The sequence below is a fragment of the Candidatus Mycobacterium methanotrophicum genome (assembly GCF_023515995.1).
Classification (GTDB): Bacteria; Actinomycetota; Actinomycetes; order Mycobacteriales; family Mycobacteriaceae; genus Mycobacterium; species Mycobacterium methanotrophicum.
Genome location: NZ_CP097320.1, coordinates 3,477,906 through 3,532,627, shown reverse-complemented (window position 1 = coordinate 3,532,627; position 54,722 = coordinate 3,477,906). Strand labels below are relative to the sequence as shown.

Annotated in this window: 59 protein-coding genes, 4 tRNA genes and 10 pseudogenes (2 of these 73 cut by a window edge); 35 read left to right on the top strand and 38 right to left on the bottom strand. The window is 65.7% G+C overall.

The window, feature by feature from the left end:
* Both M5I08_RS18345 and ppgK read right to left on the bottom strand, forming a co-directional pair.
* Positions 1-176 carry the beginning of an RNA polymerase sigma factor gene (locus tag M5I08_RS18345; protein ID WP_219065564.1) on the bottom strand. The gene continues 1,378 nt to the left of window position 1, outside the view, so only the first 176 of its 1,554 coding nucleotides appear in the window; it begins with the start codon at positions 174-176; its stop codon lies beyond the left edge, outside the window.
* Positions 177-340: 164 nt separating this feature from the next.
* Positions 341-1,096, bottom strand: a complete 756-nt coding sequence (gene ppgK, locus M5I08_RS18340) for a polyphosphate--glucose phosphotransferase (protein WP_219065563.1) — start codon at positions 1,094-1,096, stop codon at positions 341-343.
* Between the two features lie 211 nt (positions 1,097-1,307).
* On the opposite strand from ppgK, the gene M5I08_RS18335 reads away from it, so the two are divergent.
* A complete protein-coding gene (locus M5I08_RS18335) occupies positions 1,308-2,183 on the top strand; it encodes an inositol monophosphatase family protein (protein WP_219065393.1) in 876 nt (291 codons plus the stop codon).
* Between the two features lie 8 nt (positions 2,184-2,191).
* On the opposite strand, the gene cei is transcribed toward M5I08_RS18335, so the two are convergent.
* Positions 2,192-2,839, bottom strand: coding sequence for an envelope integrity protein Cei (cei, locus tag M5I08_RS18330; RefSeq protein ID WP_219065392.1), 648 nt, complete (start codon positions 2,837-2,839; stop codon positions 2,192-2,194).
* A 164-nt stretch (positions 2,840-3,003) separates the two neighbouring features.
* On the opposite strand from cei, the gene M5I08_RS18325 reads away from it, so the two are divergent.
* Positions 3,004-3,306 carry a DUF4193 domain-containing protein gene (locus tag M5I08_RS18325; protein WP_219065562.1) on the top strand — a complete coding sequence of 101 codons (303 nt, stop codon included), beginning with the start codon at positions 3,004-3,006 and terminating at the stop codon, positions 3,304-3,306.
* A 9-nt stretch (positions 3,307-3,315) separates the two neighbouring features.
* Here M5I08_RS18325 and M5I08_RS18320 read toward each other — a convergent pair whose 3' ends face one another.
* The gene (locus M5I08_RS18320) at positions 3,316-3,792 is read right to left on the bottom strand and encodes a DUF3093 domain-containing protein (RefSeq protein WP_219065391.1); all 477 of its coding nucleotides are present in this window, start codon (positions 3,790-3,792) and stop codon (positions 3,316-3,318) included.
* Positions 3,793-3,817: 25 nt separating this feature from the next.
* Here M5I08_RS18320 and dut point away from each other — a divergent pair, with 25 nt between their 5' ends.
* Positions 3,818-4,282 (top strand): dUTP diphosphatase, encoded by a 465-nt coding sequence (gene dut / locus M5I08_RS18315; RefSeq protein WP_219065390.1) that lies wholly within the window; start codon positions 3,818-3,820, stop codon positions 4,280-4,282.
* Positions 4,283-4,367: 85 nt separating this feature from the next.
* The gene (locus M5I08_RS18310) at positions 4,368-5,159 is read left to right on the top strand and encodes a DUF3710 domain-containing protein (protein WP_219065389.1); all 792 of its coding nucleotides are present in this window, start codon (positions 4,368-4,370) and stop codon (positions 5,157-5,159) included.
* Positions 5,160-5,166: 7 nt separating this feature from the next.
* Here M5I08_RS18310 and M5I08_RS18305 read toward each other — a convergent pair whose 3' ends face one another.
* A complete protein-coding gene (locus M5I08_RS18305) occupies positions 5,167-5,871 on the bottom strand; it encodes an alpha/beta hydrolase (RefSeq protein WP_219065388.1) in 705 nt (234 codons plus the stop codon).
* 383 nt (positions 5,872-6,254) lie between these two features.
* Here M5I08_RS18305 and M5I08_RS18300 point away from each other — a divergent pair, with 383 nt between their 5' ends.
* Together M5I08_RS18300 and M5I08_RS18295 are read left to right on the top strand one after the other, a co-directional pair.
* Positions 6,255-6,620 carry an OB-fold nucleic acid binding domain-containing protein gene (locus M5I08_RS18300; protein ID WP_219065387.1) on the top strand — a complete coding sequence of 122 codons (366 nt, stop codon included), beginning with the start codon at positions 6,255-6,257 and terminating at the stop codon, positions 6,618-6,620.
* A gap of 35 nt (positions 6,621-6,655) precedes the next feature.
* Positions 6,656-7,354 (top strand): DUF3159 domain-containing protein, encoded by a 699-nt coding sequence (locus M5I08_RS18295; RefSeq protein WP_219065561.1) that lies wholly within the window; start codon positions 6,656-6,658, stop codon positions 7,352-7,354.
* On the opposite strand, the gene M5I08_RS18290 is transcribed toward M5I08_RS18295, so the two are convergent.
* Together M5I08_RS18290 and M5I08_RS18285 are read right to left on the bottom strand one after the other, a co-directional pair.
* A complete protein-coding gene (locus tag M5I08_RS18290; RefSeq protein ID WP_219065386.1) occupies positions 7,305-7,967 on the bottom strand; it encodes a potassium channel family protein in 663 nt (220 codons plus the stop codon). The two genes, M5I08_RS18295 and M5I08_RS18290, sit on opposite strands and share 50 nt — an antisense overlap.
* Before the next feature lie 82 nt (positions 7,968-8,049).
* The gene (locus tag M5I08_RS18285) at positions 8,050-8,721 is read right to left on the bottom strand and encodes a potassium channel family protein (RefSeq protein WP_219065385.1); all 672 of its coding nucleotides are present in this window, start codon (positions 8,719-8,721) and stop codon (positions 8,050-8,052) included.
* Between the two features lie 99 nt (positions 8,722-8,820).
* Here M5I08_RS18285 and M5I08_RS18280 point away from each other — a divergent pair, with 99 nt between their 5' ends.
* Positions 8,821-10,815, top strand: coding sequence for an APC family permease (locus M5I08_RS18280; RefSeq protein WP_219065384.1), 1,995 nt, complete (start codon positions 8,821-8,823; stop codon positions 10,813-10,815).
* Complete coding sequence (locus M5I08_RS18275) at positions 10,812-11,999, top strand: class I SAM-dependent RNA methyltransferase (RefSeq protein WP_249762893.1); 1,188 nt, start codon at positions 10,812-10,814, stop codon at positions 11,997-11,999. Before M5I08_RS18280 ends, M5I08_RS18275 begins: the two co-directional genes overlap by 4 nt.
* A 4-nt stretch (positions 12,000-12,003) precedes the next feature.
* On the opposite strand, the gene M5I08_RS18270 is transcribed toward M5I08_RS18275, so the two are convergent.
* The 5 genes from M5I08_RS18270 to M5I08_RS18250 all read right to left on the bottom strand — a co-directional run bounded on the left by M5I08_RS18270 (position 12,004) and on the right by M5I08_RS18250 (position 17,011).
* Positions 12,004-13,293 (bottom strand): ArsB/NhaD family transporter, encoded by a 1,290-nt coding sequence (locus tag M5I08_RS18270; RefSeq protein WP_219065559.1) that lies wholly within the window; start codon positions 13,291-13,293, stop codon positions 12,004-12,006.
* Positions 13,294-13,333: 40 nt separating this feature from the next.
* The gene (locus tag M5I08_RS18265) at positions 13,334-13,780 is read right to left on the bottom strand and encodes a CBS domain-containing protein (protein ID WP_219065383.1); all 447 of its coding nucleotides are present in this window, start codon (positions 13,778-13,780) and stop codon (positions 13,334-13,336) included.
* 124 nt (positions 13,781-13,904) lie between these two features.
* Complete coding sequence (locus M5I08_RS18260) at positions 13,905-15,194, bottom strand: ArsB/NhaD family transporter (protein ID WP_219065382.1); 1,290 nt, start codon at positions 15,192-15,194, stop codon at positions 13,905-13,907.
* A gap of 25 nt (positions 15,195-15,219) precedes the next feature.
* Positions 15,220-15,666: a CBS domain-containing protein gene (locus M5I08_RS18255; RefSeq protein ID WP_219065381.1), complete on the bottom strand. Its 447-nt coding sequence runs from the start codon at positions 15,664-15,666 to the stop codon at positions 15,220-15,222.
* Positions 15,667-15,715: 49 nt separating this feature from the next.
* Positions 15,716-17,011, bottom strand: a complete 1,296-nt coding sequence (locus M5I08_RS18250; protein WP_219065558.1) for an ArsB/NhaD family transporter — start codon at positions 17,009-17,011, stop codon at positions 15,716-15,718.
* Between the two features lie 205 nt (positions 17,012-17,216).
* On the opposite strand from M5I08_RS18250, the gene dxs reads away from it, so the two are divergent.
* A complete protein-coding gene (dxs, locus tag M5I08_RS18245; protein ID WP_219065380.1) occupies positions 17,217-19,133 on the top strand; it encodes a 1-deoxy-D-xylulose-5-phosphate synthase in 1,917 nt (638 codons plus the stop codon).
* A 71-nt stretch (positions 19,134-19,204) separates the two neighbouring features.
* On the opposite strand, the gene M5I08_RS18240 is transcribed toward dxs, so the two are convergent.
* From M5I08_RS18240 to M5I08_RS18230, 3 genes and pseudogenes are all read right to left on the bottom strand, one after another.
* Positions 19,205-20,464 (bottom strand): HRDC domain-containing protein, encoded by a 1,260-nt coding sequence (locus M5I08_RS18240; protein ID WP_219065379.1) that lies wholly within the window; start codon positions 20,462-20,464, stop codon positions 19,205-19,207.
* Position 20,465: 1 nt separating this feature from the next.
* Positions 20,466-21,091, bottom strand: a pseudogene (locus M5I08_RS18235) (DUF3000 domain-containing protein).
* 92 nt (positions 21,092-21,183) lie between these two features.
* Entirely contained in the window at positions 21,184-22,002 is an 819-nt protein-coding gene (locus tag M5I08_RS18230) for an enoyl-CoA hydratase/isomerase family protein (RefSeq protein WP_219065377.1), read from the bottom strand.
* 56 nt (positions 22,003-22,058) lie between these two features.
* Between M5I08_RS18230 and hemE the strand changes: the two genes are divergently transcribed.
* The 4 genes from hemE (at position 22,059) to M5I08_RS18210 (ending at position 26,247) form a co-directional block, all read left to right on the top strand.
* The gene (gene hemE, locus M5I08_RS18225; RefSeq protein WP_219065376.1) at positions 22,059-23,108 is read left to right on the top strand and encodes a uroporphyrinogen decarboxylase; all 1,050 of its coding nucleotides are present in this window, start codon (positions 22,059-22,061) and stop codon (positions 23,106-23,108) included.
* A 47-nt stretch (positions 23,109-23,155) separates the two neighbouring features.
* Positions 23,156-24,541 (top strand): protoporphyrinogen oxidase, encoded by a 1,386-nt coding sequence (locus M5I08_RS18220; RefSeq protein ID WP_249763401.1) that lies wholly within the window; start codon positions 23,156-23,158, stop codon positions 24,539-24,541.
* 5 nt (positions 24,542-24,546) lie between these two features.
* Positions 24,547-25,251, top strand: a complete 705-nt coding sequence (gene hemQ / locus M5I08_RS18215) for a hydrogen peroxide-dependent heme synthase (protein ID WP_219069975.1) — start codon at positions 24,547-24,549, stop codon at positions 25,249-25,251.
* Between the two features lie 246 nt (positions 25,252-25,497).
* Positions 25,498-26,247: a class I SAM-dependent methyltransferase gene (locus tag M5I08_RS18210; RefSeq protein WP_219069976.1), complete on the top strand. Its 750-nt coding sequence runs from the start codon at positions 25,498-25,500 to the stop codon at positions 26,245-26,247.
* 68 nt (positions 26,248-26,315) lie between these two features.
* Here the strand turns inward: M5I08_RS18210 and msrB are convergent, their stop codons facing one another.
* The 4 genes from msrB to M5I08_RS18190 all read right to left on the bottom strand — a co-directional run bounded on the left by msrB (position 26,316) and on the right by M5I08_RS18190 (position 30,494).
* Complete coding sequence (gene msrB, locus M5I08_RS18205) at positions 26,316-26,720, bottom strand: peptide-methionine (R)-S-oxide reductase MsrB (protein WP_219069978.1); 405 nt, start codon at positions 26,718-26,720, stop codon at positions 26,316-26,318.
* Positions 26,717-28,060: an arabinofuranan 3-O-arabinosyltransferase gene (gene aftC, locus M5I08_RS18200; RefSeq protein WP_219070003.1), complete on the bottom strand. Its 1,344-nt coding sequence runs from the start codon at positions 28,058-28,060 to the stop codon at positions 26,717-26,719. Before aftC ends, msrB begins: the two co-directional genes overlap by 4 nt.
* 67 nt (positions 28,061-28,127) lie before the next feature.
* On the bottom strand, positions 28,128-29,696 hold the full coding sequence (locus tag M5I08_RS18195; RefSeq protein WP_370328657.1) for an alpha/beta hydrolase: 1,569 nt from the start codon (positions 29,694-29,696) through the stop codon (positions 28,128-28,130).
* Between the two features lie 18 nt (positions 29,697-29,714).
* Complete coding sequence (locus tag M5I08_RS18190; RefSeq protein WP_249762891.1) at positions 29,715-30,494, bottom strand: pyrimidine reductase family protein; 780 nt, start codon at positions 30,492-30,494, stop codon at positions 29,715-29,717.
* Between the two features lie 50 nt (positions 30,495-30,544).
* On the opposite strand from M5I08_RS18190, the pseudogene zapE reads away from it, so the two are divergent.
* Positions 30,545-30,745 (top strand): annotated as a pseudogene (gene zapE, locus M5I08_RS18185) (AFG1/ZapE family ATPase); the annotation flags it as partial.
* Between the two features lie 18 nt (positions 30,746-30,763).
* Here the strand turns inward: zapE and M5I08_RS18180 are convergent.
* From M5I08_RS18180 to M5I08_RS18165, 4 genes and pseudogenes are all read right to left on the bottom strand, one after another.
* A complete protein-coding gene (locus tag M5I08_RS18180) occupies positions 30,764-31,321 on the bottom strand; it encodes a GNAT family N-acetyltransferase (RefSeq protein ID WP_370328505.1) in 558 nt (185 codons plus the stop codon).
* Entirely contained in the window at positions 31,294-31,800 is a 507-nt protein-coding gene (locus M5I08_RS18175) for a hypothetical protein (protein ID WP_219070010.1), read from the bottom strand. The genes M5I08_RS18180 and M5I08_RS18175 overlap by 28 nt, the downstream gene beginning before the upstream one ends.
* A gap of 68 nt (positions 31,801-31,868) precedes the next feature.
* A pseudogene (locus tag M5I08_RS18170) lies at positions 31,869-32,222 on the bottom strand (Clp protease N-terminal domain-containing protein); the annotation flags it as partial.
* Positions 32,223-32,297: 75 nt separating this feature from the next.
* Positions 32,298-32,787 (bottom strand): annotated as a pseudogene (locus M5I08_RS18165) (SRPBCC family protein); the annotation flags it as partial.
* On the opposite strand from M5I08_RS18165, the gene M5I08_RS18160 reads away from it, so the two are divergent.
* Positions 32,704-33,231, top strand: coding sequence for a DUF732 domain-containing protein (locus tag M5I08_RS18160; protein ID WP_249762890.1), 528 nt, complete (start codon positions 32,704-32,706; stop codon positions 33,229-33,231). The pseudogene M5I08_RS18165 and the gene M5I08_RS18160 sit on opposite strands and share 84 nt — an antisense overlap.
* A 103-nt stretch (positions 33,232-33,334) precedes the next feature.
* Positions 33,335-33,617: pseudogene (locus M5I08_RS18155) on the top strand (LLM class flavin-dependent oxidoreductase); the annotation flags it as partial.
* 443 nt (positions 33,618-34,060) lie between these two features.
* On the opposite strand, the gene M5I08_RS18150 reads toward M5I08_RS18155, so the two are convergent.
* Positions 34,061-34,723 (bottom strand): hypothetical protein, encoded by a 663-nt coding sequence (locus M5I08_RS18150; RefSeq protein ID WP_219069985.1) that lies wholly within the window; start codon positions 34,721-34,723, stop codon positions 34,061-34,063.
* A gap of 500 nt (positions 34,724-35,223) precedes the next feature.
* Here M5I08_RS18150 and M5I08_RS18145 point away from each other — a divergent pair, with 500 nt between their 5' ends.
* The 4 genes from M5I08_RS18145 (at position 35,224) to M5I08_RS18130 (ending at position 38,997) form a co-directional block, all read left to right on the top strand.
* A complete protein-coding gene (locus M5I08_RS18145) occupies positions 35,224-35,913 on the top strand; it encodes a helix-turn-helix domain-containing protein (RefSeq protein ID WP_219069987.1) in 690 nt (229 codons plus the stop codon).
* A complete protein-coding gene (locus M5I08_RS18140; RefSeq protein WP_249763400.1) occupies positions 35,817-36,485 on the top strand; it encodes a transposase in 669 nt (222 codons plus the stop codon). Before M5I08_RS18145 ends, M5I08_RS18140 begins: the two co-directional genes overlap by 97 nt.
* 649 nt (positions 36,486-37,134) lie before the next feature.
* Complete coding sequence (locus M5I08_RS18135) at positions 37,135-38,547, top strand: PPE family protein, SVP subgroup (protein ID WP_219069991.1); 1,413 nt, start codon at positions 37,135-37,137, stop codon at positions 38,545-38,547.
* 168 nt (positions 38,548-38,715) lie between these two features.
* Complete coding sequence (locus tag M5I08_RS18130) at positions 38,716-38,997, top strand: hypothetical protein (RefSeq protein WP_219069993.1); 282 nt, start codon at positions 38,716-38,718, stop codon at positions 38,995-38,997.
* Between the two features lie 7 nt (positions 38,998-39,004).
* Here M5I08_RS18130 and M5I08_RS18125 read toward each other — a convergent pair whose 3' ends face one another.
* Positions 39,005-39,175 carry a hypothetical protein gene (locus M5I08_RS18125; protein WP_249762888.1) on the bottom strand — a complete coding sequence of 57 codons (171 nt, stop codon included), beginning with the start codon at positions 39,173-39,175 and terminating at the stop codon, positions 39,005-39,007.
* A 111-nt stretch (positions 39,176-39,286) separates the two neighbouring features.
* Positions 39,287-39,499 (bottom strand): hypothetical protein, encoded by a 213-nt coding sequence (locus M5I08_RS18120; protein ID WP_219069997.1) that lies wholly within the window; start codon positions 39,497-39,499, stop codon positions 39,287-39,289.
* A 161-nt stretch (positions 39,500-39,660) separates the two neighbouring features.
* Between M5I08_RS18120 and M5I08_RS18115 the strand changes: the two genes are divergently transcribed.
* Positions 39,661-39,858, top strand: a complete 198-nt coding sequence (locus M5I08_RS18115; RefSeq protein WP_219069999.1) for a hypothetical protein — start codon at positions 39,661-39,663, stop codon at positions 39,856-39,858.
* A gap of 179 nt (positions 39,859-40,037) precedes the next feature.
* On the opposite strand, the gene M5I08_RS18110 is transcribed toward M5I08_RS18115, so the two are convergent.
* Complete coding sequence (locus tag M5I08_RS18110; protein ID WP_219070001.1) at positions 40,038-40,520, bottom strand: DUF6338 family protein; 483 nt, start codon at positions 40,518-40,520, stop codon at positions 40,038-40,040.
* Between the two features lie 120 nt (positions 40,521-40,640).
* Here M5I08_RS18110 and M5I08_RS18105 point away from each other — a divergent pair, with 120 nt between their 5' ends.
* On the top strand, positions 40,641-41,441 hold the full coding sequence (locus M5I08_RS18105; protein ID WP_249762759.1) for a transposase family protein: 801 nt from the start codon (positions 40,641-40,643) through the stop codon (positions 41,439-41,441).
* Here M5I08_RS18105 and M5I08_RS18100 read toward each other — a convergent pair.
* The 4 genes from M5I08_RS18100 to M5I08_RS18085 form a co-directional block, all read right to left on the bottom strand.
* Positions 41,435-41,713, bottom strand: a complete 279-nt coding sequence (locus M5I08_RS18100; RefSeq protein WP_219068650.1) for a DUF6338 family protein — start codon at positions 41,711-41,713, stop codon at positions 41,435-41,437. The two genes, M5I08_RS18105 and M5I08_RS18100, sit on opposite strands and share 7 nt — an antisense overlap.
* Positions 41,714-41,918: 205 nt before the next feature.
* Positions 41,919-41,993: transfer RNA gene (locus M5I08_RS18095), tRNA-Val, on the bottom strand.
* 14 nt (positions 41,994-42,007) lie between these two features.
* Positions 42,008-42,081, bottom strand: a tRNA-Cys gene (locus tag M5I08_RS18090).
* A gap of 27 nt (positions 42,082-42,108) precedes the next feature.
* Positions 42,109-42,181 (bottom strand) — tRNA-Gly (locus M5I08_RS18085).
* A 168-nt stretch (positions 42,182-42,349) separates the two neighbouring features.
* Between M5I08_RS18085 and M5I08_RS18080 the strand changes: the two genes are divergently transcribed.
* From M5I08_RS18080 to M5I08_RS18070, 3 genes and pseudogenes are all read left to right on the top strand, one after another.
* Positions 42,350-42,421 (top strand) — tRNA-Val (locus M5I08_RS18080).
* 175 nt (positions 42,422-42,596) lie between these two features.
* Positions 42,597-44,249, top strand: a complete 1,653-nt coding sequence (locus M5I08_RS18075) for an NAD-dependent malic enzyme (RefSeq protein ID WP_219068652.1) — start codon at positions 42,597-42,599, stop codon at positions 44,247-44,249.
* Between the two features lie 66 nt (positions 44,250-44,315).
* Positions 44,316-44,573: pseudogene (locus M5I08_RS18070) on the top strand (hypothetical protein); the annotation flags it as partial.
* On the opposite strand, the pseudogene M5I08_RS18065 reads toward M5I08_RS18070, so the two are convergent.
* The 3 genes and pseudogenes from M5I08_RS18065 to M5I08_RS26990 form a co-directional block, all read right to left on the bottom strand.
* Positions 44,551-45,162, bottom strand: a pseudogene (locus M5I08_RS18065) (ferredoxin reductase); the annotation flags it as partial. The pseudogenes M5I08_RS18070 and M5I08_RS18065 overlap by 23 nt on opposite strands.
* Positions 45,151-45,388, bottom strand: a pseudogene (locus M5I08_RS18060) (metal-dependent hydrolase); the annotation flags it as partial. The pseudogenes M5I08_RS18060 and M5I08_RS18065, both read right to left, overlap by 12 nt.
* A 49-nt stretch (positions 45,389-45,437) precedes the next feature.
* On the bottom strand, positions 45,438-45,740 hold the full coding sequence (locus M5I08_RS26990) for a hypothetical protein (protein WP_370328504.1): 303 nt from the start codon (positions 45,738-45,740) through the stop codon (positions 45,438-45,440).
* Here M5I08_RS26990 and M5I08_RS18050 point away from each other — a divergent pair.
* From M5I08_RS18050 to M5I08_RS18020, 7 genes and pseudogenes are all read left to right on the top strand, one after another.
* Positions 45,676-45,879, top strand: a pseudogene (locus tag M5I08_RS18050) (oxidoreductase); the annotation flags it as partial. The gene M5I08_RS26990 and the pseudogene M5I08_RS18050 overlap by 65 nt on opposite strands.
* A gap of 402 nt (positions 45,880-46,281) precedes the next feature.
* Positions 46,282-46,644: a hypothetical protein gene (locus M5I08_RS18040; protein ID WP_219068654.1), complete on the top strand. Its 363-nt coding sequence runs from the start codon at positions 46,282-46,284 to the stop codon at positions 46,642-46,644.
* A 201-nt stretch (positions 46,645-46,845) separates the two neighbouring features.
* Positions 46,846-47,432 (top strand): annotated as a pseudogene (locus M5I08_RS18035) (SDR family NAD(P)-dependent oxidoreductase).
* A gap of 123 nt (positions 47,433-47,555) precedes the next feature.
* The gene (locus tag M5I08_RS18030; RefSeq protein WP_219068655.1) at positions 47,556-48,116 is read left to right on the top strand and encodes a hemerythrin domain-containing protein; all 561 of its coding nucleotides are present in this window, start codon (positions 47,556-47,558) and stop codon (positions 48,114-48,116) included.
* A 22-nt stretch (positions 48,117-48,138) separates the two neighbouring features.
* The gene (locus M5I08_RS26210) at positions 48,139-48,351 is read left to right on the top strand and encodes an LLM class flavin-dependent oxidoreductase (protein ID WP_255564732.1); all 213 of its coding nucleotides are present in this window, start codon (positions 48,139-48,141) and stop codon (positions 48,349-48,351) included.
* Entirely contained in the window at positions 48,321-48,983 is a 663-nt protein-coding gene (locus M5I08_RS18025) for a TIGR03557 family F420-dependent LLM class oxidoreductase (RefSeq protein WP_255564733.1), read from the top strand. The genes M5I08_RS26210 and M5I08_RS18025 overlap by 31 nt, the downstream gene beginning before the upstream one ends.
* Before the next feature lie 337 nt (positions 48,984-49,320).
* Positions 49,321-49,536 (top strand): uracil-DNA glycosylase family protein, encoded by a 216-nt coding sequence (locus tag M5I08_RS18020; protein ID WP_219068657.1) that lies wholly within the window; start codon positions 49,321-49,323, stop codon positions 49,534-49,536.
* 5 nt (positions 49,537-49,541) lie between these two features.
* Here M5I08_RS18020 and M5I08_RS18015 read toward each other — a convergent pair whose 3' ends face one another.
* Entirely contained in the window at positions 49,542-50,906 is a 1,365-nt protein-coding gene (locus M5I08_RS18015; protein WP_219068658.1) for a 13E12 repeat family protein, read from the bottom strand.
* 137 nt (positions 50,907-51,043) lie between these two features.
* On the opposite strand from M5I08_RS18015, the gene M5I08_RS18010 reads away from it, so the two are divergent.
* Entirely contained in the window at positions 51,044-51,403 is a 360-nt protein-coding gene (locus tag M5I08_RS18010; RefSeq protein WP_219068660.1) for an ArsR/SmtB family transcription factor, read from the top strand.
* An 86-nt stretch (positions 51,404-51,489) separates the two neighbouring features.
* Here the strand turns inward: M5I08_RS18010 and M5I08_RS18005 are convergent, their stop codons facing one another.
* Positions 51,490-52,581: an IS630 family transposase gene (locus tag M5I08_RS18005; protein ID WP_219068662.1), complete on the bottom strand. Its 1,092-nt coding sequence runs from the start codon at positions 52,579-52,581 to the stop codon at positions 51,490-51,492.
* Positions 52,582-52,657: 76 nt separating this feature from the next.
* On the opposite strand from M5I08_RS18005, the gene M5I08_RS18000 reads away from it, so the two are divergent.
* Together M5I08_RS18000 and M5I08_RS17995 are read left to right on the top strand one after the other, a co-directional pair.
* A complete protein-coding gene (locus M5I08_RS18000) occupies positions 52,658-53,140 on the top strand; it encodes an SRPBCC family protein (RefSeq protein WP_219068664.1) in 483 nt (160 codons plus the stop codon).
* Positions 53,073-53,633 (top strand): maleylpyruvate isomerase family mycothiol-dependent enzyme, encoded by a 561-nt coding sequence (locus tag M5I08_RS17995; protein ID WP_219068666.1) that lies wholly within the window; start codon positions 53,073-53,075, stop codon positions 53,631-53,633. Before M5I08_RS18000 ends, M5I08_RS17995 begins: the two co-directional genes overlap by 68 nt.
* Here M5I08_RS17995 and M5I08_RS17990 read toward each other — a convergent pair.
* Together M5I08_RS17990 and M5I08_RS17985 are read right to left on the bottom strand one after the other, a co-directional pair.
* Complete coding sequence (locus M5I08_RS17990) at positions 53,613-54,056, bottom strand: anti-sigma factor antagonist (RefSeq protein WP_249762887.1); 444 nt, start codon at positions 54,054-54,056, stop codon at positions 53,613-53,615. The genes M5I08_RS17995 and M5I08_RS17990 overlap by 21 nt on opposite strands.
* A 495-nt stretch (positions 54,057-54,551) precedes the next feature.
* Positions 54,552-54,722, bottom strand: the 3' end of a protein-coding gene (locus M5I08_RS17985) for a DedA family protein (RefSeq protein WP_219068668.1). Its footprint extends 486 nt past the window's final position; only the last 171 of its 657 coding nucleotides appear in the window; its start codon lies off the right edge, out of view — the gene reads right to left on this strand; it ends in the stop codon at positions 54,552-54,554.

The following is a 54,722-nucleotide window of genomic DNA, read 5'->3' as shown; positions in this document are numbered from 1 at the left end:
GCCGGTGCTTTCGCGGCCTTCGCCGGTGCCTTTGTTGCGGTCTTGGTGGCCCGCCGGGGGGCGGCTGAGCCATTGGACGACTTGGCCGTTGAACCTTTTGCCCCGGCGGCGTGAGACTTGGCGGCGGTGCGCTTCACCGGCTCCTCAACTGCCGGCCGTGCTTTGGTCGCTGCCACGTAAACCCCTTCGGTTGGACGCACTTCCGATGCTCTGGGCATGCTCAACCGGAAGCTGTCAGCTATGTCAGATGTGAGCGTCTACATTCGCCGCTCTCGGTTAGGCGGCTGCCGCAGACCATTGTAACGACAGCACAGCAACACCCCGCCCGGAGCGCGCAAATTCAGTGCGTCACGTCGCTGGCAGCCGCCATCGCCGCGCCGACGATTCCCGCGGTGTTCTGCAGGGCGGCGGCCACTACCGGAGTGCGGTTCTTGAGCAGAGGCACCCACTTGTCGGCTTTGCGGCTGATCCCGCCGCCGGCGATGAACAGTTCCGGGCACATCGCGTTCTCGATAGCAACCAGGACCTTCGTCACCTGCTTGGCCCACTTTTTGTAGCTCCAGCCGCGGCGACCCCGTACCGATGACGCCGCGCGGTGCTCAGCCTCTTTGCCGTCCACCTCAAGGTGGCCGAGCTCGGTGTTGGGTAGCAATATCCCGTTGTGAATGACCGCCGACCCGATCCCGGTCCCGAATGTGAGCAGCACCACCACACCGGTGGTGTCTTTGCCGGCCCCATAGCGCTCTTCAGCCAGCCCGGCGGCGTCGGCGTCGTTGAGGACCACTACCTGCCGGCCGCCCAATTCGGCGCTGATGACGTCGCGCGCGTTGGTTCCGAGCCAGGACTTGTCGACGTTGGCCGCGGTCCGGACGATGCCGTGCGTGACGACACCCGGATAAGTCACCCCGAGCGGGCCGGCCCAGCTGAAATGCTCGACGACGGCGGCGATCGTTTTGGCGACCGCGGACGGCGTGGCCGGCTGTGGGGTCGGCAGCTTGTAACGATCGCCGATCAGCTGGCCGGTGTTCAAGTCGACGATTCCGCCCTTGACGCCGCTGCCGCCGACGTCGATACCGAATCCCTGTCGCGGCGGCATGCCGGGCCCATCGGTCCCGGAGCAGGCGGGGATCGAGTCGGTGCCGGTCAAGAGAATCTCCTCGGCGAGACTGGGGTGTCGGCCCACACCCTAGTATTGGGGACGATGAGGGCTGGTACAGCCCGGGGAGGAGTCGGACAATTCGGCCCGAGTGGGTGGGTGAGCAGTCGGCTGGGCTGCTTCGCGGTCGCAATTGTGATGCGATGGACCGGTGAGCGCGCCAGCGAACCAACCGGCACATCTGCGTTCGGTTGCCGAAAGGTTGGCCGGGGAAGCAGCGGCGTTCGTCCGGCGTCGTCGTAGCGAGGTGTTCGGCCCCGGCGCACGCTCCGGAAACGACGCTGCGGTGCGAACAAAGACGACGCCCACCGATCCGGTCACCATCGTCGACACCGAGACCGAACGGCTGTTGCGTGATCGGCTGGCGCAGCTGCGATCCGGCGACCTGATCCTGGGCGAAGAAATTGGCGGACCCGGCGCTGTCGCTGCCGACGGCGACGGCGCCGTCACCTGGGTGCTCGACCCGATCGATGGCACGGTGAATTTCATCTACGGGATCCCGGGCTATGCAGTGTCGGTGGCAGCGCAGGTCGACGGCGTGTCGGTGGCCGGCGCGGTCGCCGACGTCATGGGTGGACGGGTGTACTCAGCCGCGGTCGGACAGGGTGCACAGGTCGTCGACGAGCGCGACACCCATCCGCTGCGGTGCACCGCCGTCGACGATTTGTCGATGGCGCTCGTGGGCACCGGATTCGCATACTCCAAGCGCCGCCGCACGGCCCAGGCGGCACTGGTGGCCAAAATGTTGCCGGTAGTCCGAGATGTGCGTCGGATCGGCTCTGCCGCAATGGATTTGTGCATGGTGGCGGCGGGCCAACTGGACGCCTACTACGAGCACGGCCTGCATGTCTGGGACTGCGCGGCCGGGGCGCTGATCGCCGCCGAAGCGGGCGCCCGGGTGGTGTTGCCCGCGCCGGGTGATCTGGAGAGCACGGCGGCCCTGGTCGTCGCCGCGGCGCCCGGGATCGCCGACGAGTTACTCGCGGCCCTTGCGCGATTCGACGGCCTCGCTCCGATTCCGGGCTGATCCAGCGGTCAGCAGGTGCCCTCGTGGATCTTCGTCAGCAGCGCCGGGTCGGCGGGCTCCGCATCGCGCCGCAGGCCGGCGAGCACTGCGTCGATGTCGTCGCCGTGTGCCAGCGCGGTGAACTCGGTGCCCAGCACCAGGTCAACGGAGTCGTCAGTGCGGTCATCGCGATACAACTCGGCGCACGGCGCAACCAGCCACACGGCCGCAGCGGCGGCCTGGCCGGCGTCGCCGAAGCGGATCTGGCCGTGACAAGTCAGCCTGGTGCGGGCATAGATCGGATCGTTGGCGGCGCTCGGCTGCGGAAAGCCCAGGTCTTTCAGCGCACCGGCGACGTCGGCCGCCTGACCACTCCGCCCGCTGGCGTTAAGGACACGAAGTTTGGTGTCGGGAAGCTTTGCCGGTGCAACGTTGATCATCGTGCTGCGCGACACCGGCGTGCCCAGATGCGGCGCTGCTGGGTCCGTCTGCCCCGGCGGCGGGTTGCACGCGGCGGCCTCATGCACGTCGGGTGGACGGGTCAGGGCCATCGTCCACGCCACCGCGGTCGCCACCAGCAGCACGACCGCCAGGAAAATCGCGGGCCGGGCGTTGCGGCGGCGAAACGGTCGACCATGCCGGTCGAAAGCGGTTCCTTCGGTGATTTGCGCGACCACGTACGCACTCTAAACACCGGTGTTTAGGGCGAGGTCACGCGGTTAAACCCTGGGTGTGACGTAAATCACACTTGGAGACTTGGCTATACGGGCACGAATCGTTTGGTGGATGCGTTCGACGCTGGTACAAAGCTTTGCTTGCAAGCTTACGAGGGGACACGATGATGGCTACCGATTATGACGCCCCAAGGCGTACTGAAACCGACGACGTTTCCGAGGATTCTCTAGAGGAGCTCAAAGCACGGCGAAACGAAGCGGCATCGGCGGTGGTTGACGTCGACGAATCGGAAACGGCCGAGTCTTTCGAGCTACCTGGTGCCGACCTGTCCGGAGAAGAGCTGTCAGTCCGCGTGATTCCCAAGCAGGCGGACGAGTTCACTTGTTCGAGTTGCTTTCTCGTTCAACACCGCAGTCGGCTGGCCAGCGAGAAAAACGGCGTGATGATCTGTACCGACTGCGCGGCTTGATAGCTGCACTCACCCTGTCAGGGCCGACAGCACCCGTTCCGGGTGACGGCAGCTCACCAGCCAATACGGCGTGGGGTCGTCGACGTCGTCCAGCACCAGCAGCACCATCGGACCAACCCAGCCTCGGTGCACCACGTAGGCCGCGGGGTCGAGTTGGCGTCCCAGCGCCGCGGATTTGGCCGAGCGGGGGATATCTGCGGACCGGGCGATCACGGTGACCGGCAGATGCGCGTCGCCGGCCCATAGTTCGACTCCGCCCTCGCCGGCGGTGACCCGGATCTCGATCCGGCCCAGCCAAAGCAGCGCCCCGGCTGCCGCCACGAACAGCAACACGAACGGTAGCCACCGCGGCAGGCTCGGCACGCCCTGGTTGACTTCAACGGCAATGACGGCCGCGAGCCCGAAACCCAACGGCCACCACCACCATGGCGCCCACAACCGCTCGCGATACCGCACGCTTCGCAGCGCGACTGGCGTACCTGACACTCGGTCGAGGGTAGTCTGTGGCCCCGTGTCGACCAGTCTGGCGATAGTTCGTCTTGACCCCGGGCTTCCGCTGCCCTCTCGTGCCCACGACGGTGACGCCGGCGTTGATCTCTTCAGCGCCGAAGACGTCGAGCTTGCGCCCGGACACCGTGCGCTGGTGCGTACCGGGATCGCGGTTGCCGTTCCGTTCGGAATGGTCGGCTTGGTGCATCCACGCTCTGGATTAGCTTCTCGGGCAGGGCTTTCGATCGTCAACAGCCCGGGCGCCATCGATGCCGGCTACCGGGGTGAGATCAAGGTTGCCCTGATCAACCTTGATCCTGCGACGCCGATCGTCGTACATCGCGGCGACCGGATCGCCCAATTGTTGATACAGCGCGTCGAGTTGGTCGACCTGGTCGAGGTGTCGTCATTCGACGAGGCCGGGCTGGCCGACACTTCTCGCGGCGAGGGCGGCCACGGCTCTTCCGGCGGGCATGCGAGTTTATGACGCGCGCCGGCGACGATGCAGAGCCAGGCGATGAACGCCGGCAGCGCCATAGACTCGGCAATGATGAGAAGGGGCGGCGCTGGTAATGGCATTCGGTAGACACAGACCCAAAGACGGGCCGGCCGACGAGGCGGACGAAACCCGGGAAGTACCGGCCGCACCCCCGGAAGCGGAACCGCCGGTCGAAAACGGGGCCGGTGACGACGTCGAGGGCCCGTTCGACATCGAGGATTTCGACGGCGCCGCGGCCGCCGAGGCGGGCCGACTTGATCTCGGTTCGGTGCTGCTGCCGATGCCTGCGTCGGCCCAACTGCAGGTCGAGCTGACCGACTCCGGCGTCCCCAGCGCGGTATGGGTGGCGACGCCCAACGGCCGCTTCACCATTGCCGCTTACGCGGCGCCCAAGACCGGCGGTCTGTGGCGTGAGGTGGCCGGCGAACTGGCCGAGTCGCTGCGCAAGGACGGGGCCGCGGTGAGCATCCAGGACGGCCGCTGGGGCCGCGAAGTCGTCGGCACCGCGGCCGGAGTGGTCCGGTTCATCGGCATCGACGGCTACCGCTGGATGATCCGCTGTGTGGTGAACGGCTCAGCCGAAACCATCGATGCGTTGACCGAAGAAGCACGGGAAGCTTTGGTGGATACCGTAGTTCGTCGCGGCGATACTCCTTTGCCGGTTCGGACGCCGCTGCTGGTGCAGCTGCCCGAGCCGATGGCGTCACGGTTGCGTGAGGCCGCGGCCGCGCAGGCCGCGGGAGGACAGGCGGTCGAGCCGCCGGACCCTAACCTCGGGGGGGACGCCGCGCCGTCGGAGCCGACCGCGCGGCGTAATGCCGGCGGGTCGGCGATGCAGCAGCTGCGCAGCACCACCGGCGGCTAGCGGGCAATTACGCGCCGACGACTGCCAGCGCTGCCAGGCAGGCGGCGCCCAAGACGGCGGGATCAGCGCCGATCTGGTCCAGCGTTAGCGTGCGCAACGCTGCGTGTGGTGCGGCGGTCGCCCATTCATGCCCGATTTCGAGGGGGTGAATCGGGTCGTCGATCGCGGCGGCGACGCCCATCGGCACCGCCAGCTGCTGCAGCTGCTCGTTGGTGGGCGCAGCGTAGGTCGCCGCCTCTTCCATGACGTCGGGTAGCTGCGGCCATAGGCTTCGCCACGACCGGGTCAGCTCGTCGGCCAGCCACAGCGGGCCGGACGCCCGCATCTGCGCCGTCGTCGCGGCCAGGCCGTCGTTGCGCAACAGTTGCGCGGAATGCCGCGCCGCGATGGCGGCGGGAGCATCGCCGGGCGGACCGGTCCACGCCGGCAACGCGGCCAACACGGCCACCACCCGGTCGGGACGCGCTAGCGCCCACGCGGCAGCCACCGCGGCGCCGATCGAAACGCCGCCGACGGCAATCGGACCGCGGCGCGCGGCGTCGTCCAAGGCGCTCAGGTAGCCGTCGATCAAGCGATCCGGCTGCGGCGGCGGCGCCAACGTTCGTGCGCCGGCGTGGCTCAGCGGACCGCCGAATGCTCGGGTGATGTAGTTGTCGTCGGATCCTGTTCCCGGCAGCACGACGGTCGTCACTCCGCGCAGGTCGATAGCCACCCCTCGATACTGCCGTCACTGGTGAAGTTGGCCGTTGCCGGCCGTTTGCCGGCAACTGGCCCAGATGGTCGGCGACGAGGTCAAGTACCTGCTCGTCTTCGGGTGTGGTCCGCAACCGCGCGGCGATCGCCGCCCCGGACGGGCTGGCGACCGGCTTCGCGCCAGCCCCGCAACTTTCGGGTCGTCGCATTCCGGCCATCTCGGGCAGCACCGACAAAACAGCCACGACCAACAACGGCCGACAAATAAGTTAACAGCAAGCCAACGCGCGTCGCGCCTGGGGAACTAACTCCTCTGGAACAAACTCCTCTAGGGTGTCCGTTGGCGTAAGAGGATCGGCTTCCAACTCGGAAGATGGACCTAGAGGACGGTCAGGAGAGGCCATGGCGGAAGGTTATCTGCGCCGGCTAACTCGTCGGTTGACAGAAGACCCCGAGCAGCGCGACGCTGAGAAGTTGTCCGACGAGTCGGTCACTACCGGCGCGCAGCGCGCCATCGACTGCGAGCGAGGCCAGGAGGTCACGATGGTGGGAACACTGCGCTGCGTGGAAACCAACGCCAGAGGTTGCGCCGGCGGGGTGCGCGCCGAGCTGTTCGACGGCACCGACACCGTGACCCTGGTGTGGTTGGGACAACGGCGAATTCCCGGAATCGACTCAGGCCGCACGCTGCGGGTACGGGGCCGAGTGGGTCGGCTGGACACCGGCGGCAAGGCGATTTACAACCCGCACTACGAAATTCAGCAGTGAAGCGGCTGGTGAACGGTGCGACAGCAGCCGACGACATGACTCCGGCCGCCGAAGACGACGATGCCCATTCGGTAGCCGCGCACCGCACCCCGGCCGAACGGGTGATGGCACAGCTGGGTGGCGTTGCGGGGATGATCTACTCTTCGCTGCCGGTGCTGGTGTTCGTCTTGACCTCGAGGCTGCTGGGCTTGTCGGCAGCGGTGGGCGCCGCGCTCGGCATCGCCACGCTCATCCTGCTGTGGCGGCTTGTCCGGCGCGAGTCCGTGCAGCCGGCGGTGTCGGGACTGATCGGCGTCGCGGTCTGCGCGCTGATCGCCTACCTGCTGGGGGAGTCCAAGGGCTACTTTTTGCTGGGCATCTGGACGTCGCTGCTGTGGGCGGCGGTATTCGCGGTGTCCATCCTGATCCGGCGGCCCGTGGTCGGCTACATCTGGGGCTGGCTGCACGGCCACGATCGAGGCTGGCGCGAGGTGCGCCGTGCCGTTTACGCCTTCGATCTGGCCACGCTCACCTGGGTGCTGGTCTTCGGCGCCCGCTTCGTGGTGCAGCGGCTGCTGTACGAGTCGGACCACACGGGCTGGCTGGTGGTGGCGCGGATCGCGATGGGCTGGCCGCTGACCGCCGCGTCGGCGCTGGTGACCTACCTGGCGATCAAGGCGGCCCAGCGTGCCCTGGCGAGCGCGCTCAGTGCGGCGGCAGCACCAGCTGACGCAACTGATCTTCCGCCTCGGTGACGGCCACGAACAGCAACTCGTCGCCACCTTCCAGCGGCTCGTCGTCCTGCGGCACGATGACCCTGGGCCCCCGCAGGATCGTCACCAGCGCGGCGTCGCGCGGCAGCTGCAACCTGCGCACCGGCTTGCCGCCCCACGGCGTGTCGTCGGGCAGCGTGATCTCGACGAGGTTGGCCTGACCGTTCCGGAATTCCATCAGCCGCACCAGGTCTCCGACCGCGACGGCCTCCTCGATCAAGGAAGCCAGCATCCGTGGGGTGGACACCGCCACGTCGACGCCCCAGGCATCGGTGAACAGCCACTCGTTGCGCGGATCGTTGACCCGGGCCACCACCCGGGGCACCGCAAACTCGGTTTTGGCCAGCAAGCTGAGCACGACGTTCGCCTTGTCGTCGCCGGTGGCGGCCACCACGACGTCGAATTCCTCCAGCCGTATCGACTGCAGCACGCTCATCTCGCAGGCGTCGCCGAGCCGCCAGTGCGCAGCCGGGATGGCGTCGGCGTCGATGTGCTCGGGGTTGCGCTCGATCAGCGACACGTCGTGACCGTTCTCCAGAAGTTCGCGGGCCAGCGACCGGCCGACCGCCCCCGCCCCCGCAACGCCTACTTTCATCTGCGCCGCTCCTGATCATCGCTTCGTCCCCCTCGCCGCTGCGCGGCTGGGGATGCCCCCACTGCATCGTCGCGGGCGCGTGTCACGAGTCGAGGTCCTCACTCGGTGGCAACGCCGCAATGGCCAATGCTTCTGCCACGCGGCCGGAAATGGCGGCGATGTAGATCTGGTCGCCGGCTTGCATCACCGTCTTCGGTTCGGGAAGCAAGCCGGTGCCGAATCGGATCAGAAACGCCACCCGAGCACCGGTCGCCGTCTCCAGGTCGGTGGCTCGGCGGCCCACCCAGTCTTCGTGCAGCGAGACTTCGGCGACTCCGACGGTCCCGGTCGGGTCTCGCCACTTGGTGGTTTCGGTATCTCGGGTGAGCGCGTTGAGCAGCCGATCGGTGGTCCAGGGCACGGTGGCGATCGTGGGAATGCTGAGCCTTTCGTAGACCGCAGCACGTTTGGCGTCATAGATCCGCGCGATAACCCGCGGCACGCGAAAGATCTCCCGCGCCAGTCGTGCCGAAATGATGTTGGAGTTGTCGCCGGATGACACCGCGGCGAACGCGTCGGCTTCCTCAATGCCGGCCCTGACCAGCACGTCTCGGTCGAAGCCCACGCCCAGAACGCGCTCACCGGCGAAGTCCGGGCTCAGCCGGCCAAACGCGGCGCTGTTGCTGTCGATGACCGCGACATCGTGGCCGATCCGGGACAACCCGTCGCTCAGCGACGACCCCACCCGGCCGCACCCCATCACAACCACTCGCACTTGCGGGTCCTCCTCGGGAGGATGGCCATCCGGTGTAAGCCGGAACGTTGTCGTCTAGACCGTACCGGGCAGTCCGGGTTGGGCTTACTCTTGGCTCTCGTGTCCAAACTTTCGACCGCGGCGCGTCGCCTCGTCTTGGGCCGGCCGTTTCGCAGCGATCGGCTGAGCCACACCCTGCTGCCCAAGCGGATCGCCTTGCCGGTGTTTGCTTCCGACGCGTTGTCCTCGGTGGCCTACGCCCCCGAGGAAATCTTTCTGATGCTCTCGGTGGCCGGGCTGGCGGCATACTCGCTGACACCGTGGATCGGACTGGCGGTGGCGGCGGTGATGCTGGTCGTGGTCGCGAGCTACCGGCAGAACGTGCATGCCTACCCGTCCGGCGGCGGCGACTACGAAGTGGTCACCACCAACCTTGGCGACAACGCCGGCCTCACGGTCGCGAGCGCTCTGCTGGTGGATTACGTTCTCACGGTGTCTGTTTCAACGGCATCGGCCATGTCGAACATCGGATCTGCCGTTCCGTTCGTGGCCAACCACAAAGTGGTGTTCTGCGTGAGCGCGATCCTGTTGGTGATGGCGATGAACCTGCGTGGCGTGCGCGAGTCCGGGGTGGCCTTCGCCATACCGACCTATGCGTTCATTGTCGGCGTTGGCATCATGCTCGGCTGGGGGGTGTTCCGGATTTACGTGCTGGGCGACTCGCTGCGGGCCGAATCCGCCGGCTTCGCGATGCACGCCGAGCGTGGCCAACTCGCCGGTTTTGCTTTTGTGTTCCTGGTGGCGCGGTCGTTCTCATCGGGCTGCGCGGCGCTGACCGGTGTGGAGGCGATCAGCAACGGAGTCCCGGCATTTCAAAAGCCCAAGTCGCGCAATGCTGCAACGACACTGCTGCTGCTGGGCACCGTCGCGGTCAGCCTTTTCATGGGGATCATCCTGCTGGCCGAGAAGATCCGGGTCCAAGTTGTCGACGATCCCGCCACGCAGCTCAGCGGGATCCCGCGCGACTATCAACAGAAGACTTTGGTGACGCAGATCGCCCAGGCGGTGTTCGGCAGCTTCCAGATCGGGTTCCTGGTGATTGCGACGGTCACCGCGCTCATCCTGGTGTTGGCGGCTAATACGGCGTTCAACGGGTTCCCGGTGCTGGGGTCGGTGCTCGCACAGCACAGTTACCTTCCGCGCCAACTACATACCCGCGGCGACCGGCTGGCGTTCTCCAACGGCATCGTGTTCTTGGCGGTGGCGGCTCTCGCGGCGATCATTGCGTTCCGCGCGGAGGTGACCGCGCTGATTCAGCTCTACATCGTCGGGGTGTTCATTTCGTTCACGCTGAGCCAAATCGGTATGGTCCGACACTGGACTCGGTTGCTGCGCAACGAGGCCGATCCCGCCGTCCGGCGCACGATGCAGCGGTCGCGGGTGATCAACACGGTCGGGTTCGCATCCACCGGCGCGGTGCTGTTGGTGGTATCGATCACCAAGTTCCTTGCCGGGGCATGGATCGCGGTCGTCGCCATGGTTCTGCTTTTCGTCGTCATGAAGATGATCCGCAAACATTACGATGCTGTCAGCCAGGAACTGGAACAGCAGGCTGCCGAAGACACTGAAGTCGTCTTGCCCAGCCGCAACCACGCCCTGGTCCTGGTGTCGAAGTTGCATCTGCCGACACTGCGCGCGCTGGCCTACGCGCGCGCGACGCGGCCAGATGTGCTGGAGGCCATCACGGTGAGTGTCGACGACGCGGAGACGCGTGAGTTGGTCCGCAGGTGGGAAGACAGCGATATCAGCGTGCCGCTGAAAGTTATTGCTTCGCCGTACCGTGAAATAACCCGCCCGATACTGGATTACGTCAAACGAGTGAGTAAAGAATCGCCGCGCAACGTGGTGACGGTATTCCTTCCGGAGTACGTCGTGGGCCATTGGTGGGAGCACCTGCTGCACAATCAGAGCGCGCTGCGACTGAAGGGCCGGTTGCTGTTCATGCCGGGAGTGATGGTGACATCTGTCCCCTGGCAACTCAATTCATCGGAGCGGCTCATGGCGATGCACCCGCATGCGGCGCCCGGCGACGCCCGTCGGGGGATTTTCGATTGACCGCCCCGGGAGAACTGACGCTGACCGTCGGTGCGCCGGCCAACGGGGGCAGCTGCGTGGCACGTCACGACGGCAGGGTGGTGTTCGTCCGCTACGCGCTGCCCGGCGAGCGGGTTCGCGCGCGAGTCACCGTAGACCGGGGTTCGTACTGGCACGCCGAGGCGGTCGAGGTGGTCGAGCCGTCGGACGACCGGAGGGCGTCGCTCTGTCCGATCGCCGGGGTCCATGGTGCGGGTTGCTGCGATCTGGCGTTCGTCGAGCCGACGGCCGCGCGTGCACTCAAAGCCGAAGTGGTATCCAATCAGCTTGCCCGCCTCGGCAATTATCAGTGGAGCGGAGTTGTCGATCCGCTCTCGTCGGTCGGCCCGACCGGATGGCGAACCCGGGTCCGGCTTGACGTCGGCGCTGACGGCCGTGCCGGATTTCATCGCTACCGCAGCGATGAGCTGGTCGCTGATCTCAATTGTGCTCAGCTGCCGTCCGGGATGACCGACGGTCTGGCGGCAACCGTGTGGCCGCCCGGCGCGCAGTTGCACGTCGTCGTCGACGACGACGGTCAGCGGCATGTGGTGCGCACGGCGCGCTCGCGCCGACGAACCTCGACCGAGGTGGTCGAGGGCAGCTACGAGGCTGTGCAGCGGGTTGGTCGGCACAGCTGGCAGGTACCGGTGACGGCTTTCTGGCAGGCGCATCGCGACGCGGCACGCACTTACAGCGCGCTGGTGGGCGACTGGGCTCAACTGGACCCCGGCATGACCGCCTGGGATCTCTACGGTGGTGTAGGGGTTTTCGCGGCGGTGCTCGCGGACGCGGTGGGAGAGTCCGGACTCGTGGTAAGCGTCGATAGCTCACGGGCTGCGTCGGGGACGGCATGCGCGACATTGGCCGAGCTCGGACAGGTCAGTGTGATCACCGATTCGGTGCGGCGGGCATTGGCCGGTCAACGCCGCGCTGCCGATGTGGCGGTGCTGGATCCGCCGCGCGGCGGCGCCGGGCGTGAGGTGATCGATCTGCTGGCCGCCGCCGAGGTTCCTCGGGTGGTGCATATCGGTTGTGAGGTCGCATCGTTCGCGCGCGACGTCGGCCTGTATCGACAGCACGGCTATGCGGTCGAGAAGATCACGGTGTTCGACTCGTTCCCGCTGACCCATCACACCGAGTGCGTCGCGCTGTTCACGCGCTGACGACTTACCCGAGAACGAAATACCGCAACCACAAGTAGACGCCGCACAGCACCGTGGAGATGGCCGTGATCACGATGCCCTTGCGGGTGAATTCCCAGAACGAGATGGAATAGCCGGAGCGCAGGGCGATTCCGATCATCACGATGTTGGCGCTGGAGCCGACGGCGGTGAGGTTGCCGCCCAGGTCACCGCCGAGCGCCAGCGACCACCATAGGACGTGGTGGTGCGACTGGCCCGGAATGAGCGAGGCCAGGTGACCGACGATGGGTGTCATGGTGGCCACGTAGGGGACGTTGTCGATGACGCCGGACGCCAGGGTCGAGACACCCAGGATCAGCATCGTCGTCACCAGCACACTGCCCCCGGTTGCGTTGGCCGCCATCGTCCCCAGGTGTTTGATGACGCCGGTTTTCAGCAGCGCGCCGACCATGATGAACAGGCCGACGATGAACAGCAACGTCTCCCATTCGACATTCGACAAATACTCGGACTGCTCCATCTTCGACACCAGAATGAGAGCGCCCGCGCCCAGCAGCGCCACCAGCGACGGCTGGATATGAATCGTCGGGGACACGATGAACCCGGCGAACACGACGGCCATTACCGCGCCGCAGTTGATCAGCAGCTTGCGATCGCGCAGCAGCTCACCCTCTTCCAACGCCATGACGGCAGCGACCTTTTCGGGTGAGACCGTAGAGAAGCCGCGGAACAGCAAAGGGGAAACGGCCACCATGACCAGCATCACGATGATCACGATGGGCGCCATGTTGAACAGGAAGGCGTTGAACGACAAGCCCTTGCGCGCGCCGATGATGATGTTGGGCGGGTCGCCGACCAACGTCGCGGCGCCGCCGATGTTGGAGGCGAAGACTTCGGCCATCAGCATCGGTACCGGGTTGATCGCCAGGCGGTCGCACACCAGCAATGTGACCGGGGCGATCAAGAGCACCGAGACCACGTTGGGCAGCAGCGCCGAGGCCATCGCCATGACCAGCATCAGCAGGATCATGATGCGCAGCGGAGATCCGTTGGCGCGTTTGGCGGCCCAGATAGCGGCGTATTCGAACACACCTGTCTGGCGCAGGATGCTGACGATGATCATCATTCCCAGCATCAAAAAGATGACGTCCCAGTCAATCCCGGTCGCCTGGGAGTAGAACACATCGGGCGAGTCGATGACCGGCAAGAAGATCATCAAACCCGCACCGACCAGCGCGACCTTGGTCTTGTTGAAGCGCTCGCTGATGATGAACGCGTAGGCGACGGTGAAGACCGTAACCGCGAACCACATCATGATCGCCGTCACTATCGGCACTGCTCCCTTCGGCGTCCGGTCAGCGTTTGAGCGCTTCGGCCAGCAGCTGCGATGCGGTGATCACCCCGTGCAGTTTGCGGCCTTTGACCACGGCTACCAGCGGGCTGTGCATTCGGGACATGACCTCGGCGACTTCGATGATGGTGTCGTCGGCGTCGACGATCGGCGCCTGTTGTGGTTTCTGGGGGAGCAGGTCGCGAATCGTCTTGCCGCTGAGGCTGTCTGTGGCGTGGTCGGCCATTGATTCGGTCAGCACGCCGGCCAGTCCGGGATCGTCCTGCACGTAGGGGGGCACGATGAAGCGCACGACCTGGGAGGCCGACAGCACAGCGTAGGGCGTGTCGGAGGTGTCGGTGACCACCACCAGCCCGGTCAGGCGGTGCTCGGCGAACAGGCGCACCGCGTCTAACGCGCCGGAGTCGATGTCCACAACCGGGAACTCCTCGACCATCTCCGTGGCACGCATGCAGCCTATAGTAGGTTTCTGATGCTTTCCTGGGACGTGTTCGGCGCCGATCGGTCGCCTATCGCGGGCATGCTTGTGAAATCCTTACGCGCTCTTGCTTAGCTGAGTCCTGCGCGTCGACCGGTCAGCTCAGCACGAAGTAGCGCAGCCATAGGTAGAGGGCGCAGAGCACGGCAGACAGCACGGTCACCAACGCGCCCTTGCGCGTGAATTGCCAAAACGAGATGGGATTGCCGGACTTCAGCGCGATTCCGATCATCACGATGTTGGCGCTGGAGCCGATGGCGGTGAGGTTGCCGCCCAGGTCGCCGCCGAGCGCCAAGGCCCACCACAGCACGTGGTGGTGCGACTGGCCCGGAATGAGCGAGGCCAGGTGGCCGACGATGGGTGTCATGGTGGCCACGTAGGGGACGTTGTCGATGATGCCGGACAGGCACGTCGAAACGCCCAGGATCAGCATCGTCGTCACCAGCACGTTGCCGCCGGTGGCATCGGCCGCCATCTCGCCGAGAGTTTTGATGACGCCGGTCTTGAACAGCGCGCCGACCATGACGAACAGGCCGACCATGAACAGCAGCGTGTCCCATTCGACGTTGGACAAATACTCCGACTGCTCCAACCGGGAGGTGAGGACAAGGATGCCCGCGCCCAGCAGCGCCACCAGCGACGGCTGAAGATGAATGGCTTCCGAGACGACGAACCCGGTGAATACCACGGCCATGACCACGGCGGATTTGATGAGCAGCGGGCGATTCTGAAGGGCTTCGTTTTCATCCACTGCCATGACGTCGGCAATCCGCTCAGGATCCGCGCGGGATCGGCCGCGGAACAACAGCGGCAGCGCCGCGACGAAGACGAGCATCACGATGATCACGACCGGCGCCATGTTGAACAGGAAGGCGTTGAAGGACAGGCCCCTGCGCGCGCCGATGATGATGTTGGGCGGGTCGCCGACCAATGTCGCGGCGCCGCCGATGTTGGACGCGAACACCTCTGCCATCAACAGCGGCACCGGGTTGATCGCCAGGCGGTCGCACACCAGCAACGTGACCGGGGCGATCAACAGCACCGAGACCACATTGGGGAGCACGGCCGAGGCGATCGCCATCACCAGCGTCAGCAGGATCATGATGCGCAGCGGCGAGCCGTTGGCGCGTTTGACCGACCAGATCGCGGCGTATTCGAAAACGCCGGTCTGGCGCAGAACGCTGACGATGATCATCATGCCCAGCATCAAAAAAATGACGTCCCAGTCGATTCCGCTGGCCTGCGAATAGAACACGTCGCGGGACTCGATCACCGGTAGCAGGATCATCAATCCCGCACCGACCAGTGCGACGGTGGCGTTGTTGAAGCGCTCGCTGATGATGCATGCGTAGGCGATGACGAATACCGCGATCGCGAAATATGTCATCGCAGTCGCTCCACCGGCCGGCCGATCAGCGTTTGAGCGCTTCGGCCAGCAGCCGCGATGCGGTGATCACCCCGTGCAGCTTGCGGTCTTTGACCACGGCTACCAGCGGGCTGCGCATTCGGGACATCACCTCGGCCACTGCGATGATGGTGTCGTCGGCGTCGACGATCGGCACCGGTTGTGGTTTCTGGGGAAGCAGGTCGCGAATCGTCTTGCCGCTGAGGCTGTCTGTGGCGTGGTCGGCCATTGATTCGGTCAGCACGCCGGCCAGTCCGGGATCGTCCTGCACGTAGGGGGGCACGATGAAGCGCACGACCTGGGAGGCCGACAGCACAGCGTAGGGCGTGTCGGACGTGCCGGTGACGACCACCAGCCCGGTCAGGCGGTGCTCGGCGAACAGACGCACCGCGTCTAACGCGCCGGAGTCGATGTCCACGACCAGGAACTCCTCGGCGATCTCCTCCGCACGCACATCGACACAGTACTTCCCGCAAGACTTCCCGCAAGCTCGGGCGTAGCGGCTAACCCAAGGCGAAGTAGCGCAGCCACAGATAACCGAGCGAAAGCACAAACGAGACCGCGGTCACCACCGCGCCTCGTCGGGTGAAATCCCAAAACGACACCGGGCTGCCGGCGCGTTGCGCGATTCCGACGACCACGACGTTCGCGCTGGCCCCGATGGGCGTGAGGTTGCCGCCAAGGACGGTACCCAACAGCAGGGCCCACCAGAGCACTCCCGAGCTGGCATGGCCGGGCATCGATGCGGCGAGTTGTCCGACGATCGGTGTCATCGTGGCGGCGTACGGAACATTGTTGATGAAGCTGCCCACGGTGAAGGACACACTGAGGATCAATATCGTGGCCGTCCAGGCATCGCCGCGGGTTAGCTGGCTGGCCAGCTCGGCCAATTCCTTGATCACACCGGTTCGCACCAACGCCCCGACCATGACGAACAGTCCCGCGAAGAACAGCAGCGTTTCCCATTCGACGCTGGACAGGTAGAACTCACGGCTCAGGCCGGAGGCCACGATCAGGATGCCGGCGCCGGTCATCGCCACCAGAGACGGCTCCATGTGGATCTGCTGGTGCATGACGAATCCGGCGAGCACCCCGGTAAGGACTATCCCGCACTGGGCCAGCAGACGATGGTCGCCGATCGCTTCGCGCTCGTTCAGCGACATGACATCGGCGACACGCTGCGGATCGACGGCGAAAAAACCTGGGTACAGCCGGGGCAGCAGCCCGACCAGGGCGGCGAGGACGATGAGCACGGCCGGCGCCATGTTGGCCGTGAACGTGATGAAGCTCAGGTGGGCTCCGGTGCCGATGATGATGCTGGTCGGGTCGCCGACCAGGGTCGCCGCGCCGGCGATGTTGGCGGTGAGGGCTTCGACGACAAGGAATGGCGCCGGACTGACCGCCAGCCGGTCGCACACCAGAAGGGTGACCGGTGCGATCAACAGGACCGTGGTCACGTTGTCCAGAACAGCCGTTCCAAGCGCGGTGACCAGCATCAGCAGGATCATGATCCGCAGCAGGGAGCCCCTGGCGCGTTTGACCGACCAGATCGCCACGTATTCGAATGCGCCGGTCTGGCGCACCACGCTGACGATGATCATCATCCCCAAGAGCAGAAAGAGAACGTCCCAGTTGACCCCGGTGTCGCGTGAGTAGAAGACCTCGTCGGAATTGATCAGCGGCAGAAAGAACATGGCGGTCGCGCCGGCCAACGCGACCAATGTCTTGTTGAAACGTTCGGTGGCGATCAGCACGTAGGCCACCACGAACACCGTCGTCGCGTAGACCGCATGGAACACGCTCAAGATTCGAGCGCCGTCCGTGTGGCGCGCGCGGTTGTGTTCAACGTGCACTCCTGGATTGCCCCGAATAGCAGGGAACCCGCGAACAGCACGAAAACTATGCCGACCAGGCTTCCCGGCTCACCGGGGCGTAGCTTAACAGGCGCGAGGTGTCCTCGCAGGTCGGCGCGGGTGGACTGGCGGCCGTGCGTACACTGGCGAAGTGCTTGAACGGATCCGTGGGCCCGCCGATCTGCAGGAGTTTTCCCAGGCGGACTTGCGTGATCTGGCCGAAGAGATTCGCGAGTTTCTCATTCACAAGGTGGCGGCCACCGGCGGGCATCTGGGGCCCAACCTCGGCGTCGTCGAGTTGACGCTGGCATTGCACCGGGTCTTCGACTCGCCGCACGATCCGATCATCTTCGACACCGGCCACCAGGCCTACGTCCACAAAATGCTGACCGGCCGCTCGGCGGACTTCGAGACGCTGCGCAAAAAGGGTGGTTTGTCGGGTTATCCGTCGCGCGCCGAGAGCCAGCACGACTGGGTTGAGTCCAGCCACGCCAGCGCGGCGTTGTCCTACGCCGACGGGCTGGCCAAGGCATTCGAGCTGACCGGGCAGCGCAACCGGCATGTGGTCGCGGTCGTGGGCGACGGCGCGCTCACCGGCGGCATGTGTTGGGAGGCACTGAACAACGTCGCTGCCGCCCACCGGCCGGTGGTGATCGTCGTCAACGACAACGGCCGCAGCTATGCCCCGACTTTCGGGGGTTTGGCCAACCATCTGGCCGCCCTGCGGCTGCGGCCCAGCTACGAGCACCTGTTGGAACGGGGCCGCGCCGCGGTACGCGGAATGCCGGTTGTCGGCGAATTGGCCTACCAGTTCATGCACAGCGTCAAAGCCGGTGTGAAGGACGCGCTTTCGCCGCAGTTGCTGTTCACCGATCTCGGGCTGAAGTACGTCGGGCCGGTCAACGGCCATGACGAGCACGCGGTGGAGACCGCGCTGCGCAGCGCCCGCGGATTTCGCGGACCGGTGCTGGTGCATGTCGTCACCCACAAGGGCATGGGCTACGGCCCCGCGGAGGCCGACGAGGCCGAGCAGATGCATTCCTGCGGGGTGATCGACCCGGCGACCGGGACCGCCACCAAGGTCCCGGGGCCGAGCTGGACGGCGACGTTCTCCGAATCGCTGATCGAGGTCGCGGGCAAACGCCGCGACGTTGTCGCGATCACTGCTGCCATGGCGGGGCCCACCGGGCTGACGGCGTTCGGGCAGCGCTTCGGAGATCGGTTGTTCGACGTCGGCATCGCCGAGCAGCACGCGATGACCTCGGCGGCCGGATTGGCCATGGGGGGACTACACCCGGTGGTGGCCGTCTACTCGACATTTCTCAACCGCGCGTTCGACCAAATCCTGATGGACGTGGCGATGCACCAGCTGCCGGTCACCATGGTGCTCGATCGGGCCGGGATCACCGGCCCGGACGGCGCCAGCCACAACGGCATGTGGGATCTGTCGATGCTGGGCATCGTCCCCGGCATGCGGGTAGCCGCGCCCAGGGACGGCGCCCGACTGCGTGAGGAGCTCGCCGAGGCCCTCGACGTCGATGACGGCCCCACCGCGATCCGATTCCCGAAAGGCGATGTCGGCGAGGATATTCCGGCGGTGGAACGGCGCAATGGAGTTGACGTGCTGGCGGTTCCGGCCGAGGGGCTGACCACCGATGTGTTGTTGGTCGCGGTCGGGGCGTTCGCGTCGGCGGGCCTTGCGGTGGCCGAGCGGTTGCGCAATCAGGGCATCGGCGTGACGGTGATCGACCCGCGGTGGGTGTTGCCGGTGTCGGATGTGGTGGCCGAGTTGGCGCTGGGACACAAGCTGGTCGTCACGATGGAAGACAACGGTGTCAACGGGGGCGTCGGTTCGGCGGTGTCAGCGGCGTTGCGGCGCAAAGAGATTGATGTGCCCTGCCGCGATGTCGGGCTGCCGCAGCAATTCTTCGATCACGCGTCGCGCGGCGAGGTGCTCGCCGAAGCCGGTCTGACGCAGCAGGACGTGGCCCGGCAAGTCACCGGCTGGGTGGCCGCGCTGTCCGGCGACGTCGAGCCCGGCGCCGAGATCGGCGAACGCCTCGACTAATCGAGCGCGAGCAGACGCAAAATCGCATGGCTGGTGCGGTTTTTGCGCGACTCTGCGTCTGTTCGCCGGCGTTAAGCCAACGCTTCGGCCAGGACCGGCACCGCCAGCGCACGTTGCCAACGACGGGCCTGTCCGGCGGCCAGGCACTCGTCGGTCGCCGCCACCGGATCCTGGGCGCTCTCCCAGTCCCAGCACAGCCGTCGCACCAGGTCGGGCGAAACCAGGTTCTCGGTCGGCACCGAGACTTGCTCGGAGAGTTTGCGCAGCGCGGTGCGGGCGGCGTCCAGTCGCGCCGCGGCCTCCGGTCTGCGCTTGAGCCAGCGTGCCGGCGCGGGTGGCCCGTTGGGTGGTTCGGCCTCCTCTGGAGGAGCGGGGGCTTGCCGCGCCGCCTTCAGCGCCGCCAACCAGGTCGCGGCGTTACGCCGTTGCTTGGGGCCGCCGAATATCGGCAACGCGATCAACTCGTCGCGGGTCTTCGGGTCGGCGTTGGCGGCGTCGATGATCGCCGAGTCGGGCAAGATGCGCCCCGGGGCGATATCGCGGCGTTGCGCGATTTCGTCTCGCACGGTCCACAATTCACGAACCGCAGCCAGGCCGCGCTGGCTGCGCACCTTATGGATACCCGAAGTGCGACGCCAGCGCTCCCGGCGGGTCGGCGGCGCCGCCGGACCCATGCTTCGCAGGTAATCGAATTCCTCTGCGGCCCAACCGGTTTTGCCCTGCTCAGCAAGTACACCGGCGATCGCGTCGCGTAGTTCGATGAGGACTTCGACGTCCAGGGCCGCGTAGTTCAGCCACGCCGCCGGCAGCGGACGCGCGGACCAGTCCGCGGCGCCGTGACCTTTGGCCAGGCCCACCCCGAGCAGCCGTTGCGCCTCGGCCGCCAGGTTGACTCGGTCGAAACCGGCCAACCGCCCCGCCAGCTCGGTGTCATACAGCGCCGGGGGCCGCATGCCCACCTCGGCCAAGCAGGGCAGGTCCTGATCGGCCGCATGCAGAATCCACTCGTCCTGTGCGAGCACCTCGGCGACGGGCCGCAGCACGGTCAGCGGGTCGCCACCGTGGCTGACCGGATCGATGAGAACAGTGCCGGCGCGAGCCCGGCGAATCTGAATCAGGTAAGCGCGGTTGGAGTAACGAAACCCTGAGGCCCGCTCGGCATCGACCGCGAACGCGCCATGGCCGTCGGCCAGCAGTTCTGCGGCGGCGGCAATCTCGGCGGCGCTCGTCGACAGGTCGGGCACCCCGTCGGCGGGCGCAAGCAGCGGCGTGACGCCTGGTTCGGCGCCCTCGGGCCGGTCGTCCGCCGCTTGAGGCGGCTGGTAAGCCATGTCAGACGCGGGGCCGGGTGCCCAGATCCGTCACCCCGACCGGCGGCAGCCCCGCAGCATGCCCGAGCACCTCGCAAAACGCCTCGACGTGTGTTCCGATGTCCGGGGTGATCGCTGTCCAGGAAGCGCGTAACTCCAGCTGATGGGCGCGCGGCGGGCCCGAGATGTCCCCATAGCGCACCGAGGTGGTGGCGGTGACGGTGCCGCCGAGCGCGGTGACCTGGTCGGCGCGCTTGTCCAGCGCTTCCACCAGCCAGCTCCACGCCACTTCCGGCAGCAACGGGTCCACGGCCTCGCTGGAGTCCAGGTCGGCCTGGACGTAGGCGACCAGCCGCATGGTGCCGTCCCACGCGTCGGCCCCGTCCGGGTCGTAGAGCAGGATCAGCCGGCCGAACGCGTCACCCTCGGATTGCTCCGAGATGATGTCGACCTCGCGACGTTTGACCTCGGCCCCGAGCGCGTAGCTGTATGGCGCGAGCCGCTGCGGCGGCCGGATGGGACCCAGCTCGATTTCCGGTCGCACGCTGGCACCGCCCATCGCGGCGACCGCCTCGCGGAACGGAACCGGTTCGGCTGCGGTCACGGGCGCCGCTCCTCCTCATCGCTGAGTCCCCCTCGCCGCTGCACGGCCCAGGGCGCCCCCGCTGCATCGTCGCGGGCGCGATTCACAACCTCTGACGCTAGACCTATCCCGCGACACGCGGAGACAGGCGCGCCGTTTAATGCGAGTCGGCGGAGAAACGAGCTGGCCGCTTCTCGCGGTGAGCGGCCAGGCCCTCGGCGACGTCAGGTCCGCCGAAGCCCAGAAACTCCAGGCCAAGAGCAGTTTCAAAGGCCGGGGCAAACATTCGGTACCAGTGGTTGAGGCTGTGTTTGGTGAAGCGGATCGCCGACTGCGCGCCTTGCGCCAGGTCCGCGGCAATGCGGGTTGCGGTGCCGAGCACGTCGTCGTCGTCCACACACATCGACACCAGCCCGATGCGTTCGGCCTCGGCGCCCGACAACGGCGCGCAGGCGAGCAGGTAGTACTTGGCTTTGGCCATGCCCACCAGCAGCGGCCAGCAGATGGCCGCGTGATCGCCCGCGGCCACACCCAGCTTGGTGTGGCCGTCGATGATCTTGGCGGTTCGACCGGCCACCGAGATGTCGGCGAGCAGCGCCACCACCAGACCCGCGCCCACTGCCGCACCGTGGATCGCCGAAACCACCGGCTTGTCGCAGTTGACCATGTTGAGCACCAGATCGCGGGCCTCTCGCATGATGCGCAGCCGGTCGCTGAACTCGCCCATCGTCTCGTCGATCAGCTCGAAGCTGCCCCCGGAGGAGAACGCCTTGCCCTCGCCGCGGACCAAGACGACGCGCACGTCGGGGTCGCGACCGATCACCGGCCAGATGTCGGCGAGGTCGCGATGCATCTGCGGCCCGACCGAATTGAGCCCGGGAGCATCGAGAATCAGATGCAGCACGCGATCGTCGGCGCGCTCGATCCGCAGGCTCGGGAACTCGTCGTAGTTGACTTCTGGGTGACGAACTGGCATGTGAAGCAGGCTACGCATGCCCCGGCCAGCCGCTGCTCGTGGCAGCATTGGACACGATGAGTACCCGCCGCACGCTGCCCGAATCGCCGTACCTGGCCGCGGCCACCGGCCGCAAGCCGCACCGGGTGCCGGTGTGGTTCATGCGCCAGGCCGGTCGATCGCTGCCGGAATACCGCGCGATACGGGCCAACCACAGCATGATGGCGGCCTGCTTCGACGCCGAGCTGATCGCCGAGATCACCCTGCAGCCCGTACGCCGCCACGACGTCGACGCCGCGATCTTGTTCTCCGACATCGTGGTGCCGCTGCGCGGCGCCGGTGTCGAGGTGGACATCGTCGCCGACGTCGGGCCCGTCATCGCAGCGCCGGTGCGCACCGCCGCCGACATCGACGCATTGAAACCTCTTGAGCCGCAATGTGTTCAGCCGGTGTCGGACGCGGTCTCGCTGCTCGTGCAAGCGCTGGGCGACGTTCCGCTGATCGGATTCGCCGGGGCGCCGTTCACGCTGGCGTCCTATCTGGTGGAGGGCGGCCCCAGCCGCCACCACGCCCACACCAAGACGATGATGCTGGCCGAGCCCATCTGCTGGCATGCGCTGATGGAAAAGCTGACGGACCTCACCATCGCGTTTCTTTCGCTGCAACTCGACGCCGGGGTGGACGCGATTCAGGTGTTCGACTCGTGGGCGGGCGCCTTGTCGCTTGCCGACTACCGGCGCTATGTGCTGCCGCACAGCGCGCGGGTGTTGGGCGCGCTGGCCGATTGCGGCGTCGCGATGACGCACTTCGGGGTCGGCACCGCCGAACTGCTGGGCGCCATGTCGGAGGCGGGCGCAACCGTCGTCGGTGTCGATTGGCGAACCTCGCTGGTCGACGCCGCCGCCCGGATCGAAACCGGTGTCGCGCTGCAGGGCAACCTCGATCCGGCGGTGTTGCTGGCCGGCTGGCCGGCGGTGGAGCAGGCCGCGCGCGCGGTGGTCGACGACGGGCGATGTGCGGTGGACGCCGGCGCGGCCGGGCATATTTTCAACCTCGGGCACGGCGTGCTGCCGGAAACCGATCCCGGCGTTCTGACCGACCTGGTGTCGCTGGTCCACTCGTTATGATGTCCGGCGACGATGCGGGCCGCAACGGCCCGAAGAGCAGGCGGACGATCAGGACGAGTTCGTATTGTGTTGTCGGCGGCGGTATTTCGGGCCTGACAGCGGCCTACCGGTTACGGGTGGCCGTCGGCGACGAGGCGAGCATCACGGTGTTCGACCCAGCCGACCGCCTCGGTGGCGTGCTGCGCACCGAGGCGGTCGGCGGGGTGCCCATGGACGTCGGCGCCGAGGCGTTCGTGGTACGCCGTCCCGAGGTGCCGGCGCTGTTGGCCGAACTGGGCTTGACGAACCGGCACGTCGGGACCACCGGAGTACGCCCGCTCATCTACAGCCAGGGCCGGCTGCATCCGTTACCGCCGGCGACGCTGGGCGGCATTCCCTCGTCCGCGGAGTCGATGGCCGGACTCGTCAACGCCGCCACCCTCGCGTGGATCGCTTCTGAGCCCAGCCGTCCGTTTCGCTGGCAAGCCGGTGGCGATCCCCCCGTCGCCGACCTGGTTGCCGGCCGGTTCGGCGAGCAGGTGGTGGCCCGGTCGGTGGATCCGATGCTCGGCGGGGTGTACGCGGGGTCGGCGGCCACCATCGGGCTACGCTCGGCTGTCCCGACCCTGACCGCCGCGCTCGACGCCGGCGCCCCTCACCTGACCGACGCGGTCCGCCAGGCGCTGATGAGCATCACCGCAGGACCGGTATTCGGCGCGGTGGGCGGCGGTTACACGGTGCTGGTCGACGAGCTGGTCCGCCGCAGCCGGCTGAATTGGGTACAGGCTGCGGTGGACGGTATCGAAGCCGCTGAAGCTCCTGCGCAGGGCTGGATGCTGCGCGACGATGCCGGTGGCGGGCGGCGTGCCGACGCGGTGATCCTGGCCGTCCCGGCCGCACGGCTGGTCAGGCTCGTCGAAGGTATCGCGCCACGCACCGCCGCCGCGGCCGGCCGCATCGTCAGCGCGTCGTCGGTGGTGGTGGCGCTGGCCGTACCCCGCGGTGTCCGCTTCCCGCAGAATTCCGGCGTGTTGGTAGCCAGCGGAGAACACTTGCACGCCAAGGCGATCACGTTGTCATCGCGGAAGTGGGGACGCAGCGACGTGGAACTGTTGCGACTGTCGTTCGGCCGGTTCGGCGACGCCCCCGATAAAAATCCAGCCCGCCACGCATCCGACGACGAGTTGCTCGCCTGGGCGAAACAGGATCTGGCAGACGTTTTCGGGCTGGCGATCGACCCGGTAGACGTGTGCGTGCGGCGCTGGGTGGACGCGATGCCGCAGTATGGCCCCGGCCATCGCGACTTGGTCGCTGAGCTGCGGGCCGGCCTGCCGCCGACGGTGGCGGTGGCAGGCGGCTATCTCGACGGGATCGGGGTACCGGCGTGCATCGGCGCGGCCGGCCGGGCCGTCACCGGCGTGCTGGGAGCGGTCGAAGCCTCCGTGGCACGATAGTTGTCATGGCCCGCTTGGACTACGACGCGATCAACGCCACCGTGCGTTACCTGATGTTCTCGGTGTTCTCCGTGCGGCAAGGGGCGCTGGGCGAAGAAAGGGATGCCCGAGAAGAGGTGGTCGATGAGACCGCGACCTTCTTCAAGCAGCGCGAGGAGTACGGCGTCGTGGTGCGGGGTCTCTACGACGTCGCGGGCTTGCGGGCGGACGCCGATTTCATGATCTGGACGCACGCCGAACGCGTCGAAGCGCTGCAGGCGACCTATGAGGATTTCCGTCGCACCACCACGCTGGGCCGGGCGTGCACGCCGGTGTGGAGCAGCGTGGCGTTGCACCGGCCCGCGGAGTTCAACAAAAGCCACATCCCGGCGTTTCTGGCCGGCGAGGAGCCGGGCGCCTACATCTGCGTGTATCCGTTCGTGCGGTCCTACGAGTGGTATCTGCTGCCCGACGAGGAGCGCCGGCGCATGCTCGCCGAGCACGGCATGGCGGCGCGCGGGTACAAGGATGTTCGGGCCAACACCGTGCCGGCGTTCGCGCTCGGCGACTACGAGTGGATTCTGGCGTTCGAGGCTCCGGAGTTGCACCGCATCGTCGACCTGATGCGCGAGTTGCGCGCCACCGACGCCCGACGGCACACCCGTGAGGAGACGCCGTTTTTCACCGGGCCGCGGGTGGCCGTCGAACAGCTGGTCGCCTCGCTGCCGTAACGTCGCCGTGTTCGGCGGCGGGTTCGTGGACCGTTGCGCCGTCGACAAGCCGGTCCAGCGCGGCCACCATCGTGGGGCATTGGCACGCGGGATGGTCGGTCGGGCAGCTCGATGCGCGGGTGAGGAATTTTTACGCCGCCTGCGCATCGGCGACCACGGGGCTGGCCAACGACGGATGGACCGACCAACAGGCCGAGTCGTTCGCGGCGTTGCATCGCGATACGTTTGCGTTATATCGTTAGCGTCATGACTCGACCAGCTTCCGTCGACCCCAGCCGCTTTGAAGCGATGTACCGCGATGAGCGGGTCACGCACGGATTGCCGACTGCCACACCGTGGGACATCGGTGGCCCGCAACCCGTCGTCCAGCAACTGGTGGCCCTGGGCGCGGTCAAGGGCGAGGTCCTCGACCCGGGCACCGGGCCGGGCCACCACGCCATCTACTACGCGTCGAAGGGCTACTCGGCCACCGGCATCGACGCCTCGCCGGCCGGACTGGCGCGGGCCAAAGAGAACGCGCGCAAAGCCGGGGTCTCGGTGAACTTCCAACTGGCCGACGCGACCAAGTTGGAAGGCCTGGACAACCACTTCGACACCGTCGTCGACTGCGCCTTCTACCACGTCTTTTCAACGGAGCCGGAGCTGCAGCGCTCGTATGCGCGAGCCTTACACCGCGCTACCAAGCCCGGGGCGCGGCTGTACATGTTCGAGTTCGGCGCCCACGACGTCAACGGCTTTCGGATGCCACGGTCGTTGTCCGAAGACGACTTTCGGCAGGTGTTCCCCGACGCCGGCTGGCAGATCACCCATCTGGGGCCGACCACGTATCAGATTAACTTGAGCGTCCAAGCAATCGAGATGATGCTCGCCCGCAACCCCGATCAGGCCGAGCAAATCAAGCCACTACTGGAGCGGTTCCGCGTCATCGAACCGTGGTTGACCAGCGGCCGGGCCCACGCCCCGTTCTGGGAGATGCACGCCACTCGCGTCGACTAGTCGGCCATGAGATTGCGGCTATGGCAGTTGCGGCGGCGAAATCACGACCCTGTACGCAATCTCGATGCTCAGGCAGGCACCAGGCGCAGGCAGACCGAGTTGATGCAGTAGCGCTGATCGGTCGGGGTCGGATAGCCCTCGCCTTCGAAGACGTGGCCCAGGTGGCTACCGCAGTTGGCGCACAACACTTCGGTGCGGGTCGTCCCCAGCGAGTGGTCGGGCCGCAGGATCACCGCGTCGGAATTGGCCGGGTCGAAGAACGATGGCCAGCCGCAATGGGATTCGAACTTCTCCGAACTGCGAAACAGTTCGGCGCCGCAGGCCCGGCACTGGTAGACGCCTTCTGCCTTGGTGTCGGTGTATTCACCGGTGAACGGGGGCTCGGTCCCGGCCCGTCGCAGCACCGCGAACTCCTCGGGAGTCAGCTTTTGGCGCCATTCGTCGTCGGTCAATTGCACGTGTGGAGAGCTCATGCATCCACGCTAGCGCTTGCGCGGGCTGCGGTGCGGGCCGTCAGCCACGCCGGGTCGATCCCGTTGTCGAGGCGGTTCTCGGCTTTGGCATCCAGGTAGCGGAAGTAGAGCACGGTGAACACCACGATCAGCAGCAGCGACCAGCCGTAGGTGATCTTGAGGTATTCCAGCGGCCGCCCGATGTACATCCAGTTGAACAACAGCCAGCGGTCCATCGTCAGGAAGCCGTAGATGCCCAGCCACGCCGGCCAGTTGCGGATCGCCGAGTTGGGCAATACGACCGTCATCAGGAACGGGAACAGCATCATCGAGTAATATCCCTGGGCCAGCGACAGCACCAGCCACGACCACAGCAACAGCACGCCCGAGGACGTGGTGAACCAGAACAGCGGGTCGCGGGTGCGGTAATAGCGGCACAGCAGCCGCAAACTACCAATGGCCAGCAGCGTGAACAGGATTCGCAGCGAGAAGATCAGCCACGTTGGCAGCCCGAAATACACGCCGTTGCCTTCGATCGAGCTGTTGAAATAGTCGCGGACGCCCAACATGTAGGGCACGGTGCGGGTGATGAAGTCCGTCGGATGGACGGTCACAGGCCACGCGGCCAGATTGAATACTGCCGGCACCACGAAGGCCGGCGCCAGCGCGCGCCATTGCCGGTTCAGCAGCGGCAGCAGCAGCAGTGGAAGCAGCGCCGGCTTGACCACGACTGTCAGGCCGATGGCGACGCCGGCCCACCACTGCCGGCTGGTCCGGCCATCCAGCAGCCACCGCAGAAACAGCACCTCAAGCAGCAGGATGCAGCCGTTAATATTGGTGAAAACCAATGTGTTGGTTACGGATTCGGTGCAGAACATCGCCAACAGCAGCGCCGGGGCGGCCACCGAGGTCAGCGTGAAGTTGAACATCCGCAGCAGCACGTAGCCCGCCAGCACGATCGCGACGCTGTTCAACGCGATGAACAAGTAGCGCGACTCCGCGAACGGCAGATAGCCGAACGGCGCCATGATCAGCGTGCCGCCGGGCGGATACAGGTAGTGCGGGTCGACGTAGTCGAAGTGCTCGTTGTAGATGTCCCAGCCGTGCCGGAAATTGAGCGCCGCGCGGTAGACGGGCTTGAAATCGTCGGTGATGTTGCCGTTGGTGGTCACCACGACGGTGCGGTGGATTACTGCCAGGATGGCCACCGGCCACAACGCCGAGCGCAGCACGCTCGCCGTGCTCGGCGCGGTGGTGCGGGGACCGAAGGCGGCCTGCGCCCAATCGCGCAGAGCGCCGTGAGGGGAATCAACTGAAGTCACGAGCGCCGCTCCTCTCCCGGCTGGGTGGTGCCCCCACATCGCTTGCTGAAGCATCGTCGTCGGCGCGCGTCACGAGCGCACCGTACACGGGCGATGGCCGTTCGCGTCAGGCGGGACAGTAAGTGTCGGTCGATGGCAAATGGCCGCTGTCCAGGTAGCCGATCAGCGGCGGGACCGCGCACGAGGAGTAGATGCTGGCGCCGTGCCCGATCCCTTGCCACATCACCCGCTTGCTGGCTGCGGTGGCGTTGATGACGGTGGCGGCGGTGGCGGAGACGCCTTCCATCCCGACAATCGGATCGTCCTGTACGCCCATCAAAAGCACGTCGACTTTGAGAACCTTCGGCGGCTGCGGCGCCGTCGTGCTCGGCCAGGAGAGGCATTTGACGAGGTTGAGCGCGCCGACGGCGCCGAACTGGGGATAGAGCTTGCCCCAGGCGACCACCAGCTCCCGTACCCGGTCGGGTGTGGGGCGGTTGAGCGCGTCACTGCATGAATCGACGAACTGCCCGTCGGTGCCGGTGAGGCCCTCTGCCCGGTTGGCAAGGCTGGTCAGCAAATTGGTGTCACCGGAGCGCGCGGTTGCCAGCGCGGCGGCCAAGTCGTTGGTGGTACTGGCCCGGTCGCCGGTGGGGTAGCCCAGCGCGGTGCTGATCGCGGTGGCGAGGACCGCCACCGACACACCGCCGGGGCCATGGCCGGCGCGGGCGTCGGCCAATAGCGAGCTCACCGCGGCTTTGGGATCGGGGCCCAGCGGGCAGTTCAGCGCCGCGCATTGCGCCGCGAACGCGTCCAGTGCCGATTGCTGCCCTTTGACCCGCTGCTCGGCGGCGGCTTCGGCGCCCACGTCCAGTGCTATTGGGGAATCGAGGACCAGCCTGGCGACCTTGTCGGGATGCGAGCTGGCGTAGGACAGCGCCACCTGGGCGCCGCTGCCGATGCCGATCAGCGCCAGCGCGGGCACATCCCAGATACTGCGCAGCCGCTCGATGTCGGTGGCGGCGTGGGTGTTGTCGTAGGCGGAGTCGCCGGGTGCGATGGTGTCGGTGCAGCTGGTGGTGGCGTTCTGCACGATGTCGGCGAGGTTGGCGACGGGATCGTTGCCGGCCTCGAACTGCGACTGGTCGCGGATCTCCTGACGGTCGAACTGATCGAGGCAGTCGATCGGGCTCGACAAGCCCATACCGCGGCGGTCGACGGCGACGATGGGGTGCTTTTGCAGCACGTCGGCGCCGGCGCGTGCCAGCCACACCGGCAGCTGCAGCGACGAGGGCAGATCCGAGCCGGTGGTCAAGACCAGCGGGCCGGCATCGTGCGGCGTCTTCACCGAGGTCGCGCGCACCACACCGATGCTCAGCGTGCCGGCCGCGCCGTTGACCGGGTCGAGGTCGGCGTCGTAGCTTGCGCAATCCAGCTTGACTCCGGGCGCCGCGGGTACCGCGGCGTCGATGAACTCCTTCGACGTGCAGTTATGCCACGACAAGTCGTTCTTCGGCGCCGCGATCGGGGGCGGACCATTGGCCGGCTTGGCCGTCGTGGGCTTTCCCTGCGGCCCGGCGCCGGCATTGGTGGCGAAGCGCGGATTGGCGGCCAAGCCGGGCGCGCAGCCGACCAGCAACCCCGTCACCACGATCAACGAGGTGGCGATTGCGGCGGGCCGGCTCATGCCGACCACCATAGCCATCCGGGCGCTCTACACGTCTTTGACGTAGCGCGTGTACAGGTAGCCGTCGTCGTCGGTGAGGATGTGCGCGCAGCGCATACGGGTGAGCACCTGCCCGGGGCCCGCGGCGATGCGGCCGGCCAGACCGCCGACCAGGCTCGGCGCGATCGTCAGGCACAGTTCGTCGAGCATGTTGCGCTCGACGAATGAGCTCAACAGCGTTGGGCCGCCCTCGGTCAGCACCCCGTACAGGCCGCGGTCGGCCAGCGCCGCGAGCACTGCGGCTTCGTCGACTCGGGCCGGGTCGTCGGTCGAGCATTCGACGACGTCGGCGAGACCGGCGAGTTCGCGCCGAGTCCGGTCGGCCACCGCCGCGCACGTGCACACCAGCGGCGGCGCCTCGGTGCGGGTGAACACCGGCATATCCCGGCCCAGCCGGCCGGATTTGGTGACGATCGCCAGTTGCGGGACTTCGCTCTGGCCGCGGGCCTGGCGACGCCCCCGCTGGGCGATGGTCGGGCGTGCGCCGGAGTAATCCTCGACGCGAACCGTGCCGGCGCCGACCAGGATCACGTCAGCCAGCTCGCGCAGCAGGCTGAACAACGCCCGATCGCCGGGCCCGCCCAGACGGCCGGTGGCGCCGCCGACGGTGGCGCCGCCGTCGAGGCTGGCGATGAAGTTGGCCCGTAGCCAAATCCTGTTCAGCCGCGCCGGGTAGCCGTACAGGTCGGGCAGTTCGCCGCCGTCGAGTTCGCGGACCGAGCCGAGCAGTCGCAGCTGCATCCCGCCGGCCTGGTCAGACATGGGCATGATTGCACCACGTGGGTAGGGTGCCTGCATGCCCGGCCGATGCGATGCATCCCGAGCCCTTTGCGACCTTCATGGAGCTGACCCAGCTGGCCGGAGTGTTCGGCTTCACCGAATGCATTGAGCTGCTTGGGCATTACACGCTGTTGTGTATCGACGAGTTCGAGTTGGACGACCCGGGAAATACTACGCTGATCTCCCGGCTGCTTTTCCGACTCGTCGAGTGCGGCGGGTCGGTGGCCGCGGCGTCCAACTGGTTCTGAGTGCAGTGCTCAACGCATAGAGCTGCGCACCATCACATAGTCGTTTTCGATACCAGCACCCAGTTGAAATGTTCTGACGCCGTCGACGCTGAAACCGCATTTTGTGTAAAACCGTTGTGCGCGAGTGTTTTTCTGATTGACACCCAGCCATACGCAGCCAGCGCCCCACTCGACCGCGGCGTCGAGCGCGGCGGTCATCAGCGCCGTCGACGCGCCCGAACCGTGATAATCGGGCAGCACGTACAGCTTGGAAAGTTCCACGGCTGGTCGGACAGGCACGGCTCGCTGCACGTCGGGATCGTCGCCGACACCGCGAATCAGCATGGTGTAACCGACAATTCGGTTGTCGTGGCTGGCGGTGAGGACCAGCCGTTGCGGATCGGCCAGGTACTCGGCGAAACGTATCTCGGACAGGTTGGCGGTGACGAACGCCGCGATATTCGCGGGCGTGGCCGACGGGGGACACGCGAGCGGGAAGGTGCGTGCGGCGACCGCAGCCAACTCGACGGTGTCGGCGGGATTGGCTCTGGCGATGCGGGCTATAGGTTCCACTGCGCCAGGTGACACTCCGTTTTCCTGTCCAGCAGCACGACGGCGGAGACCGGGTCGCGGTGGGCCTCCCTATACACGCCGCCGCGAATAACCGAGCCGGCCGGTGCGTTGGTCAGCGCGGCGTCCAGCGCGTCAGGTGCGTCGGACGGGCGTGACTTGTAGGCGTCGCCGAACGGGGTTACCCCGTCGAAGGTCAAGTCGGTGGCCATCTGGAACGGGGTCGGCACCCGGACGGCATGGATCGCCACGTCCGCGCGCACCGCCGCGCTACGCGGGAAGCTCTTGACCGGGATGCCGACGCGGTTGTAGCCGAACCCCGGCGGCGGGTCGATCGGCTGGACGCTGCTGACCGTGACGTCGGCGATCATTTTTCCGGTGTCGACCCGCAACGTGGTGCCGAGGTGGCCGATCGGCGCATCGCCGGCCGATGCGCGCGGAAGCGCCCACAGAGTCGCGGCGAACGCGGTGACCAACACGACGAGGCAGCGGCGCATGTTTGGCATGATGGCACACCGCGAAGGCTGCGTCAGTTCTTCTGCCCGGCAACCAGAGATTCCAGCACGGCGGCGTTTTGGGCGGCGGCGACGGCGTTGCGGGCCCGGGGCGTGAAGCGTTCGAACCCCTGGTTGGGGTCGAGTGTGGTGCCCTCTGCTCGCAACACGAACCGCTTCTGTGCTGCCTGCTTGCTGACGCCCATGCTCTTGCCGATGTCGGTCCAGGAGGCTCCCGATCGGCGCGCTTGGTCGACGAAGTGTCCGATCAGGTGGTCGGCCACCTCCCCGAGGTGTTCGGCTGCCAAGACGGCGTCGCTGAGCTGGTCCAGCATCTCGGTATGCGCGTTTTCGATGGCGTTGATCATCTCGTCGAGTCGGACGGGATAGCTGACGGGAGCGGGTTCCGGGGCAGATTCAGCCATGCCGTCAACCTTAGGTTGACCCCGGTATTCCGTCAACAATGGGTTGACGGGGACGGCGGGCGGCGCTCGCCAACCCTTCGGGTAGCCGCGGCGCACGGTCGGGTCCAAGATGCCCAGCGCGGTGCGCAATGCGAGCTCGGAGACCACCGGAAAAATGCCGGTTCCACGCCGTGATCGTCGATCTGGGACCAGTCGTAGACCGATGTGACGAGCGTCCCTTCGTCGGTTTCGTCGGGTTCGAGGCGGTACCCATAGACACCCATAGACGTGGCCGATCGGCGGGCGAATTTGACCGAGAACGGTCCACGAGATCAGCCGTCCGGGCTCGAAGTCGCGAATGCTGACCGTGACGTCGCACTTGCCCAGTTCCGGAAAGTCGTTGAGCGCGTCGCGGTCCATATGGACGACGACGCTGTCACCCGCGGCGGCAACGGGGGGCCGCCTTCGGCGTCTTGCAGCATCCCGGTCGCTCGATGGCGACGTGACCCTGTGGATCGCTGAGCACTGCGAAGACGTCGGCTGGGGGAGCGGCGCTCTTGCGTTGGACTTCGATTTTGTCGGCCACGACGTGATCTTGGCAGCCTTATCGCAAGCATGGTTCCTATACGACAACGGCGCCGCCATAAGCGATGATGGCCAGATGCGACGTCTCCTCCTGTTGCTCGGCATCATCGCCACGGTCGGGTCGGGCGTGCCGGCGCACGCCGACCCGGCTGTCGATGCCAGCTTCCTGGACGCGCTGACGAAGGCCGGCATCACCTTTAGCAACGGGCCGAGTGCGGTCAACGCCGGCAAGGCCGCGTGCGGGCTGATGGACCAGGGTCAGCCGGAAATTGACGTCGTGCAGCACGTGACCGAGCAGAATCCGGGAATCAGCATGACCAGCGCCGCCAAGTTCACCGCGATTGCGGCCAGCGCCTACTGTCCGCAGCATCTACAGCGTGCCAGCGACAACGGCGCCGAGCCCCCACCGAACCGAGCGGACATATCAGGCGGACGCGGAGAGTAGCGGGCGCGGCGAACGAGTCCACAAGCCGACGCCTCTCCTAGGGTCGGGGCTCATGGTCAAAGTCGGTATAGCTGTTCGTGCGCTCTCAGCGCGCTTTTCATCGATGGCGGTGGTGCGATCCACTTACCTCAGTGCGGTGGCCACCCGGATCGATTCGTTTTGGGTGGCCGACCACTTGAACTCGCTATTTCCGTGGTCGATGGCCCAGCCGAAATGTGTTGGCGCGATACGACTTGCCCCGAAGGTGGACGCCGAGCTCGAACCGTGGACGGTGCTGTGGGCATCTGGCCGCCCGAAACCGTATGGCGCGCATGCGCCTTGGTATCGGCGTGACCGATCCGGGCCGGCGTGATCCTGCGGTCACCGCTCAAGCGGCCGCAATGCTCCTGCAGAGCTGTGGAAACGGCACGGAGCGCGTCACCTGCTAGCTAGGCGACGACTTCGTCGGCGCACAAGACGTCATCCCGCAGGTGCTCGAGGAGCAGACGGTGTTGTCGTACATATCCGACGCACCGATGTCACTCCTCAAAGATGCTGTGCTGCAGGGTATCCCGATGCGGTTGTCGAGCAGGTCGCAGAGTTGCGAGATCACGGCCTGCGCTATCCAGTGCTTTCCAAGATCAGCACGACGCAGCCGAGCATGTTTGCCGGGCCTGCCCGCCAGCGCCCCGTTCGCGAAGATTCTGCGTGTGTTCTACGAGCGATTCTTTTCGCACGCGTCCTAATAGTTTTACCCACGACGCCGCCCCGCCCCAGGCTGCGCATCGCGCCTGCCAGGTGTGTGCAGAATTCGAAACTTCCGACAAGTGAGTTAGCCGATGCTTACTGGTTAGAACGAGTTTAGGAGCCCAATATCGAAGGCGGTGAACAAACTACCGAGAGCGTCGAAGGTAGGACCGAGCAACTGCAAATCAGCCGCAGCCATCCCGAAATCGGAACTGCTCGTGAGTGTGCCCGCCGCGGCCGCGTCCGTAAAGCTTTGGCTAGCGCTAAGCACTGCTGCATCGCCGTTGGCGAACGCCTGATCAACGTCGCCGAATAACGCGGTGTCCAGGTCCAACGCAATAGGGTTGGTGTCGGCGGACAGGTCGCTTTCTTGAAGCGTCACCAGAGAATCTTGTAATTGTAAAGCGTTGTCGTTCGTCCCTAGTTGTTGATCCACCAACCCCTGAAGGTTGAGGTTATCGGAAACGTCCGATTGGCCCAGCGCTGTGTTCAATGCGGCGTTGGCGTCGGTCAAATCGGCGGTCGCAGTGGCCTGCAAGTCGGCGGGGGTGACACCGCCGTCGGCGCGGGCGCCAGGCGCAGCGGCCATCCCAATCATGGCGGCGGCGACAGCTCCACTAACCAGGCCCGCGCCAGTACCCCACCGGCGGACCCAGGAGGCGGTGAGGCGGTTGTCGATCATTGGAACCCCCATCGTTTCGTGCGTGCCCAACCTTACGGTTTTACTGGGTTTAACTAAGCTAAGGCTCAGGCTGGGTGCCGTCAAATTGGTCCGAGGTCGTCCCAGCAGGTTTTCAGCTTTTCGGCAGCAAGAAATCAAGTTAACGGGTAAGCGACGTATATGTGGCGGGAGCCGATTGTCAGGCTTCTAAAACTGCCTCTGTGCTGCACAAACACTTGGTGCGCGGTACTGGGATTGAAGTAGGCTTACCTCATGGCAGCCAGTGCCGCGATCAACCTGCATAAATAGGGCTCTATTGCCATGAATGTGGGTCGGGTGGGGTCTGCTATGTCTCGCGTGGCGTAAGGGGTTGGGCGCACGGGCAGCTCATAGGTTCAAAAGCTCCTAGGTGGCTGGTGTTTTACACGGCTAACGATCTCGGGCCGCCAAATATCGTGATCTCCGGGCGGGTGATTTGGTCGGCGGGTCGCCGAAAGTCGCTCAGCGTCCATTCTGGCGGTGCCGGTTTTTGCCGATTTCGCCGCGGCGCATGAAACCGCCCGTTCGACACCAGCCACCTAGACCACGTCCTGAGGAGCTTGCCCGTGCGCGCCACCACCTTACTCAGCCGCGTCCTGAACTTGCCCAAGACGACGGTTCGTGCCGTCGAGGTCGGCGAGGAGGTGACTGTGTGGGTGCGGCCGCAGCAGCGGGTGATGTCATGTCCGCATTGCGATTTCCGGACCCGGCACCGCTACGACACGCGGATGGTCGACTCGGCGTGGCGGCATCTGGACCTTGGCGGGCGGGGTTGCGTGCTGAAGCTGCGGCGCCGCCGCCTGCGGTGCCCCGAGCACGGCGTGTTGGCCGAATCGGTGCCGTCCGCCCGTCCTGGGTCGGGGTTCACCAGCGACTTCGAGGACCTCGCCGTCTGGTTGGCCACCAAGTGTGACAGGAAGACGGTCTCCACGTTCTGCCGCGTCGCCTGGCGCACGGTCGGAGCGATGTGCTCGCGCGTGGTGGCAGACAAACTTGACCCCGACCGGCTCGACGAGCTGGTCGATATCGGCGTCGATGAGATCTCCTGGCGCAAGCACCACAAGTATTTGACGCTGGTCTCTAACCACGACACCGGCAAAATCGTCGGGGCGCGCCCGGCAAGAAGGCCACCACGCTGGACAGGTTCTTCACCGAGGCCCTGCCCGAGGACGGGGCGAACAAGATCGAGGCCGTGTCGATGGATCTGGGTCCTGCGTTCGCGAAATCTGTTCGGGCGCACGCCCCGCAGGCGGTGATCTGTTTCGATCCGTTCCATGTAGTCAAGCTAGCCACCGACGCTCTCGACGACGCGCGCCGCCAGGTGTGGCAGTCCGCGCGCACGCTGTCGAACAAGCAGATCGCCAAAACCTACAAGGGCGCCCGGTGGGCGCTGCTGAAGAACCCCGAATCCCTCACCGATACACAGAAAGCCACCCTCGCCCAGCTCAAACGCGAGGGCGGCGCCCTGGTGCGGGCCTACGAGCTCAAGGAATCGTTGCGGGCGGTGTTCGCCGGTCACCTCGACACCGACACCGTCACCCACATGCTGGGCAAATGGTGTGCTTGGGCGCAGCGATGCCGGATCCCGCAGTTCACCAAGGTCGGCACGACCATCAAAAAACACCTCGACGGCATCCGGGCCGCCGTCGACCGCGGCCTGGCCAACGGACGCCACGAAGGACTCAACAGCAAGGTCCGGCTCATCATCCGCCGGGCCTACGGCTTTCACAGCGCCGAGGCCGCCCTCGCCATGGTCATGCTGGTCTGCGGACCGGTCACCCTCGAACTCCCATACCACACAGGAGGTCATCCACATTCACGTCAGTAGAGTCTTTTTACAAAGGCATTTCAAGTTTGTTGCAAGTTCTAAAGCTACCCCCTCACGCGGCACCTGAGATCGACTTTGGTGAAGGTCGGCGCGTTTCGGTGAAAGCGTGTCGTCTTACTCATGGCGGGTCGGCGTGATAGTATCCAATATCCCGCAACATACCCCCCGGGGGTAAGTGACTGAGTCACCGACGTTAGGGGCCAATAGGTCACTACCCGTGACGCTGACCGACAGCGACCGTGGAGGTTTGCCACGTTCCGCGCCGGCAGGAGGTTGGCGAGATGACCGACTCTCTGTTACGTCGACAATGCGTGGATGCGGTGAGGCTGCCCGAGCACGAACCCAGCCGTCGTTGCCACCGGATCGATCTGCTCCTCGGCGGTGAGTCGTGGGCGTCCGCGAGTCCTCGTTGGCATCCGGATCACCGAAGCTGCCCGCCACGGGCGCGAATAGCACCGTGCGCCAGAAGCTACGTACCGAGCCGCGGGCGTCGTTCCTGCCTCGTTTAGACGATGACAACAAACGGTGATTAACCCAATCCAGTTCCGTTTGCGCATAAGGAATTCCAACGCCGTTAGGACGAGACCGCCGGAACTGCTGATCACAGTGGCGCCGACAACCGGAGTGACAGGATAGGAGCTGTGTAGTAATGGATTTCGCGATGATTCCACCAGAGATCAACTCCGCACGCATGTATGCCGGCACCGGCTCAGGGCCGATGCTGGCCGCCGCGGCGGCCTGGGACGGACTGGCCATTGAGTTGCACGCGGCGGCCACCTCCTACCAGACGGTGATCGCCGGACTGACCAATGGGCCCTGGCTGGGTTCGTCATCGGCGGCGATGGCGGCCGCCGCCGCTTCGTGCGTGACGTGGCTGAACACCACGGCTACGATGGCGGAGCGAACCGGCAGCCAAGCCAAGGCGGCGGCTGCGGCCTTTGAGACCGCATTCGCATCAACGGTGCCTCCGACAGTGATCGCGGCCAACCGGAGCCTGCTGACCGCATTGGTGGCGACGAACCTGTTCGGGCAAAACACCCCGGCGATCGCGGCGACCGAAATCCAGTATGCCGAAATGTGGGCCCAAGACGCCGTGGCGATGTACGGCTATGCGGGTTCGTCGGCATCGGCAACGATGTTGACACCGTTCACCCCGCCCGCCCCGACCACCCGCCCGAGCGCTCTGGCCGGCCAAGCGGCCACGGTCGGCCAATCCGCCGGCACATCTGCCACGACGAACACCTCCGCGGTGTTGTCGCAACTGACCTCCGCGGCGCCCACAGTGCTACAAGAATTCGCGACGGGCGCGCCTTGGACCTCGGCGGCCCCGTTGGCAACATCCGGGTTAGCCGGAATTTTAGAAAGCCTGGGGCTGACATCGCCTCTGACCTATGCGGGTACAGGCCTTGCAGGATCGGAACTAGCCACAGCCTCTGGGGCATGGGCTTCCGCATCCGATGCCGACAACATGATTATTGGCACGCACTTTCAGCTTGCTGACACGCACGAGTTCATCGCCACCACGCTGGACCGTATCAACGGCGTGGAAGGTCAAATCCTGAACCGGTTGGGCCAGGTGGGACCGGTGGGCGCGGTCGGGTCGGCGGTATCGGCGGGCATGGGTGAGGCGACGTCGGTTGGGGCGTTGTCGATACCGCTGGGTTGGACCACAGCGGCTCCGGCGATCAAGCTGGCCGCGGCGGCTCTGCCGGCCGCCAGCCCCAGTGTCGCCTTGGAAGCCTTCGCAGCCAATCCGGGAAGCCTGTTCGGTCAGATGGCGCTGGCGAGCGTGGTCGGGCAAACGGCCGGGAATGCCGTCAGCCCCGGACGTCGGGCGCGCATCAACGTGAATACGGGCGACTGCGGGGCGCTCCCGAAGAGAGCGATGAATCGTGAACTCGTGACGGCGCAAAACATGTCGCCGCGCGGCCCAGCCACGGGGATTGCGGCCGAAATGCGCGAAGTCGCCGAAGTGTTGCGCGACCTCGGCGCTCTGCGCGATTGCGGAATTCTCAGCGCCGAAGAATTCAGCGAACAGAAGCGACGACTTCTCAGTCGCTAGGCCGTCTGCATTCCGGCACTGGGCCGGGCCCAAGTCCGGCACCGCCCCACTACAGCGGATGACTCGACGCGACTTCGCTGCCACGACGAATATTGAAGAAGGCGGCGCGGACGCGGTGGAGCCGCTCAGGCAACATGGCGTCGGTGACGCCGATTGGAGGTGGGCGTGATGCAGGAGCGTGAGCCGGCTGGCGAGGCCCCTCCCGCCGAGTTGTTGCTGTTTGACGGCCGCGGGCTCACGTATGACGAGTGGGTGGATGCCTATGACGCCTGGTGCACTGCGCGGGAGGCGTGGCAGGAGCAGCATCCCGGCGTCGAGTTGCCGGAGGGTGTGGAGTTGGGTGAGTGCCCGTTGGACCCCATGTTGACGCTTGAGTGCCGTGCGTGGTCGCGGGCGCCTGGTGAGGACGAGATGGAGGGCCTCGCCGGCGAGGAGGACATCCACATTTAGGCCGTAGCTACCTCAAGCCGATTCGCTCACGCAGCTCCTCGGTGTGCCACGACTCGTCGGTATTGGCAGGCAACTGCTTGAAGTCGGCCGGTGTGAGGCGCCGACCGATGGCTTCCTCCAGGCACCGCCAGCACTCGTGGCGGCTGAATCCTGAGCTGGCCCAAACCTCGTCAGTCACCATGTGAATCTCGGCTACCTCGGGACGCTGGCAGCGCGGGCACCGCAGATCGAACACAACGTGCTGCCACTCAAAGCGATGATCCGCGCCGTTGTCCCACTCGAACTCCCGTCAGCCCGAGCCTCCGTGAACTCGTGTCAGAGCTGCGCCAGTCTCCTCGGCGTAGTCCTCCTCCCACGTCCGGATCTCGATTTCAAGCTCGACAAGTTGGCGTGGAGGCAAAATGTCGACCTGGCCGTTGAGAACCGGATCGTCGTACCCGGAAACGCTCAACGACCACTCACTGAGGAAGCCCGGCTGTGGCCGGTAGTCGAAATCACTCACCGGGCTCACGTTATGCAGCCGAATTGCTCCCGACACATGGCGCGCCGATCGGCAGCCGGGCCCCAACCTGTGGAAGCGTTGGGCGGTATGGAAGACACCTGGACAGCTCTTTCGGCGGCCGCCTTATTGCTGTGGGGCCGCCAACTGGGGAGGCGTTACGGGTGGCCGGTCAATGGCCCACGCCCGAGAACATGCTTGAGCGGCTCATCGCGGCGTTGGAAGCTGCTGGCGAAGACGAGTCTGTCGCGGAGCCGGAGCGAAGCAAGCTCAAACAGGTTGCGCTGGGGTTGCGTGGCGCGGCTTACCAGGTAGCTATCGGCGCTCTGGCCAGCGCAGGCGGCCACATGCTGAGCAGCTAGCGCCGCTCCTTGCCGTGGGAGCGGGCGCCCCTATCCCTTTTTGTGAACCCCGCCACCACCGGGAGGCGGTGGCGGCGGCGGCGATGGACGCGCGGCGGGCGGTGGTCGCCGGCCACCGGTTTTGGGGCGGGGGCTATAGCCTTTCTGCTCTTGATCTGCCATCTGCGGCTCACCTTCCTTTACGCACCGTGGGTGACTGACACACGCAACTTCCTGCCCTTACCAAGGGGCAGCACGGCGACTGGCCTCTCGTTAGAGTATCCGCTGGAGGCTTGACCAGACTCTGCGGATTTACTGCCGGCCGCAGCGACTTCGCCTGGTTTCAGAAATTGAACGAATTGAGCATCGTCGCAGCGAATCCAGACGCCGGCGGTGCGCGGAATGGGTTGTATAAACACGCCATCCTCGTCGAGCTCCCATGCCTCTTGGAGAAAGATTTCACGAGTTTCCGGGTAGCCCGAGAAATACGACTTATCCTCCGAGCGGCCGCCCACCCACGTGTCGTCGCTGGTGTACACGCGCACGAAGCCCGGCCCCATGTGGTCCGCGGCGAAATCCCACGCAGTTGCGGTTGGGTCGTACACGCTGAATCGCTCATTGTTGCGCTTAACGCACCACTTGCTGATGACAAAGCGTGTTTTGCAGTAGTGAGGTTTTCTCACTTGGGGCTCGTGAGTCTGGTGTGACTGGAGTTTTCGGCGTGTCGTAGTGGCTGGGCGTGGGGTCCTTGCTCAAGGATTCGGTTTCGACGAGGAAACCCGCTCCGCTGCAAAGGACCCCACGTGTTCACCTACTCTGCCATCTGCGACGTGCCGGAGGAAACCCTGCTGCATGTGACCGCGCTGCTGCACGTTCACCGGCGCGAGATCAGAACGCGGGCCGGGCGGCGGTCGGGTACGGTGCGCACGCAGGCCAAGCTGGTGCTGCGGTGGTTCCGCGACGACGCCCCGATCCGGTTGTTGGCGATGGAGGCCGGGCTGCCGATCTCCACCAGCTACCGCTATCTGCACGAGGCGATCGACGTGATCGCCGAACAAGCTCCTGACCTGCACGAAGTGCTCGACCGGGCCAAGGCCGAACAGTGGTCGCACGTGACGCTGGACGGGACGCTGATCGCCATCGACCGGGTGGACGAGCGCAACGAGGCCGGCCATCACCGGTGGTATTCGGGCAAGCACAAAACCCAGGGCGGCAATGTGCAGATACTGGCCGACCCGGGCGGGTTCCCGGTGTGGTCGAGCGAGGTCGAGCCGGGCAGCGTGCACGACATCACCGCCGCCCGCGCGCACTGCCTGGGCGCGCTGTACAAGTCCGCGGCCGACGGGGTGCCGACGCTGGCCGACAAGGGCTACGAAGGAGCGGGGATCGGGGTGCACACTCCGGTCAAGGGCCGCGGCCTGGCCGTGGAGAATCAGAGCTACAACATGCTGCTCACCGCGGCGCGTGCCATCGGTGAACGCGCCAACGCCGAACTCAAACAGCGTTGGCGCTGCCTCCGTCGAATCCGCCTGTGTCCAACCAGGATTGGCGCAGTTGTTGCCGCCGCGATCGTACTATCGACTCTCCAACGCGGAAATTACTGAGAAAACGTCAGTGAACGATGAATGCGAAAGACCATCGGCACGGCAAAGACCAAGCCAATTAAGGCCAATGCGGTCAGCCGCCGATCCGGCGGATTCTCGGCCACATACAACAGTGCGAGGAAACCCGACGTCGCCAGTGCCCGGAGGACGCGGACGGTGACCTCTTGCTCGTCGGGCGTCGGACCACGCAGTCGAGACCGCGTCCCTTGATAGATAAAGCCGGGTATGACTGCCAACAGCAGCGTGACCGCCTGTTGCCAGCTAGCCAGCATGTCATTACTCCTCGTGGAACCGAGCCTCTACACAAGGCTGACCATCGACGCTATCTGCGGCTGGGCCGGGCGGGTGCTGCGACATGCCGGTAACCGTCCCCGCAGAGGTGGGGGCAAATTTCGTCGGCCCGTGATGCGTAGGCAGCGTATTGGCAGCGGCACCGGCAGAGTCGGCTAAAAATACCGTCTAAGCAGCGCAAACGCTTGGTGCGCGGTACTGGGATTGAACCAGCGACCTCTTCCGTGTCAGGGAAGCGCTCTCCCGCTGAGCTAACCGCGCCCGGGTCAAAGAATTGGAGGTGGAGACGGGAATCGAACCCGCGTGCACGGCTTTGCAGGCCGTTGCCTCACCACTCGGCCACTCCACCGTGGGTTTGATGCCACTTACGCCCTCGAGCGGATGACGGGATTCGAACCCGCGACCCTCACCTTGGCAAGGTGATGCGCTACCAACTGCGCCACATCCGCGCGCAGCGGGCGAGATCGTCGCCCGGTGCGATGCACGACGATAGTCCAAATGAGCTCGCCTGCACAACTTCCTCGTGCCGTCAGGCGCGCTGCTATCCGCTGGCCCACGCAGCGCGTTCTGCCGGAATGCGCGCACGTGCTAACCTTCGACGTCGTTCGCCTTGGCGCGGTCCCGTGGCTCAGTGGGAGAGCGTCCGCTTCACACGCGGAAGGTCGCTGGTTCGATCCCAGCCGGGACCACCCTATCTGCACTCAATGTTCGCCGTCTCACCGGCCTTGACATGTTCCACGGGCGTTGCAGCGTTAGATTTGAGCAATCGGGGCAACTCTGCGTTCACCACCACCGTCTGCGCGACGGTCCCGCCGCGTCTTTGAACGGACTCGCCGCGAGATTGCCCATGAAAGGATGCTGACGATGTCTGACGAGAAGCGGGGCCAGGCCGCGCTGTTCGACGCCTTGACGACCAAGGGCACGGCCTTTTCCGAGGACGAACGCCGCAGATACGGGTTGCTCGGACTGCTGCCCACCGCGGTGAAGACCCTCGAACAGCAGGCCGCGCACTGCTGGCACGAATTCTGCACTCGTCGCGACGATCTCGACAAACACATCTATCTGCGGGCGTTGCAAGACCGCAATGAGACACTGTTCTACCGGGTGCTGCACGACCACATCCCCGAAACACTGCCGATCGTATACACCCCCACCGTCGGGGAGGCCTGCCACCGGTTCGGCGAGATCTATAGACGCCCAAGGGGATTGTTCGTTTCCTACCCCGACCGCGACCGTCTCGATGAGGTGCTGCGCAATCGGCCGCAGCGCGACGTTGACGTGATTGTGGTGACCGACGGCCAGCGGATTCTCGGCTTGGGTGACCAGGGCATCGGCGGGATGGGCATTCCGATCGGCAAGCTGTCGCTCTACACGCTCATCGGCGGCACCGATCCCGCGCGCACTCTTCCGATCATGCTCGACGTGGGCACCGACAACGCCGAACTCCTCGAAGAGCCGCTTTATCTCGGTTGGCGCCACCGGCGCATCGACGACGACGAGTACTACGCCTTCATCGACCAGTTCGTCGCAGAAGTGCGCGAACAACTGCCCGATGTGCTGCTGCAGTGGGAGGACTTCGCCACGGTGCATGCCCAGCCGATCCTGGCCCGCTACCGCGACCAGCTGCTGACCTTCAACGACGACATTCAGGGCACCGCCGCCGTCACCCTCGGTGCACTTCGCGGTGCCGCCCAAGTGGCGGGTCGCCCGCTTTCGCAGCAGCAGGTGGTGATGCTCGGCGCAGGCTCGGCAGGCATAGGTGTCTTGAACATGATCCGACGGGAGATGGCGAACGATGGGATATCGGAACAGGCTGCGCAAGAACGGATCTGGGCCATCGACGTGGCGGGCCTGCTCACCGATGACCGCACCGATCTTTCCTCGGGGCAACGTGAGTTTGCTCAGCCCGCCGATCGGGTGGCTAGTTGGGGGCTGACGGAGCCGGCCCAGCTTGCCGACGTCGTGCACCACATCGACGTCGGTGTTCTGTTGGGGCTGTCCACCGCCGCCGGCGCCTTCACCGAGAGCATCGTGCGTGAGATGGCCGGCAAGACCGAACGGCCGATCATCTTCCCGCTGTCCAATCCGACAAGCCGCGCGGAGGCGCATCCGGCCGAATTGGACCACTGGACTGATGGGAGAGCGCTGATCGCGACGGGCTCACCTTTCGCGCCCCTACGCCGCAACGGCGTGGAAAGACCGGTGGCACAATGTAATAACGTCTATATCTTCCCCGCGATGGGACTCGCAGTGACCGCAGCTCAAGCCACCCGGGTCACCGACGAGATGATGCGGGCTGCCGCAGCGGCTTTGGGCGATGCATCGCCTGCCCTCGCCGACCCCGACCGGCCGCTGCTGCCGGACTGGTCAGACGTCCCCGACGTCGCAGTGCGCATTGCACACGCCGTCGCCGGACAGGCCGTGGCGGACGGCGTCGCCCCGAAACGCAGCGATGATGAACTCGCCCAACGGATTAGCCAGGCGCGGTGGACTCCCGAGTACCGAACGCGCACATGATCGCCGGGTGAGCGAGCCGTACGTCTCGGGTCGCCGCATGCTCAAGAGCCGAAACGCCTCCAACCAGTCGCGGCGCTGATCGAGGTCAGCCGCCAGCCGGCCGTCTACGCCGAGTTGCCGTTCGCGCAGCATGCTTTCGACATCTTCGGCTCGCCCCGTGCCGCACACGCGGCAGTGGCCGTCGAGCAGTTCCTCGCCGAAATCTACGCGTCGAGTCGCGCAGACGCCCGCATGGCCTGGATGTCGCTCAGGCGTCGACCACCACGCGACCGCCTTTCGCTCGCGAGACGCAGACCAGCATCTCGTCGTCGCCCCACATCGTGACCCGATCCGGCGCCACCGCCACCACCTCGTCCAGCAGCGGCATGTAGTCGCGCCCCCTGCCGGCATAGATTGCCCGCCAATTGATCCCGTGCTGTTCAGCCACCTGGATCGTGGGCAGGATCGGTGTCACCCCGATACCGCCGATCACGAACAACACGTCGTGCTCATCGGTGACGAGATAGAACGCGTTGCGGGGACTTTCGAACATGAGGGTGTCGCCCACCTCGAAGGTGTCGTGCATCTCGATGGAACCGCCGCCGCCGTCGGCGATCCGGCGCACGGCGATACGGTAGTCGGTGCGCCGCCCGGACGGACCGCACAGCGAGTACTGCCGACGGCGCCCCGACGGCAGCCGAACATCGATGTGCGCGCCGGGTGTCCACGACGGCGGCAATCCGCCTTGCGCATCGGCCAACGTCAAGGCGACGGCGTCGGGCGTGAGCGGTTCGCGTTTGGTGACCACCGCGGTGATCGTCCGCTGCACCGGCACTACCTGCGATGGCGACCAGCGCGATGCCGAAGCGAAGCCGCCGAAAAGCGCACCCACGCCGCACAACGCCGAGTACATGCGGTCGCGCTTGCGGTGGCCTGATCAGCGGCAGCGCGTTTTTGAACACCTCGACGATGAACTCCTCGCCCGCCGGCAGCAACAGGTGCAAGACGTTGCAGAAATGGGTGGTGAACGGCTCGTTGGGCACGTAGTAGAACGGCAGCTTCGCCCAGTCGAACTGCAGGTCACGCGCCTGGAGGACGAGGCGCTCGTGATCGAGCGACGCGTCGTGCGGGCCCGCTGCCTGGTCATCGACGGTGAACATGGTCAACCCCCATGAGTGCCCCTTGAGTGGCTAGGCACTGCATTGCGCGTCAGTCTCCTCGGCGATCAGACGCTCGCGCCGCAGGAACCGGATCGCGCGGCCCGCACCGGCGGTCCAGCTGCTCGGCGAACGCCGGGATGTCGTGGTAGTCGAAGCGGTAGCCGTAGCGTTTGGGCAAGATCCGGGTGATGTCCATCAGGTTGTAGTAGTCATCGGCGGTGATGTTGAAAATGGTGCCCGCCTGCGCCGGCAGGTCCATCAGCGCCACGATGTGATCGGCGACCAGGTCCGCCGATGCCGACTTCGGCGCCCGCCCGACGTTGTACGCGGTGTCGCAGGAGCTACCGGGCAACACCTTCGTCGGCCCGCGCTTCGGCCTGTACGGCCGTAGCCAGCCGACGTGGCGCAACTGGACGGCCAAGCGTGCAACAACCGCGGCTGCGCCGTGGGAGCTGTCCGAACAGCTCACGGGAACCAAATTTCCGCTGTGAGGTTCCCCGCGGCTCATGCCTAGATTGACGAAGGAACTGTCGCGGCGGTTTCGGCGCGGGCGGTGCTGAGTACGGCCCCCATTGGTACCCGGGCCAACCATCACGGTTGGTACAGGCCATGGCGCCGACGCCGGATCATCCGGCGCCGGCGAAGCTTCGGTAAGACCCCGCTCACGCCGGGGCCGAAGCGGTGAGGCCAAAACCCAAACCCTGCAAGGGGACACCGCATGAGAGTGTCACCAACACACACTCAACGGCAACGGCTTCTGGTTCTTCGGTATCGTATCTGGATTCCGCTGTACTGACACAACGTGAGGCGCCTCGTCGACGGGCGATGAGGCCCAGACATGCCAACGTCGGAAAATGATGCGTCCAGCGCGATTTCGGTGCAAGATGTGCGGCGTGGCTATGTACCAGGGCAGGGCGCTCGCAGACATCAACCTCACTGGTGTCGCGTTGGCGGAGGCGCTCGAAGCTTTTATCTGCCGGCGCGACCCGACCCTGGAGAACGTCCAGGTCAGACGCGCGACTCCAACTGGTGATGTCGAAATGCGGGTGCAACCCCACAAGCGGTGGTACGAGGTCGTCTTCGAGACTGACGACAACCCCGAGGACGACGAAGACGATGACGACGACACTTTTGAGGCAAGGCGAAAAGCCAAGGAGAAGGCAAAGGCGGCAGCGAAGGCCCAGGTCAAGACATGGCCGCCAGCTAATTCAATGATGCTGCCACCCGATCCTGATGAGGAACAGCGGCGCCGATGACCCGCGGCGCCGACGAATTGGCACAACGCGATGAGGTGGGGGCATCTCCCGCTCGCGGGGGACAGCGGCGCCAGTGACCGGTGTTCGTGATCAGGTGGTGACTCGGGCGCGCGGCATGCGCGAGCATGCGTTCATCAGCGAGAAGGTGGCCATGGACGTCGCGCAGATCTGGCTCGGCATCATCGACGACCAATTCGGGCTCTGACTGCGCGGCAACCGAATTCGAGACGACCGACTTTTGCGTGCACTGACCGGGCCTTTTCCCGCACGGTCGTCGTAACAGGTGCGGCGTCGGGCATCGGGCTAGCCACTGCCGAGCGCCTGCTGGCCGAAGGCGGCAGCGTCGTCGGCGCCGGGCGGGCCGCCCCGCCGGACCTGGGTCCCGACTTCGGGTTCGTGACCGCCGACGTGACCGACGAAGCCGCGATCGCGGCCATGCTGGACGCCGTGCCCGACCGCATCGACGGGGTCGTACTCCGTACGGGGCCAACGCCATTTGCCCCGGCTTCACCGAAACACCGATGACTGGCAGCGTCTTCGGCTTGCCGCGCATGGAAGGTCCGAAGCCTCCATCACCGAAGAGCACGCATTACAACCGATGGGCTTGCCGGAAGAGATCGCCGCCATGGCTGTCGGCTTTCCCGGTGTCCCCCGACGCGTCCTTCGTCATCGGTCAAGCCATTGCCGTCGACGGTGGCTACCCGGCCGGCCGCGATCACGGCGTGGTTCAGCTCTTCGGTCTTTCCACGTCAGCTAGGTCGAATTCGACGCTCTTAGAACCGGAGTGACGGGACCGGCACGCTTCCCAGGCAACCCGGCGTCAGCGGTTTGGTGAGCCCGAGCGCCGGGTAGCCAAGACTCGGTGCGCACCACAGCCTGGTGCGCCAAAGCCTGATATTTGGGAGGAACCCATGGCTAATGCTGCGGTAAAGACGCCCACCGACGTCGTCCAGTTTCTCGTCGGCCAGCACGAGCAGATCAAGTCGTCGTTTGCTGAAACGCTGGCTGCTTCCGGCAAGGCTCGAGGCGAGGCCTTCGTCAAGCTGCGGCGGTTGCTCGCCGTACATGAAACCGCTGAAGAGGAGATCGTTCACCCGCGGGCGAAGCGGAAGATCCCTAACGGCGACAAGGTGATTGGGGAGCGGTTAGCGGAGGAGCACGAAGCCAAGACGGTGCTGTCCGAGCTGGAGAAGCTCGACGTCGACGACACGTCGTTCACCGACACGTTGACCAAGCTTCGCGACGCGGTTGTCCAGCACGCCGAGAAGGAGGAGAAGCAGGAGTTCGCCAAGCTGGAGCAGGAATTGGGCAGCGACGAGCTCGAGAGGATGGGTCGTGCCGCCAAGCTTGCCGAGGCGATCGCGCCCACCAGGCCGCACGCCGGTGTGGAATCGCAGCTCGCGAACCTGTTCGCCGGACCCTTCGCGGCGATGACGGACCGCGCGCGCGACACCATCATGGGTAAACATTGAGGACAAGGGGTAGGCCCGCAGCATGACGCGTTTTGGCTACTTCTTATCGTGCGAGGAATTTGATCCCAAGGAGCTTGTGCGGCAGGCTGTCCGAGCCGAGGCTGCCGGCTTCGAACGGCTCTGGATCTCCGACCACTTCCACCCGTGGAGCAACGAGCAGGGTCAGAGCTCGTTCGTGTGGTCGGTCATCGGAGCGGGCGTTTCATGCTCGGGCTGGGAGCCGGCGAGGCGTTGAACGAGCACATCACCGGTCAACGCTGGCCGCGGCCGGCGACGCGCCGGGCGATGCTCGAAGAGGCGGTCGCGGTGATTCGAAAGCTGTTCACCGGCAGGCAGGTCAGCTATGACGGACGCTATTTCACCGTCGAGCAGGCGCGGCTGTACACGCTGCCATCTCAGCCGACGCCCGTCTACATTTCCGGCTTCGGGCCGCGCGCCGCCCGGCTGGCTGGACGGATCGGCGACGGGTTCCAATGCACGATGCCGTCGGGGGAGTTGGTCTCCGAATTTCACCGGGCGGGTGGAGCCGGCAAGCCCACCCAAGCCGGGTTCAGGGTCTGCCACTCGAAGACCAAGGAAGAAGGGGTAAAAACCGCTCACAGCCTGTGGCGGACCGAGCAACTGCCCGGACAGCTCAACCAGACATTGCCCACACCTGCGCACTTCGAGCAGGCATCGAGCCTGGTGCCGGCCTCGGCAGTGGAGGAGTCGATGCCATGTGGGCCGGATGCCAAACCCGTCATCGAGCGCGCTCGCACCTACGCCGACGCAGGCTTCGACGAGGTGTACATCCAGCAGATCGGCCCGGACCAAGACCGGTTCTTCGACTTCTGGCAGTCCGAAGTCGCGCCCGGGGTGGCGGCGTAAGCAAGGGCGCACGGCCATGACCCCGGCCAAGGTCCGGCCGGGTCGTGCTTGGCGTAGCCCAGGTGGACGTCCATCTCGCCCTCGGCGGCGGACTCGATGATCCGCTTGCTCAACTGAGCCAGCAGGCCGTCCTCGCCGGTCAGCCGCAGCCCTTCCGAGCGGGCCCGATCCACCAGCTTGCCCGATCAGCTGCTCGTCGAGGTCGTCCAGCCGGACCGCGCCCTGCATGTCGGGCCGCTCGACGATCTTCTCGTCCATAATCACATCAGTCACAGTGTTCTCCTTCTTCCTCAGGAGTTACACCGTTTAACTTACAGACCCGACCGCGGCTCAGTCGTTGCTGGGCAACGCCTTTCGAGTCTCCACGCATCGCGGTGAGCTGTTGCAGCTGCCGCCTGAGATGCACGTTCGACTGGACCCGCGACCGCGGCTGACGGCTACCGTTCATCCGTCGGCGGTGCTGCGCGATCGCACCGACCGCGAACTGGCCTACAAGTCATTGGTAGCCGACTTGCGCAGCGCGCGTAAGGGTCTGGCGACGAGCACACGATAGCGCCGCTACGGCTCGTCGTCGTCGTCGTTGTCGTGGAGGAGTTTTTCGGGGTGGTGGTAGGTGTTGGTGCGGGGTTGGCCGTGGTCGAGGTGTGCTGGGGGGATCCATTCGGTGTCGCCGTGGTGGTTTTTGCGGGTGGTCCAGCCTTGTTCGGCCAGGGGGTGATGCCCGCCGCAGCCCAGGGTTAGGTCGTTGATGTCGGTGGTGTGGCATTGCGCGTAGGGGTCGGTGTGGTGGGCTTCGCAGTAGTAGCCGGGCACGTCGCAGTTGGGGAACGTGCAGCCGCGGTCTTTGGCGTACAACACGATTCGTTGGGCCGGTGAGGCGAGGCGTTTGGTGTGATACAGCGCCAGCGCTTTGCCGTGATCGAAGATCGTCAAATAGTGATGGGCGTGGGAGGCCAGCCGGATGACGTCGCTCATCGGCAGCAGGGTGCCTCCGCCGGTCAGCGCCTTGCCGGCGGCGGTTTCGAGTTCATCCAGGGTGGTGGTGACGATGATCGAGGCGGGTAGCCCGTTGTGCTGGCCCAGCTCACCGCTGGCGAGCAGGGCACGTCCGGCGGCGTTGAGGGCGTCGTGGTTGCGTTGGGCGGTGCTGCGGGTGTCGCGTTGCACGGCGTCGGCGGCGGGGACACCGTCCACGCACGGTGTCTCGTCGGCGGGGTTGCACATGCCCGGGGCGGCCAGTTTGGCGAACACGGCATCCAGGGTGGCGCGGGCCTCCGGGGTCAGATGCCCCGAGATCGGGCTCATCCTGTCGTATCCCTCCGCTCCGATGGTGAGGCCGCGCCGCCATGCACGGTCGTCGTCGGTGAAGTCGCCGTCGGGGTCCAGGCAGTCGGTGAGTTTGTCGGCCAGCTTGGCCAGCTCGTCGGGGCGATGCGCACCGCCGAGGTGGGCCAGCTGCGCCTCGGCGTGTACCCGGGTGTCGAGGTCGACGAAGTCGGGCAGCCGATGACAGAAGCTGCGGATCACCGCGATGTGGGCGGCGCCGAGGTCACCGGCCCGCTGGGCGGTGGCGGTGGCTTCCAACAACGGCGGCAGCGCTTCACCGGTCAGCGCGCGCTGCTCACCCAGATCGGCGGCGTCGTGGATGCGCCGGGATGCCTCGGCGCGGCTGATCCGCAGCCGATTCGCCAACGCCTGCGCCAGCCTGCCGCCCAGCTCGGCTTCGCTGGCCTGGCGGGCCAGCTGGTTGATCAGGCCATGCCCGGCCGCGGGCAGGCGGCGTATCTCGGTTTCCAGACGTTGCAGCAGGGCCAGGCATTCCGGGGTGGTCAGCACGTCGGCGGGCACGTCGAGCACGTCAGAGACCGCATCGTGCAGCGCGTCATAGCGCTTCACCACGTCCTCACCGCAACTCGAATGCATGTTCGAACACTATCGCCGCCGCCCGACGAAAACCCAGCCCGCAACACCAATCTGTGGATAAAAACCCAACTGTGGATAAAAGCGTTAGTCGCTACGAGCGGTTGACAGTTACTTACCGTTCGTACATACTTACCGATATGGCTGCTTCCGTGGACGCCGTATTGGATGCCCTGGGGGACCGCACCCGACGCAGCATTCTGGACAGGCTCTCAGCCGGTCCGGTCGCCGTCGGGGTATTGGCCGATCAGTTACCGGTGTCGCGGCCCGCGGTATCCCAGCACCTACGGGTGCTCAAAGATGCTGAGCTCGTCATCGAATCGGTGGCCGGCACCCGGCGGCTCTACCGCATCGATAAGTCAGGGTTACGTGTTGTGCGCGAGTATTTCGACCGGTTCTGGGAGACCACTCTCGACAACTTCGCGATTCTCGCTGAAGCCGAAGCCCGCGACGACACCCGCGAACGCGGCACCAGGCCCCGTCGGGGCAAGAAGGGGTGAAGTAGACCGATGGATACCGAATCCGATTCCGCTGTAGAGGTTTTACGGTCAGTGAGTGTGCCGCTGCAGCAGGCTAGTGGTCCGTCTCAGTTTTGGCTAACTACTTGTTCGAGTGTTGTGCGTGCGCGCTGGACTTTGGCGAGGATGGATTCGGCGGTTGCGGTCCAGACGTAGGGTTTGGGATCGGCGTTGTGCGCGTTGAGGTATTCCTCGATACTGGCGATCAGGTCCGGCACGCTGCCGAATACTCCACGGCGCAGATTCTTGTCGGTCAGGTCACGAAACCAGCGCTCGACCTGGTTGAGCCACGACGACGAGGTCGGGATGAAGTGTAGATGAAACCGGTTGTGGCGCTTGAGCCAGCGGTCGACTTCGGCGTGCTTATGGGTGCTGTAATTGTCCAGAATCAAATGGATCTGCAATCCCTGGGGGACTTCGCGGTCGATGGCGTTCAAGAACTTCAGGAACTCAGTGTGACGGTGCCGCGGCAGGCACTGGCCGATCACCGTGCCGGTCAACACGTCCAGCGCCGCGAACAGCGTGGTGGTGCCGTTGCGCTTGTAGTCATGGGTCATCGTGCCCGCTCGGCCGGCCACCATCGGCAACGAGGCCTGTGTGCGGTCCAAAGCTTGGATCTGGGACTTCTCGTCCATGCACATCACGATCGCCTTCTCCGGCGGGTTGAGGTAGAGGCCGACCACGTCGACGAGTTTCTCCTCGAACTTCGGATCGTTGGACACCTTGAACGTGTCGATCAGGTGCGGCTTGAGCCCTAGATCCGACCAAATACGTTGCACCGTTGCAGAACTGACTCCCACCCGCTTGGCCATCGTGCGACACGACCAGTGCGTAGCTCCAACCGGGGTCGTCGTCGTGGTCAACCGGACGATCTCGGCAATGGTCTGCTCGCTGATCGAGGGCTTGCGGCCCCGGCCCTCGCGGATCTTCTCCAACCCGGCCAACCCGTCCTGCCCGAATCGCTTGCGCCACGACCGCACCGTCATCGCCGTCACCCCCACCTCCTCGGCGATCACCATGTTGGCCACCCCATCGCCAGCCAGCAACAACGCCCTGGCCTGAAGCACCTGACGATGCGGTGCCGACTGCGCCCGCGCCAGCCTCTCCAACGTTTCCCGCTCACCGGCCGACAACGGCAATGGCACTGCTGGTGCACTCATCCCACCAGAATACCGAACAACTACCTATTTATTTGCGAGACACACCACTAGGGCCTTCGAGTTGTTCACCGCACGGATGACCGAGTTCTGGCCCACCGAACACTCAATCGGTGCATCCGAGTTGGCCGACGTGGTGATCGAACCGCGAACCGGCGGACGGTGGTTCGAACGCGGCGTCGACGGCAGCGAATGTCAGTGGGGGCGGGTGGCTGCCTGGGATGATCCGCCGCGAAAAGTGGTGTTGCTCTGGCAGATTGGAGTCGATTGGCAGTTCGATCCAGAGTTCGAGACCGAGGTTGAGGTGACGTTCAGCGAGGAGGGCCCGGGCCGCTCCCGACTGGATCTACGGCATCGCAACCTGCAGCGCTACGGCGACCACACCGACCGGATGCGAGCAATTTTCGACGGTCCCTCGGGCTGGACCGGGGCACCCTGGCCGGATTCGTCGACCTCGCAGCGACGCAAGCCACGCCGGGTCACTGAGGCTTCCGATGCAGGACACGTCCACGATGCAGCTGGCGTGCGAGGAACGCCAAGACTTTGCCGCCTTCCTCGATGAACTGTCGCCGCAGCACTGGGAGCTGCCGAGCTTGTGCGAGTTATGGCGAGTGCGCGACGTCGTCGCGCATGTGATCAGCTATGACCAGCTCAGCCGTTGGCAGCTTGCGTGCCGGTTCGCCAAAGGCGGGCTCGTGCCCGCGCGCATTAACGCGCTCGGTGTTGCGGAGTACGCCGGACGCTCGCCCCGGCAGCTCAGCGAGCTGATGCGCACGTGCATCCCGCCACGCGGACTGACGTCGGCATTCGGCGGCATGATCGCTTTGGTAGACGGGATGGTCCACCAGCAAGATATCCGGCGACCCCTGGGCATTGAGCGGGTCATCCCACCGCAGCGCTTGCAGCGGGTGCTCGACCTCGCGTTGCGCGCACCGACAACGCGCGGCGCCCGGAAAGCCCGCGGCTTGCGGCTGATCGCCACCGACGTGGACTGGGCATACGGCGATGGACTCGAGGCGACCGGCCCGGCAGGCTTACCAGTCGGCCGGGTCTGACAGCGACAGCGCAGCGTCGACGCTCTCATCGACCGCCAGCACTTCGCCCAGCCCGCAGGCGGCGACAATCCGAGAGACAATCGGCTGATTGCTCACCACTCGCAGCTGGACTCCGCGCCGACGGCAGCGCTCCGCCTCCTCGGCCAGCGCCGCGTAGGCGCAGCAGCCCATGAAGTCCAGGCCGTTGGCGTCGACCACCAGCGATCCCGGCGGGTCCGCGGCGGCGGCCGCCTCGCTGAGCAGGCGGCGCCAGGTGCCTTCGTTGGAGGCGTCCAGCTCCCCGCCGGCGCTGACGACGACTGCCCGGCCGATGCGCTCGGCGGTCGTCCGGAGCGTGCTTTTGGCCTGTGCGAGTTCGGAAACCAGGCGGCTGCTGAGCATGAGGTGACTAACAGATGGCTCTGCGATGGCAAATGTGCTCATTTTGGTCCTCCTAGTCGGCGGACGCTGTGCGTCGCGACTTTTGGGATGCCCGCCCTGCAATGCTGAAGACCGACCTCGATTAGCAGATATCAAATTTATAACAGAGCCCCGTTGGGTTTGTCCATCGAACGGGCCTAAGAATCTGGTAAGGCAAGTAGGACCACGACCGCTTGACCCGCTGCTCAGCAAATTTTCAGGTTCGCCATCCGGGGGGCCTGCCCCCAGTGCTGTGGCCTGCAGAAGTGTCACGCACTGTGGCCGCTAAAAACCTGCTATGGCAACATATTCAGCTGCGCTAGGGTGCGGACGACACCGCCCGGCAACGGTGGTGGACCAGCAATCAGCGCACCCGTAGCGCATGCTTGGCAAAAGACCAAAAAGGCAGGCGCGGAGTTTTCCCTGACGCCTTTTGACGGGTATCGAAAAATGGGCAGGAATAGTTGTCGCGACGTGCGTTGGCGGCGTCGATGCGCCTGGAAATAACAACGGCGATGCTCAGGCGGTCGGGTGGCCGGTGTCGCTGGGGTGCTCGGCCCCGAGTTCGATGATCGCGCGGGATGCACGCTCGCGCAGCAAGATTGCGGCGACCCCCCCGCACACGGCAGCGACGAGCAATGCAATCCAGGAGAAGCGGGTGAGCCATCTTTCGGCGGCCACGCCCGCGTA

Coding starts and splice junctions, on each gene's coding strand:
- M5I08_RS18290 (WP_219065386.1), bottom strand. CDS start 7,967: ATGAAAGTAGGCGTTGCGGGGGCGGGGGCGGTCGGCCGGTCGCTGGCC.
- M5I08_RS18270 (WP_219065559.1), bottom strand. CDS start 13,293: ATGATGTGGTTCGCGGTTACGGTCTTCACCGTCGCCTACGCGTTCATC.
- M5I08_RS18210 (WP_219069976.1), top strand. CDS start 25,498: ATGACTCGACCAGCTTCCGTCGACCCCAGCCGCTTTGAAGCGATGTAC.
- M5I08_RS18325 (WP_219065562.1), top strand. CDS start 3,004: ATGGCTACCGATTATGACGCCCCAAGGCGTACTGAAACCGACGACGTT.
- M5I08_RS18175 (WP_219070010.1), bottom strand. CDS start 31,800: ATGCGCCGCTGCCTCGTCGTGTTGGTCACCGCGTTCGCCGCGACTCTG.
- aftC (WP_219070003.1), bottom strand. CDS start 28,060: ATGTGGGGGCACCACCCAGCCGGGAGAGGAGCGGCGCTCGTGACTTCA.
- M5I08_RS18230 (WP_219065377.1), bottom strand. CDS start 22,002: ATGCCAGTTCGTCACCCAGAAGTCAACTACGACGAGTTCCCGAGCCTG.
- M5I08_RS18100 (WP_219068650.1), bottom strand. CDS start 41,713: ATGCTGGCTAGCTGGCAACAGGCGGTCACGCTGCTGTTGGCAGTCATA.
- M5I08_RS18300 (WP_219065387.1), top strand. CDS start 6,255: ATGGCGGAAGGTTATCTGCGCCGGCTAACTCGTCGGTTGACAGAAGAC.
- hemE (WP_219065376.1), top strand. CDS start 22,059: ATGAGTACCCGCCGCACGCTGCCCGAATCGCCGTACCTGGCCGCGGCC.
- M5I08_RS18015 (WP_219068658.1), bottom strand. CDS start 50,906: ATGCATTCGAGTTGCGGTGAGGACGTGGTGAAGCGCTATGACGCGCTG.
- M5I08_RS18240 (WP_219065379.1), bottom strand. CDS start 20,464: ATGGCTTACCAGCCGCCTCAAGCGGCGGACGACCGGCCCGAGGGCGCC.
- M5I08_RS18025 (WP_255564733.1), top strand. CDS start 48,321: ATGCTCGGGCTGGGAGCCGGCGAGGCGTTGAACGAGCACATCACCGGT.
- M5I08_RS18030 (WP_219068655.1), top strand. CDS start 47,556: ATGGCTAATGCTGCGGTAAAGACGCCCACCGACGTCGTCCAGTTTCTC.
- M5I08_RS18260 (WP_219065382.1), bottom strand. CDS start 15,194: ATGACATATTTCGCGATCGCGGTATTCGTCATCGCCTACGCATGCATC.
- M5I08_RS18190 (WP_249762891.1), bottom strand. CDS start 30,494: ATGCCCATGTCTGACCAGGCCGGCGGGATGCAGCTGCGACTGCTCGGC.
- M5I08_RS18010 (WP_219068660.1), top strand. CDS start 51,044: ATGGCTGCTTCCGTGGACGCCGTATTGGATGCCCTGGGGGACCGCACC.
- M5I08_RS26210 (WP_255564732.1), top strand. CDS start 48,139: ATGACGCGTTTTGGCTACTTCTTATCGTGCGAGGAATTTGATCCCAAG.
- M5I08_RS18000 (WP_219068664.1), top strand. CDS start 52,658: ATGACCGAGTTCTGGCCCACCGAACACTCAATCGGTGCATCCGAGTTG.
- msrB (WP_219069978.1), bottom strand. CDS start 26,720: ATGAGCTCTCCACACGTGCAATTGACCGACGACGAATGGCGCCAAAAG.
- M5I08_RS18075 (WP_219068652.1), top strand. CDS start 42,597: ATGTCTGACGAGAAGCGGGGCCAGGCCGCGCTGTTCGACGCCTTGACG.
- ppgK (WP_219065563.1), bottom strand. CDS start 1,096: ATGCCGCCGCGACAGGGATTCGGTATCGACGTCGGCGGCAGCGGCGTC.
- M5I08_RS18135 (WP_219069991.1), top strand. CDS start 37,135: ATGGATTTCGCGATGATTCCACCAGAGATCAACTCCGCACGCATGTAT.
- M5I08_RS17990 (WP_249762887.1), bottom strand. CDS start 54,056: ATGAGCACATTTGCCATCGCAGAGCCATCTGTTAGTCACCTCATGCTC.
- hemQ (WP_219069975.1), top strand. CDS start 24,547: ATGGCCCGCTTGGACTACGACGCGATCAACGCCACCGTGCGTTACCTG.
- M5I08_RS18295 (WP_219065561.1), top strand. CDS start 6,656: ATGACTCCGGCCGCCGAAGACGACGATGCCCATTCGGTAGCCGCGCAC.
- M5I08_RS18130 (WP_219069993.1), top strand. CDS start 38,716: ATGCAGGAGCGTGAGCCGGCTGGCGAGGCCCCTCCCGCCGAGTTGTTG.
- M5I08_RS18310 (WP_219065389.1), top strand. CDS start 4,368: ATGGCATTCGGTAGACACAGACCCAAAGACGGGCCGGCCGACGAGGCG.
- M5I08_RS17995 (WP_219068666.1), top strand. CDS start 53,073: ATGCAGGACACGTCCACGATGCAGCTGGCGTGCGAGGAACGCCAAGAC.
- M5I08_RS18005 (WP_219068662.1), bottom strand. CDS start 52,581: ATGAGTGCACCAGCAGTGCCATTGCCGTTGTCGGCCGGTGAGCGGGAA.
- M5I08_RS18265 (WP_219065383.1), bottom strand. CDS start 13,780: ATGCGTGCCACGGAGATGGTCGAGGAGTTCCCGGTTGTGGACATCGAC.